Here is a 57,671-nt window from a genome sequence, read left to right as displayed (position 1 = left end):
CGCGCGCCGCGTCGCGATGAACATCGGTCACCAGGACGGCGCCGAAGGGTATGACATCGTCGACCCCACGAATGTCGTCGGAGTGGTCATCTTCGCCGACGCCGGACGCTCGTTCGAGCAGGGTCCGTTCCCCGGCGCGAAGAACCCGTACACCAACCCCGACGGCTTCGGCACCGCCTACCAGAAGGGTGAGAACACCGCCGGCGGCGCGGGCGCCGTCACCGGCACCGGAGGCTCCGACTTCGGCGCTCTCGGGGGCAAGGTCGCCGCGTTCTGCTCCGACGGCGACCTGACCTGCGCGATACCGGAGAACATCTCCCTGCTGCAGCTGGCCGTGAACGTCGGCCGCCAACTCGACATCGACTCGCTCGAGAAGGGCGGCCTCACGCCGGAGAACGGGATCGGAGTCGCGACCGTCATCGGGAAGGTCGCGTACGACGCCTTCGCGGTCATCTCGTCGCAGCCGAACTGGATGCAGAGTGACCAGACGTTCCTCGACGTGCTGCTGACGGTGTCGGACCCGGCGTACAAGCCGACCGAGCCGGACGGGGCGCTGCCCGTGAAGCCGGTCGCCGACACCATCGACGCCAAGCAGATGTCCCCGCTGGCTTACCTCCCGGAGAAGCTGTTCAAGGAGGTCGTCAACCTCATCGTGACGAACCAGAACACCATCCCGGTCGTGATGAGCGATCCCTACCAGCTGACACTCGGACCCGACGTCGGACACCACTTCGACTACTGGCGTGACACGGCGGATGGCAAGCCGTTGTCCTCGGCGGAGTACGCGGCGGCGTGGCTTACCCAGCTGGCCGAGGATGCGCGTGCAGGCAAGCCGCTGCCCACCACCACGACCACGGCGCCTCCCACCACGACGACGAAGGCCGGCGCCACATCGGTGACGACCACCAGCGGAGCGAAGGCGGCGGCCGCGGTGTCGAGTGCCCCGTCCACGACGGTGCCGGTGCCGTCGTCCACCGAGCCGTTGTCGCCTGCGGCAGTTACGCCGACGGTGCCGGTGCCTACCGAGACGGTCACCGCGCCGGTGACCACCGCGGAGTTGCCCGCAACCGCGGAGTCGCCCGCCACCGCGACGGGAACGGCGTCGACCACAACGTCGGTCACCCCGACGCCGGTGCCCTGACGTTGGTCTCGTATCCCGGATGAGCGCGGCACCCATACCGGCGACACCGCCGGTATGGGTGCTATGTCCGGTTCGTTCGTGAGCTTGCCCTCAGCGGCCGCTCTGGATGCGGTCGACTGTCGGCTGTTTCGTTAGCGTCGGCACTCGTGCCGGAGCGCGGAACCAATGGAGTCGAGACCCTGCCGATCCCGGTTCCGGCGTCGGCATGGTCGGCTCTGCTGTCGGCGCCCAGCCAGGGCAGGAAGTGGCCCGGAGTCGCACGCGCCGCGGCCACCGTCGCCCTGCCGGGACTGGGCGGACTCGCCTTCGGTTCGGGCTCGGTCAGCGCCGTCGCCACACTGGGCGCATTCGCCGTCGTCTACGGCGAAGGCCGCCCGTATCGGGTGCGGTGGCGGATCGTCGCCCTGGTCGGGGTCGCTCTCGTCCTTCTCGCCGGCATCGGTGCCGCGGTGGGCGGTCTCGTGCATGCCCGCGAGGCATCGCCGAGTTGGTGGTTGCTGATGGTCGGGGTGATGACGGTCGTCGTCGCTGTCGGTGCCTACGTCGTCGATGCCCTGCGCACCGGACCACCCGGAGCTTTCCTGCCACTGCTGTGCGTCGTGATCGCCTCCACCCTGCCTGCCGCAGGCGTCCCGGTGGCGTCGGTGCTCGGATGGACGGCCCTCGGGGCCGCGTCGGCACTCGTGGTAGCCATGTCGGGATTCCCGTTCCGGCCGCGCACCCCTGAACGTGCCGCGGTCGGGTCCGCGGTCCGCGACGTCGAGGCGATGCTCGCGGAGAACACCCCGAACCGGCGCCGGGATGCCGTTCGGTCCCTGCACGGCGCATGGCAGTGCCTGCACGACGCCGGGTTGGTCAAGCCGGTCGCGGTTGGGCCGCCGCACGCCTTGGCGCAGATGCTGTACGCCGCACATCTGCGGTGCGCGGCGGCACTCCACGGCGTCCCGCACGCCGCCGCGTCCCTCGAGGACGATCTGCACGCTCAGGTGCCACTGCCTCGTCCGCCGGTGCGTCATCTGCTCGCGCGGGCCTGGCACCCGCACGGACGCACCACCACGATCCTGGTGCGGCTGCTCGTCGCCTGCCCGGCCGCAGGCGTGCTGGCCCTGGTGTTAGACACGGGCCGCCCCGACTGGGCGGTCATCACCAGCGCGATGATCCTGCACCAGGGACCCGACCGGGTGGTGGGCACGCACCGCGCCGTCCATCGGTTCGTCGGGACCGTCATCGGTCTCGTGCTGCTCTTCGCCCTGTCGTTCCTCGAGCTCCGGGGTCTGCTGCTGGTGCTGGTTCTCGCCGTGCTGATGGCCGCGATCGAAGCGTTCCTGGTGCGGCACTACGGGATCGCGATGGCCGCGATCACCCCACTCGCGATGATCCTCGGCAGCACGGGCCTGCCGGGTGAACTCGGCCCCGCGATCCGGGACCGGATGATCGAGACGGTCATCGGGGTCGGCGTCGCGCTCGTGGTGATGTGGTGGGTGCTTCCTCGTTCTCACCGCCGGATCCTCGTCGCCGCCGACGAGCGGGTTGCGGCCACCGTCGCGAACCTGTCCACGGAAACCGGGGATCGCGAGCGGCGCCTGCTGCGGCGTGACCTCGCATTCGATCTGCACGCCTCCACTGCAGCCGCGATCGGTGCCGCACACACCGAACCCCGGTGGACCGCCGACCGGTGGACCGAGCATCGCGCGCTGCACGAGAAGGGCTACCGGCTGCTCGCCACCCCCGTCGGTACCGACTGATCCAACGCCGTCGGTACCGACTGATCCAACGCCGTCGGCACCGACTGATACCCGTTGGTGATGGTTTCCCGGCCGCGGTCGTGGTTACGTGGACGGCAGTCGATGTCGGGAGACGCCATGATCGTGTCGAAGAAGCGACGCGTCGGTGCCGGTCTGGGGGCCGCAGCCCTCGCGCTCGCGCTGATGACGGCCTGTAGTTCGTCCGACGATTCACAGACACCGTCGGAGCCCGAAGCGCCGATGACCGAGCACGACATGCACGCGACCACCGACGAGTCCACCCCGACGCCGGGCGCGTCGGCCGATCCGGCGACGACGATCACCATCCGGAACTTCGCGTTCGGGCTCCCGGGCAGCGTGTCGCCGGGCGAGACGCTGACCGTCGTCAACGAGGACTCGGCCGAACACTCCGTCACAGCGGACAGCGAGGACCTGTTCGACGTGGACATCGAGGCGGGCGCCACCGGAACCGTCACCGTGCCCGACGAGCCCGGCACGTACTCGTTCCACTGCGTGTACCACCCCGAGATGACCGGGGTGCTGACCGTCGAATAGGCGCGCACGTCTCGCCGCCGCGCCGGTGGAGTCCGCTCAACTCACGCACTTTCCCGCAATGCCTGGACACCCGTCTGTATGCGTGTCTAGGCTTTCCCGCACAAGTGACGGGACGACGAGAGACAGGTGTGCGGTGAAAACCAAAGGCGCGTTGATCTGGGAGTTCAATCAGCCGTGGTCCATCGAGGAGATCGAGATCGGTGACCCGCGAAAAGACGAGGTCAAGGTCCAGATGGAAGCGTCGGGCATGTGCCATTCCGACCACCATCTGGTCACCGGCGGCATCCCGATGGCCGGATTCCCCGTCCTCGGTGGCCATGAGGGCGCGGGCATCGTCACCGAGGTCGGTCCCGGGGTCGAGGACATCGAGGTCGGCGACCACGTCGTCATGTCCTTCATCCCGTCGTGCGGCAAGTGTCCGTCCTGTCAGGCCGGCCTGCGCAACCTCTGCGACCTGGGCGCCCACCTGCTCGGTGGCGCATCGGTCAGCGACGGTTCGTTCCGCATCCAGGCGGGCGGGCAGAACGTCTACCCGATGACGCTGCTCGGCACGTTCTCGCCCTACATGGTCGTCCACAAGAGTTCCGTGGTGAAGATCGACAAGTCGATCCCGTTCGAGGTCGCCTGCCTGGTCGGCTGCGGCGTCACGACCGGCTACGGGTCCGCAACGCACACCGCGCAGATCAAGCCGGGCGAGGACGCCACCATCGTCGGCCTCGGCGGTGTCGGAATCTCGGCGCTGCAGGGCGCCGTCAACTCCGGTGCGCGCTACATCTTCGCCATCGACCCCGTCGAGTGGAAGCGGGAGCAGGCGCTGAAATTCGGTGCCACCCATGCGTTCGCGAGTGTCGAGGAAGCAGCCGGGGCCATCGCCGAGATCACCGCGGGTGGCATGTCGAAGAAGACCATCGTGACCGTCGGCGAGGTGCACGGCGAGGACGTCGACCTGTGGATGGGCATCACCTCCAAGGCGGGCACCGTCGTGCTCACCGCGATGGGCAGCCTCATGGACAACCAGGTGACGCTGAACCTGTCGATGCTCACCCTGCTCCAGAAGAACCTGCAGGGCAGCATCTTCGGCGGCGCGAACCCGCACTACGACATCCCGCAGCTGCTGTCGATGTACAAGGTCGGCAAACTCAACCTCGACGACATGGTCACCCGGCAGTACCGCCTCGAACAGATCAACGACGGCTACCGGGACATGTTGGAGGGACGCAATATTCGCGGCGTCATCCGCTACACCGACGCCGACCGCTGATCTGCACCCCGGCGCCGGGCCCACCCCGGCGCCGGGTCAGTCGTTGCGGTTCTCCAGTTCGCGAATCCGCTGTGCGGCCTGCTCGAGCCGCTCGCGGCGCGCCTTCTCGTCCGACTTCTTGAGTCGCTCGTAGGTCTTCTCGTCGTCGTCGCTGTACTTGAGGATCATTCGCGGGACGCTGAGGGTGACGACCAGCGACGGCCACACGATCCACGCGTAGTCCCAGTCGACGACGAGCTGCAGCACCAGGAACGTCACCAGGGTGACGCCGACGATGAGCCAGTCGATCGATTCGACCAGGTTGCCGCGGGAGCGCAGGGACAGCAGTTCCGCCTCGGGTGTGATGGGCGAGGCGACGGTGTTGCCGTCGCGCACCGCCGGTGCGGCACCGTCCGACACCTTCCGCACGTAGCCGTCGACCTGTTCGAGGGGAAGCCCACCGGGCAGCCCCAGGAAGGGTTCGCGGATCGCGCCGAGCGTCCGTGCCGCCGCGACCGTGCCGGACCGCTCGTAGAACTCGGCACTGTCCAGCCTGCCCGCGGCGAAGTGGTCGCCGAGAACGTTCAGTGCGTGCAGTCGCTCGTCGTCGCTGAGCAGCAGGTCGTTGTGGTCACCCTGGCCGGGCATCGGATCAGCTCCCCGTCATGTAGTCACAGGGTGCCGATTCTAGGTGCCGCGCGGTTCTAGCGCACCGAGGACACCGCCGAGCGGCACAGCACTTCGAGCTCGTCGACGACGGCGTCGAGCGGCGCGGAACTCTCTTGCGCCTGAGCGAGAATCAGTGCGCCTTCGAGCGCGGACACGATCAGGGTCGCGATCGAGCCTGCGCGCTCGTCGGGTACGCCCTCGCCCGTGAGTTTCGTGGTGAGAAGGGTGCACCAGGAGTCGAAGGACGCTCCGGCGATGACGCGTGCGCCGCGTTCGGTGCCGAGTGCCGCGGCCGCGATCGGGCAGCCCTGTTCGTAGCGGCTCTCCTCGAGGCCGGTGCGCCAGATATCGACGAGGGCACGCAGCGCACCGACCGTGTCCGAGGTGTCGAGGATGCGTTCGATGCCGGTGCCGACCCACTTCGACGCCGAGACGGTGGCCTCCTCGACGAGCTGGGTCTTGCCGCCGGGAAAGTGGTGGTAGATGGATCCGCGGGGGGCGCCGCTGCGGGCAAGGACGTCGGCGAAGGACGTCGCCGCGACTCCGCGCTCGCGCATCAGGGAGATGGCGCCGTCGATCATCGCCGCCCGTGGTCCGGGGGTGGAGTCCTGCCGCCGTGCCATGCTCGCCCTTTCTGCATACTGGTGTTCTATGTAGAGTGTCATACATAGCTGCCGATCGCCAGGAGTTTGCCGTGACCCGCACCGCCACATCCGCGCACCCGCTCGACGTCGCACTCGAACTCGAGCCTCTCGGCGACGGAACCCTCACCGGTCGCACCACCGAGGCCTACGCCAACATGGTCGGCCCGTTCGGTGGCATCACCGCTTCGACCATGCTCACTGCGGCTCTGCGCCACCCGGAACGGCTCGGTGATCCGGTCTCGTTGACGGTCAACTTCGCGGGCCCCGTCGCCGACGGGCCGTTCACGATCGACGCGCGCCCGACGCGCACCAACAACTCGACGCAGCACTGGACGATCGAGATGACGCAGGACGGGGTCGTCGCGACCACCGCGACGGCCGTGTTCGCGCTCCGCCGCGAAACCTGGTCGTCCACCGAGGTGAGCCCGCCGGTCGCGCCGCCCGCCGAGGCGGTCGCCCCCACTCCGGGTCCCGAGTTCATCCGCTGGATGGGCAACTACGACCTGCGGTTCGTCGACGGCGGCATGACCGACATCGACGGCGAGTCCGACGATTCGACGACGACGCTGTGGATTCGCGACAATCCTGCTCGGGCACTGGACTTTTCGTCGCTGACCGCGCTGTGCGACTCCTTCTACCCGCGTGTCTTCCTGCGCCGGGGGCAGATGTGCCCGGCGGGCACCGTCTCGCTCACCATCTACTTCCACGTCGACGCCGACGCGCTGGCCGAGCAGGGTGACGACGCCGTTCTGGCCACGGCCCGCGCCCAGCACTTCGGCCGGAGCTACTTCGACCAGTCCGCGGAACTGTGGGGCCGCGACGGCACCCTGCTCGCCACCAGCCACCAGGTGATGTACTTCAAGGTCTGAGCAGGTCGGGAGCCAGTCGCGGGGGCAGAGTTCCGTGCGGGATGTGCGGCCCCACCGCCACTTTCGCGCCCGACACCCGGCCGCGACCCCAGCCGATGTCGGCGCGGTAGCGCCCCACCTGGTCGTCGGGGACGGCGTCCGTCGCCGACAGCGGTTCGGACAGCGGATGCACGTACAGCGCATCGGTGGGGCAGTACGCCTCGCACATGAAGCAGGTCTGGCAGTCCGACTGTCGGGCGATCACCGGAATCCCGGAGTCGGTGCGGTCGAACACGTTGGTCGGGCACGCGTCGACGCACTTGTCGCAGCCGATGCAGGCGTCCGCGATCAGCTTCTCGATCACGACGCCGCCTGCAGTGCAGCCGAGCGCAGCGGGGCGGGCCGCGTCCACACGTTGTCGAGACCCCCGGTGAGGATGTGGTGGTGCTGCGCCGGATCGAGGTCCGGGTGGTCGTCGCGCTTGCTCATGCCGCGACTTTCGGTGCGCGCCAACGTCGAGTGGTACATCCACCGGCCCACCGCGGTGATCGCGGCAGCCTGACGAGATCGGATCCGGCCTTCCCCGCTCGCGCCTCCGAGACCGAACGATACTGCGGTCCACAGTGATTCGAGTTCGTCGAGCGCCGACTGCACCCGCGGTCCGTCGCGAAGGAAGTTCTTCTCGTACGGAACCAGCTCCTGCTTCGCGGCCGCCACCACGGCAGGAGCATCCAGAGTTGCCCGTCCGGACGGGCGCAGTCCGGCGCCTCCGACCCCGCGCAGCTCGCCCGCCGGGACGCGCCCGGCACGGCGCGCGAACTGCGCGGCACCCGTTCCCGCCCAGCTCCCCGACGACATCGCCCACGCCGCATTGTGGCTGCCGCCGCCGGTGAACCCACCGCAGATACGTTCGCGGGTGGCGGCGTCACCCGCGGCGAACAGGCCGGGGACGTTCGTCGCACACGTGTCGTCCACGACGTCGATGCCGCCGGTGCCGCGGACGGTGCCCTCCGCGAGGAGTGTCACCTCGAACCGGTCCGTGAACGGGTTGATGCCACGACGATCGAAGTGCAGGAAGAAGTTCGGCTGCCCGAGTCGCATCAGGCGTTGTGTCTCGACATCGGCCCGATCGAGCTGCGCGTACACCGGTTCGGACAGCAGGGTCTGCGCGATCAGCGACCGACCCTTCGCCGAGCCGGCGCCGTCGACGACGCGACCGTCTGCGTGGAAGAACGTCGCATAGCCGTAGTAGGCGGTCTTCGTGATCGTCGAGCCGAGCGGCGCGATGCCGTAGGCGTTGGAGAACTCCATGCCGGAGAACGCGGCACCCGCCTCCGCGGCCATCAGGGCGCCGTCACCGGTGTCGACGTTGGTGCCGAGCGCACCGGACAGGAACGCGCAGCCACCGCTCGCGATGACGACAGCGCCCGCGCTCACCAGGTAGTCGCGGTCCTCCTGGCGCTGGTGCCCGGCGGCGCCGCGCACCTGGCCGTCGACGTCGACGAGCAGTTCCAGTGCGGGGGAGTGGTCGAGAATCCGAACGCCTGCGCCCCTGATCCAGGAACGCATCCGGCGCATGTACTCCGGCCCCTGTAGGCCCGTGCGGATCTGCTGCCCGGTATCGGGATCGATGGGGAACGGGTAACGGCCCTCCTCTCCGAGGAGGTTCATGTTCTCGAACGTCTGGTCCAGGACCCGGTCCATCCAGTGATGGTCCGCGAGATGTCCGCCGAGTGCTTCGCGGTCGGCCTTCGCCCGCTCCCTCGCGTCCCGTTCGGGGGCGACGTACCAGACCCCGGTGCCTGCGGGAGCCGTCGAACCGCTGGTGCCGCAGTAGCCCTTGTCGACCAGAACCACGTCCGCGCCCGCCCTCGCGGCCCGCAGCGCCGCCCACGTTCCGGCGGGCCCGCCCCCGATGACGAGGACGTCGGTGTTCAGCTCGATCCGTGCACCCATGTGCCACGCTCCTGTCGACGGACTACCCGGTCACAGGACACGCTTCCGTAGTCGGAGCCGAAAATCGCCGGTTGGAATCAGCGTGAATCGAGGGCGCCTGACGGGTGCAGCGACGGGAGTGTCACAGGGCCCCGAACGCGCGTGAGCCCGGCGTCGCGGGGCGACACCGGGCTCACACGCGGGACGAATCAGGCCAGCTTGGCCAGCAGATCGGCGCGCTGACGGGCGCCGAGACCGGCGACGCGACGCGTCTCGGCGATCCCGACGGACTCCGCGATGTCACGGGCCTTCACCTTGCCGACCTTCGGCAGGGACTCGAGCAGGTAGAGCACCTTCGTCTTGCCGACGAGCTCGTCGGTCTGGGCCTTGTCGAGAACCTCGACAAGCGTCACCTTTCCGGACTTCAGCTCCTCTCGCAGTTCGGCCCGGGCCTTCCGGGACGCGGCCGCCTTCTCGAGGGCGGCGGCGCGCTGTTCGGGGGTCAAGGTGGGCAATGCCATGAGTGTGCCTTTCTCGCGGTTCCCTGGGAGGTGCCCCAGGGTGATCCCGGGTGAGAACCCCAGGCTAGAGCGGTCGCGACCGGGAATCACGGTACCCCCGCCCCGCGTGTCGTCAAGCTCTACGCGCCGCGCCACACGGGCGGACGCTTCTCGAGGAACGCCGTCATGCCCTCCTGCGCGTCGCAGGTCACGGCGTTGGTGGCCATCGTTTCGGCCATGGCGGTGTACGCCTGGTCCTGTGGCAGGTCGATCTGCCGGTAGAACGCCTGCTTGCCGATCTGCAGGGTCAGGGGGCTCGCCGAGGTGATCCGCGCGGCCAATGCTTCGACCTGGGCATTCAGGTCGTCTGGCGCGACGACGAGGTTAACCAGACCCCAGTCCGCGGCGGTGTGGGCGTCGATCGTGTCGCCGGTAAGCAGCATCTGCATGGCCCGCTTCCGTCCGACGGCACGGCTCAGCGCCACCATCGGTGTCGAACAGAAGAGACCGATCCGCACGCCCGGCGTCCCGAACACCGCGTTCTCGGACGCGACGACGAGGTCGCAGGATGCGGCGAGCTGGCAGCCGGCCGCGATCGCCGGACCCTGCACCGCCGCGATCACCGGTTGCGGGATCCGCTGTACGGCGTCCATCATCTCGACGCAGGTGTCGAAGATGGCCCGCTCGTCGTCGAGGGTGCGGTCCACCATCTCGGACAGGTCGTGCCCCGCCGAGAACGCCGGGCCCTCCGCTGCGATCACCATCGCGCGCACCGCCGGATTCATCGACAGCACCGCGAGCGCGTCCGTCACCTGCCGCATCACGCTGCTGGACAGGGGGTTTCGCTGTTTCGGGCGGTTCAGGGTGATGGTCCCGATGCCGGTATCGGCGTCGATCTCGGTCCGGATGTCGTCGTTCACGGGCACACCTCTTCACGCGTCGATGGTCAATCTCGACAGTACGACGCGGGCGCGGCGTGCGATGCCCCTGAACGGGGGGAGGGGTCAGCGGTGCCCAGCCACGCGGATCGCGTCGGTATCAGGCGAATCCGCGCAGCACGCCGTCGACGAGGGCGTCCGCGAAGGCGTCGTCGAGGGCGGACGTGTGGAGCAGCCAGCGTTGGGTCAGGGGGGCGTAGAGCATGTCGATGACGAGGTCCAGGTCGGCGTCGGGGCGCAGTTGACCGGCGTCCTGGGCGCTGCGCAGTCGGGTGCGTATCGCGTGATGTGTGGGCTGCTGCAGCTTCTCCCGATAGAGCGCGGCCAAGGCGGGGTCCGCGATGATCTCGATCATCAAGGCGCGGATCGGGGCGCTGAACGACGGGTCGGCGAATTCGGCTGTGGTGGCCCGCAACACCACTCTCAGGTCCGTGGCCAGGTCGCCGGAGTCCGGCAGTTCGATCCCGGTTCCTTCGGCGCTCTCGCCGGCCGCCAGCAACACGTCGAGGACGACGGCGCCTTTGGATTCCCACCACCGGTAGATGGTCTGCTTGCCGACGCCGGCGCGGGCGGCGATGGATTCGATGGTCAATTTCGCGTAGGGAACCTCGCCGAGCAGGTCGCGGGTGGCGTCGAGGATGGCGACGCGTGAGCGCTCGCGGCGGCGTGTGTGCGTGGGGGATTGGGAGGCCATGACCGAGATCTTAACAAGACGAAACGTCTCGTATTGACAATGTCGTCGAGGTGGTGCATGGTTTCGACCATAAACGAGACGCAACGTCTCGTTCCAGAACTGGAGGAGCGTGTATGCCGAGAACCTGGTTCGTCACCGGCGCCAATCGCGGGCTGGGCCGCGCGTTCACCGTGGCGGCCCTGGCCGCCGGCGACATCGTCGTCGCGACCGCCCGCGACCCGCACGCCATGTCCGATCTCGCCGACGAGCGACTCACGGTGCTGCCACTGGACGTGCGCGACCGCGATCGCGTGTTCGCCACGGTCGACAAGGCCTTCGAGGTCACCGGCCGCATCGACGTGCTCGTCAACAATGCGGGCTATGGCCTTGTCGGCGCGCTCGAGGAGCTGACCGAAGATCGGATCCGCGATCAGATGGACACCAATTTCTATGGCGTCCTGTGGGTCTCGCAAGCCGCGCTTCCGCACCTGCGGGCGCAGGGTTCCGGTCACATCGTGCAGATCTCGACGGTCGGTGCGGTCGGCTCCCTGCCTCTGTTCGGCATGTACAACGCGAGCAAATGGGCGATGGAGGGCTTCAGTGCCTCGCTCGCCGACGAAGTGCGTCCGTTCGGAATCAAGGTCACCCTCGCCCAGATGGGCGGATTCGACACCGACTGGGCAAAGTCGAGCATGAAATTCGCCGAGGGCATCTCGGCGTACTCGCCCGTCCGCGAGGCAGTTCTCGGCATGCGGGACTACCCGGACATGTCGGTCGCGCCGTCGACCGAAACCTCGACCGAGCCCACGGAGCGGGTCGCCGAGAACGAATGGGCGGAACCCGCACCGGAAGTCGCCGCCGCCGGTCTACTGCAGCTGGTGAACGACCCGAACCCACCGCTGCGCAGAATCATCGGTCCGGGCGCGCACCAGATGGTCGCGATGGCCCTCGAAGCCCGCCGTCAGGACTACGTCAGCGACCCCGAGTTCACCTGGCCCGCCGGATCGGCCGACTCATAGGCGGTCGGTACCGGACAATCACGAGCGGTCTCGCTTTCGGATCTCAGGAGGAATCTTGACACGTGAACTCGTCTACACCGGCTTCATGTCCCTGGATGGAGTCGTGGACTCACCGGGCGGCAAGGAGGAGGGGCACCGCAGCGGAGGTTGGGTCATGGACACCGAGTTCGTACCCGAGGCCTTCTCGCTGAAGGGTGAAGAACTCGCGGACACGACCGCGCTGATGTTCGGCCGGCGCAGCTACGAGGCGTTCGCCCCGATCTGGCGTGACTCCGCCGATCACGCCGCATACAAGGATCTCCCGAAGTACGTGGTGTCGACCAGCCTCACCGACGACGCCGTGATCGAGGGCTGGGGTCCGATCACGATCCTGCGGTCCGTCGACGACATCGCCGCCCTGAAGCAGACCGAGGGTGGCGCCATCTTCATCCACGGCAGCGCCGAACTGGCCCGGAGTCTGGCGGACGCCGATCTGATCGACCGGTACAACCTGCTGGTGTTCCCGGTGCTGCTCGGTGAGGGCAAGAGCCTGTTCAGCCGGACCGACCGGGACAAGCAACAGCTGCGCCTGCGCGATTCGGCGACCTACACCAACGGAGTGGCCAAGCTCGTCTACGACGTCGTGCGCTGAGTAGATCGAACGCCAACCACACCGACTCGGCCCTCGTGGAACGGGCGTGGGGGTCGGCAGCGCCGCGGCAGATCAGGCGCGTTCGATCTTTCGCGGTGCTGCCTGGGCGGGGCCCGTCGTACGACCTGGACGGTTCACCTGGCGTCGCGCCGCCATGACCCAAATGGGGAGTCTCAGCGGCCGAACAGGCTGCGGAGAAAGCCACCAGACGGGGGTCGTTCGCAGGTGCAGCGCTTGTCGGCGGGGACGTGCCGCATCACGTCGTCGACGTGGTTGCCGCAGCCGGTCCATGTGGTCTTGCCGCAGCGGGAGCAGGGGGTGGGCTGGCACATTGCAGTGTCCTTTCGAGGTCAATAGCGACCAATAATACCCCCTGGGGTATCCACGTCGCTGCCGGGTGCCTGCGCGACTGGCAGGATCGACGAGGTGAGCACCGCGAATCTGACCCGTGACGAGACCGCAGCACGCGCCGCGTCCGTCACCGTCCGCTCCTACCGCGTCGAACTCGATCTGACGTCCGCGCCCGACCACTCCCAGCCCGGGTTCTCCACGACCACCACCGTGGAGTTCGATGCGTCCGCCCCCTCGACGTGGCTGGACTTCCTCGGCGCATCCGTCGAGTCGGTCACCGTGAACGGCGAACCGGTCGACGCCCCGTATGACGGCGCCCGCATCACCCTGCGCGGCCTCGCCGCATCCAATACGGTCGTCGTCCGCGCCACCGGGCTCTACAGCCGTTCGGGCGAGGGCCTGCACCGCTTCCTCGACCCGGTCGACGAGCAGACCTACCTGTACACGCAGTACGAGCCGTCCGACGCCCGCCGAGTCTTCGCGTGTTTCGAGCAGCCGAACATGAAGGCGCCCTTCACGTTCGTCGTCACCGCGCCCGCGGGGTGGGAAGTGGTGTCGAACCAGTCGGCCGCCACCCGCGACGAGCAGGACGACCGTCAGGTGGTCGAGTTCGCGGCGACGCTGCCGATCTCCACCTACATCACCGCAATCGTCGCCGGCCCCTACCATCGCGTCGACTCGGCGTGGAGTCGCGACGATCTCACCGTCCCGCTCGGTGTGCTGTGCCGCGGGTCGCTCGCGCAGTACCTCGACGCCGACACCATCCTCCAGGTGACGCGTCAGGGACTGGACTTCTTCGCAGACAACTTCCAATTCCCCTACCCCTGGGGCAAATACGACCAGGTGTTCGTCCCCGAGTACAACCTCGGCGCGATGGAGAACCCCGGCTGCGTCACCTTCACCGAGGCGTACGTGTTCCGCGGTGCTGCCACCGACGCCCAGTACGAGGGGCGTGCCAACACGATCCTGCACGAGATGGCACACATGTGGTTCGGCGACCTCGTGACGATGCAGTGGTGGGACGACCTGTGGCTCAAGGAGTCGTTCGCCGACTACATGGGCGCCCTCGCCAGCGCCGAGGCCACCGAGTGGACGGACGCCTGGGTGGCGTTCGCGAACCGACGCAAGGCGTGGGCGTACTCGCAGGACCAGTTGCCGACGACGCATCCGATCGTCGCGGACATCGTCGACCTCGAAGCCGCGAAACTGAACTTCGACGGCATCACCTACGCCAAGGGCGCGAGCGTGCTCAAGCAGCTCGTCGCGTACGTGGGCCGGGACGCCTTCTTCGAGGGAGCCCGCCGCTATTTCCGCGAACACGCCTACGGCAACACCACTCTCGCCGATCTGCTGAGCGAACTGTCCGCGACATCGGGGCGTGACCTCGACGCCTGGGCGCAGGCGTGGCTGCAGACCACCGGCATGTCGACACTGACGCTCGAACGTCGCGGCAAGCGATTCGAGGTGGTCCAGACCGACCCCCGGCCGCACACCCTCGGCATCGGGCTCTACGACTTCGACGAGTCCGGTTCGCTGGTGCTCACCGATCGTCTCAGCGTCGACATCACGGGTCGGCGCACACCCGTCGAACTCACGGAGACCCCGCTGGTGCTCCTCAACGACGGAGACCTCACCTACGCGAAGGTGCGGCTCGGAGGGTTCTCGGTCCGGACGGTCGAAGCGTCGCTGGACCGGATCGTCGACCCGCTGGCCCGCGGTTTGGTGTGGTCGGCGCTGTGGAACGCGACGCGTGACGGCGAACTCGACCCGCGCCGCTACCTGGAGGTGGCGCGCCGGTTCGCGCCCACCGAACCCAACACGGCCCTGCTGACGGCGGCCACGACGAATGCGGCCTTCGCGATCGGTCACTACCTGCGCAACGGTGATCGGGACCGGTGGCGCGGTGAGTGGCTCGAAACCTGCTGGGCCACACTGTGGGCAGCGGAACCCGGTTCGGGCTCGCAGCTGGTGTGGGCGCGGGCGACAGCGTCCGCCGCGACCCTCGACGAGCGTCGCGCCGCCGACATCCGTGCTCTCCTCGACGGCGCCACCCCGGCGCCGGACGGATTGTCCCTCGACCCCGACCTGCGCTGGCTGCTGTGGACGGCGCTCGCCGCGACCGGGTATGCCGACCCCGCCGACCTCGACGCCGAGCTCACCCGCGACGACACCGCGTCCGGGCGCACCGCGCACCTGCGCGCGCTCGCGGCCCGCCCGGACACGGAGGTCAAGGCGCAGGCCTGGGAATCGGCGCTCACCGACACCTCCCTGACCAACGACCACCTCGACGCCACCATCGGCGGTTTCCGCGCAGGCGATCGGCGTGATCTGATCGCCCGCTACGACTCCTCGTACTTCGCGGCCCTGACCGGTCTCTGGTCACAGCGCAGCATCGAGATCGCCCGTCGTCTCGTTGTCGGACTGTTCCCCGCGAAGGACTCCACCGAGGCCGTCGACAAGTGGCTCACCGCCAACGAGGACGCCCCCGCGGCACTGCGCAGGCTCGTCGTCGAACAGCGCGACCACTTGGCGCGGGACCTGCGGGTGCGTTCCCGCGCCAAGTGACGGCTGCTCAGCCTACGTTGTCGAGGGCGAGGTGGTCGGTCCAGATCTGACCTGCCGCAGGCAGATCCGACTGACCGCCACGCACCTCGGGATTCCACAACCGGGCCGCGGCCAGGCCGGGGTCGCGCGTCAGGTCCACGCGGTCGACCTCGACGACGACAGCCAGTTTCGGCTCCGCGAGCCCGGCGGCGAGCCGTGCCCGCAGGTCGGGGTCGTCGGTGATCGACGCGCGGCCCCGGATGTGCAGGACCCGGTCGTCGCCCGCGACCAGCGCCAGAAGCGACACCTCGGGGTGCTGCAACAGGTTTCGCAGGGTGTCGGTGCGCCGATTTCCTGGGCGGTCCGGGAACGCGAGGGCCAGGGGGCCGAGCGGCACGGCGAACCCGGCCTCGTCGCCCTTCGGGCTGACGTCGGTGCCGCCGTCCGTGTCGGTGCTGGTAACGGTGAGAAACCTGGACAGCGTGAGGAACTCACGCACCGCGGGATGGTCGAGGTCGGTGTCGGACGCCGCCGGGACGGATGCGTCGGGGACCACGACGTCATCCCACAGGCCCGAGCGGGTCACGCACCGGGCGCAGTGCAGGTACGCCTCCTCGACCCGAAGGAGCGTCGCTGATCCGTCGCGGTACAGCCGGCCGTTGACGCGCATCGTCTCCCCGTAGCCCGGGACCAGCGCAACCAGGCCCGCAGGGCCGCCGTCGCCCAGATCGTCGGGCAGCGCGAGCGACTCGACGCGGAGCGTGTTGCGGTCCGCGATCGCCACGACGCCGGGAGTGCCGCCGACGACGAGGCTGTGCTGTACGCCGCCGTCGCCGTGCACGCCGAGCACCGCGAACGGCGAACGCGCGAAGAAGGACTCGCAGTGGTCGTCGAGGAACGGGATCGCCTTCAGCAGCGTGACCGGGGGCCGCTCACCGAGGATCCGTTCGAGCTCGGCGACGGTGGTGAGGGGAGTCGGGACCGACTGGTCGTCCACCGTGGGCCTCAGCCGACCGCGGGGACGACCGTCGCCGGGGCGTCGTCGGTGGCGGCGGTCAGTGCGGGCAGCGTCGCGTCGAGCAGGTACGGCTGGCTCAGCGGGCTCGAGAAGCCCAGTGCGGCAGGCACGTCGGTGTCGAACTCGCCGAGATAGACGGTGCGGTCCTCCTTGACCACCGGCAGCTGCGCGAACAGCGGATCGGCCAGCAGATCCTCCTTCGTCGCGCCGACGACGATCAGGTTCTGCTGGTTCAGCAGGTCGTACCGCTCGGCGGTGACGGAACCGGTCTGGGCGGGAGCGACGAATCCGAGTTCGGTGAAGAAGGCACCGCGGGGGTCCTGCTGTTCGAAGATGTAGAAGCCGTCGGCCATCTTCATCGCCACCGCGGCGGTGCGGCCGGCGAACTGGGGGTTCGCGGCGATGGCGGCCTCGAACTCCGCGCGCACCGAGTCGCGGACCTCCGCCGCCTTCTCCTGCTTGCCGATGGCGGTGCCGATCGTCTCGAGCTGGTCCTCCCAGGTGGGGTTGTCGCCGGCGAGGTCGGCGACGGTCGGTGCCAGCCCGGAGAGCGACTCGTAATCCGATTCCTCGAGGACGGAGTAGGTGCCGACGAGCAGGTCCGGGTCGGCCTGCGCGATCTTCTCGAAGTCGAGTTCCATCCCGCCGACCTCGGGGATGTCGGTCGCGTACCCCTGCGCCCACGGGCGCTGCCGGTAGTCGTAGCCGGTGAACGCGCGCGTCCCGACGGGTGTCTCGCCCAGCGCGAGCACGAAGTCGAGGTCGTTGAATCCGACGGTGACGATGCGCTCCGGGCGGGCCTCGATCGTCGTCGATCCGAATTTGTGGTCCACGGTGACAGGGAAGGAGCCGTCCGAGCTGCCGGATGCGCTGTCGGCGGTGTCGGCGCTGCTGCATGCGGTCAGCGTCGCGACACCCACGAGGGCGATGGCGGAGGTGAGGACGGACGCCCAACGGGGAGATCGCACTGTTCGGAGACCTTTCTCGGACGGAAACTAAAGTGACCCTAACCTAACAAGCCTGATTTTGCGGTTGTGGGAATGACATCGGGGTCGGCCCGCTTCGGGGCGGCGATGATGCGTTTGGTGGATCCCTCGGGCCGATGTCGGCGGCGCGGTCCACAATGGGGCCGTGCCGAACCCCGTCAGACGTGTCGACGTCACCGAACGCCGTGCCCGCCTCGCGCGCAACCATCACCTCGCACCGGGTGCGCAGGCCGAGACGGTGACAGACGCTGCCCGCGGGCTCGTCTGCCTGCACGCGACCGATCCGTCGACGGTGTACATGTCCGCGCGGGCTCGGGTGCCCGGTATGACGATCGCCGATCTCGATCGCGCACTGTACGAGGACCGCTCGCTGGTCAAGCACCTGTCGATGCGCCGAACCCTGTTCGTGTTCCCCCGCGAGGCGATGCCGTTCGCCCAGGCGGGTGGCAGCGCGCGCGTGGCCGAGCGGGAACGCAAACGTCTGGTCGTCGAGGTGGAGAAAGCCGGGCTGTTCACCGACGGCGCGCGCTGGCTCGACGAGGCGGGCGACGCCGTGCTGGCCGCCCTCGACGGGGGTGATCCGACGTCGTACACCGCGTTGCGTGACGCGCTCCCGGTGCTGCAGGGCTCGATGAGCTACGGCGAGGGCAAGAGCTGGGGTGGGCAGGTGTCGATCGGCCCGCGGGTGCTGACGGTGCTGTCCGCCGAAGGTCGCGTCGTGCGCGCCACCAACGACGGATCCTGGAAGGTGTCGCGAAACCGTTGGGCGACAACGGAGTCGTGGCTCGGTGCTGTGATCGACCCGCTGCCGGAGGTGGACGGTGTCATCTGGCTGGTGGAGCAGTGGCTGCGCTCCTTCGGACCCGGCACCGAGAACGATCTCAAGTGGTGGCTCGGTTCGACACTCACCCTGGTGCGAAAAGCGCTGTCCGCGTTGGATGTCGTCGAGGTCGACCTGGATGGTGCGACCGGATATCTGATGGCCGACGACGTCGAGCCCGTCGCGTCGACCGAACCGTGGGTGGCGCTGCTGCCCGCCCTCGACCCGACCACGATGGGCTGGAAGGACCGCGACTGGTATCTCGGCCCGCACCGGGCGCCGCTCTTCGACACCGCGGGTAACGCGGGCCCGACGCTCTGGAGCGACGGCCGGATCGTCGGTGGCTGGTGGCAGGACGACACCGGTCAGGTGGTGATGCACCTGCTGGAGGACGTCGGATCCGACGTGCGGCGCGCGCTCGACGCGGAGGCGGACGCGCTGAACGACTGGCTCGGCGGGGAACGGGTCATGCTCCGGTTCCCGTCGCCGATATCCAAGCAGCATTCCTGACGCGGAACCGACGTCCCACCATCCGGCCTCGGTGTGTGAAACCGGCTGTGCAGCACAGCGAGTGGATACTCGATCCCGCCGCGGCTCACACGACCGTGACCGACCGGGAGTGCCACCCCGTCGCCCCGTCGGGTACCGGCGCCGCACGCTGCTCGGTCTGGACCGCGCCGTCCATATCGGTGGCCCGGACGTGCAGGGTGTGGTCTCCCGGCGTCGCCTGCCACCGAAACGTCCACTGCCGCCACGTGTCGATCGAGTACTCGGGCGCGAGGGTCGCGGGCTGCCAACCTCCGTCGTCGACCCGGACCTCGACGCGGGAGATGCCGCGATGCTGCGCCCAGGCCGTGCCCGCGACGGTGACGGGTCCGGCGTCGACCCGCGCGAACGACGCGGGAACGTCGATGCGGGACGCAGTCTTGATCGGCGCCTGCTCCGCCCATCCGCGCCGCGTCCAGTACGCCTGTGCGCGGTCGAAACGAGTGACTTCCCAGTCGACCACCCACTTGGTGGCGGATACGTAGCCGTACAGGCCGGGGACCACCTGCCGGACGGGGTAGCCGTGCTCGAACGGCAACGGCTCCCCGTTCATCGTCACCGCGAGGATCGCGTCCCTGCCGTCGAGTAGCGCGGCAAGCGGGGTGCCCGAGGTGAACCCGTCGGAACTGGTGGACAGCAGCATGTCCGCGTCGGCGGACACCCCGACCTCGTCCAGGAGATCCCTCATCGGGTAGCCGATCCAGGTGGCATTGCCCGCCAGGTCGCCGCCGACCTCGTTGGAGACGCACGTCAACGTGACGGCCCGCTCGATCGGTGTGCGGGCGACGAGATCGTCCCAGCGGACGGTGATCTCACGGTCGACCATGCCGTGGATCCGCAGGCTCCATTCGTCGGTGGTGAGCTTCGGCACCTGCAGCGCTGTGTCGATGCGGTAGAAGACGTCGTTGGGAGTGACGAACGTAGTCGCGCCTGCCACTTCGACGTCGGCACCGGGCGGGATGGTGGGTGCGCGGTCGGTGGCGGCGACGGTGGGCAGGACGAATCCCATCCGATTCCGCACCGCGTCCGCGACCGTCTCGGCGAGGTGCCTGCCTGCTGCTCCCGCCGCCACCGCGACCGCGGCGGCGGTGCCCGCGAGAACGAGGAATCGTCGGCGGGACATGCCTTCGCCCGCCGATTCCGGATCGTCGACGGCCCGAAACCGCCTGGTCAGCACCCGCAGAACCATGATTCCCGAGGCGACACCGACGATCGTGGGGACGGCGTACGCGGCGCTCGCTCCGGGACGGCTGGTGGCCGCGTACACCCCGACGACACCGAGTGCCAGCAGGATCGCGCTTCCGTAGGGGCGGTGCGTCCGCTCGACCAGACCCGCGATCGCGGAGAGCACCACGATCAGGATGCTCATGCCTGCGAACAGTGCGGGCTTGTCGTTGGTTCCGAAGGTGTCGATCGCGAATTCCCTCGCCCACGAAGGACTCCGGTCGACCGTCGTGGAGCCCACTGCGAAGAAAGGTGATGCGGATGTGTCGATCACCGCCGCGACCAGCTCGCCGACCCCGAGCGTCACGGCCGCGGCGAGAACTCCTGACAGCGCGCGAGCAGGGAGTGCCCAGCGGGCTTTCTCGTCGTGCTCGGCCATGCCCTCACGCCTTTCCCGTCGACTGCGCGTTGTCGAACGGTGGGGGTTCGATGCGACGCGCGGATCGGATGGGTCGAAAACTACTCCGTATTCGCACCCATCCGTGCCGTCGGCGGCTCCGAAGCACTGGTGACATCCGGTAGCCGGCCACAGGTCGGACCCGAACTCGAGAACCGAGAAGGTGGAACCGAAGATGAAGACGAATCGCACCGCAGCAGCCGTGAGCCTCGCCGCCGTGGCGTTCCTCGGACTGTCCGCGTGTTCCTCGGACGGAGACGACACGTCCGATTCCACGACGCCGCAGGCAACGACGTCGATGCCGTCCACGGGGGCGATGACCTCGGGCATGGCCGACCCGGCATCCGATCTGGTGGGACCGGGTTGCGCCGCATACGCCGAGCAGGTCCCGACCGGCGCCGGATCGGTGGAAGGAATGGCGGACGAGCCCGTCGCCGTCGCCGCATCCAACAATCCGATGCTGACCACCCTCACCCAGGCCGTGTCGGGGCAGCTGAACCCCGATGTGAATCTGGTCGACACCCTCAATGGAGGCGAGTTCACCGTCTTCGCCCCGGTCGACGATGCTTTCGCGAAGATCGACCCCGCGACCGTCGAGTCGTTGAAGACGGACTCGGCCACTCTGACGTCGATCCTCACCTACCACGTGGTGCCGGGTCGGCTCAGCCCGTCGGAGGTCGACGGCACCCACACCACCGCCCAGGGCGCGACGTTGACGGTCACCGGGTCCGGTGACGACCTGAAGGTGGACGACGCTTCCGTCATCTGCGGCGGCGTGAACACCGCCAACGCGACGGTCTATCTCATCGACGGTGTTCTGATGCCGCCCGCCCAATAGGACCGGTAACTCCAGTTCTCCGTCGCCGACGGTCTCGAGGCGCCCTCGCACTGCCGAGTCCGCCGCCGGCGGGGTGGCGACCCGGGAGGCCCGTACCCCGACACGGCCTCCCGGGTTCGTCGCTACGCATGGCTAAAGAGCCCCGCCTCCCCGATTTCCTGTGCCGTGGGTCACAATGGTGCCCGACCGCCGGAAGTTGAGGAGCAATTCATGTTCAGCACCATGCAAGACGCGCCCCTGTCCATCGCCCAGTTGCTGCAGCATGGCAGCACTGTTCACGGCGGCGCGGAGGTCGTGACCTGGACCGATGCCGGACCGCGGCGGCGCAGCTACGCCGAGGTCGGCAGGCGGTGCGCGGCCTTGGCGCATGCGCTGCGCGGACTCGGGGTCACAGGAGACGAGCGCGTCGCCACCTTCATGTGGAACAACGCCGAGCACCTCGAGGCATACCTGGCGGTGCCGTCGATGGGCGCCGTGCTGCACACCCTCAACATCCGCCTGTTCCCGGAGCAGTTGGTCCATGTGGCCAACCACGCCGAGGACCACGTGATCATCGTCGACCCGACGCTCATCCCGCTGCTGGCGCCGCAGTTGCCGCAGCTGACCACCGTCAAGCACGTGATCGTGACCGGAGACTCGACCGCCGGACTCGAGGTGCCCGAGGGCGTGCAGGTGCACACCTACGAGGGCCTCATCGCGGAGCAGCCCACCGAGTTCGACTGGCCCGAGGTGGACGAGCGGTCTGCCGCCGCGATGTGCTACACCTCAGGCACCACCGGTGACCCGAAAGGTGTTGTCTACTCGCATCGTTCGATCTACATGCACTCCATGCAGGTCTGCATGACGGACGGGCCTGCGCTCAAGCAGGGCGACCGCGCCCTCGCCGTGGTGCCGCAGTTCCACGCCATGTCGTGGGGACTGCCGTACGCGGCGTTCATGATCGGCGCGTCGCTGATCATGCCGGACCGGTTCCTGCAGCCGGCACCGCTCGCCGAGCTGATCGCCGCCGAGCGCCCGACCTTCGCGGCCGCCGTGCCGACGATCTGGCTCGGCCTGCACCAGTACCTCGAGCAGCACCCGCAGGACATCTCCTTCATGAAGGAGGTCCTCATCGGTGGCTCCGCGGTGCCGCCGTCGCTGATGCACACCTTCGCGAACGAGCACGCCGTCCAGGTCCTGCACGCGTGGGGCATGACGGAGACGTCCCCGCTCGGCTCCGTTGCCCGTCCGCCGGCCGGTGTCGAGGGCGATGACCAGTGGCGCTACCGCTACACGCAGGGACGATTCCCGGCGTCCGTGCAGGCGCGTCTCGTCGACGACGCGGGCGAGGTCGTCCCCAACGACGGCACCAGCATCGGTGAACTCGAGGTCCGGGGCCCCTGGATCACCGGCTCCTACTACGGTGTCGACGCCGCCGACAAGTTCGACAACGGGTGGCTGCGCACCGGCGACGTCGGATCCATCTCGCCCGACGGCTACCTCACGCTGACCGACCGCACCAAGGACATCATCAAGTCCGGCGGCGAATGGATCTCCTCGGTCGATCTGGAGAACGCTGTCATGGGTCACCCCGACGTCCTCGAAGCTGCCGTCATCGGCGTTCCGGACGAGCGCTGGGACGAGCGTCCCCTCGTCGCCGTCGTGCTGCGCGAGGGAACCGATGCCACCGTCGACTCGCTGCGGGAGTTCCTGTCCGACAAGGTCGCCAAGTGGCAGTTGCCCGAGAACTGGACCGTGATCAGCGAGGTCCCGAAGACCAGCGTCGGCAAGTTCGACAAGAAGCGGCTCCGCACGCAGTACCAGGACGGCGGACTCGACATCACCCGGATCTAGGCACGTCTACCTCTCGACGCCTGTCGCGCCTCACCGGGTGCGGCAGGCGTCGGGCGGTAGCATCCCCGCCGTGAGCGATCATCCGGCCTTGCGTGTCCTCGTCTACAGCGACGACGCCCTCACGCGCAGGAAGGTCGTCTCGGCACTCGGCACCCGGCCCCACCCCGACCTCGAGATCGAGTGCATCGAGGTCGCGACCGCCCCCGTCGTGATCCGGCATCTCGACGACGGTGATGTCGATCTCGCCGTCCTCGACGGCGAGTCGACGCCCGTCGGAGGGATGGGGCTCGCGAAGCAGCTCACCGACGAGATCGACGACTGCCCGCCGATCATCGTCCTGACCGGCCGCGCGGATGACGCCTGGCTCGCGAAGTGGTCGCGGGCGTCCGCCGCCGTTCCGCATCCGATCGACCCGATTCAGCTCACCCAGGAAGTCGTGGCGCTGCTGCGCGCGGCGCGCGGCTGACCCTTCTCTCCAGCACGTCTCCAACCACGACCCGACCCGGGAGTGTCGTGGCTCACACGCGTGCCTGGCCGGGGGTATGTTCGGCTCCAGGAGCGGACGTGCCCGGAGCAGGTCTGCCGATCATTTCCGCTCCCGCGGTTGCAGGACAGCTCAGTGCATGCGTCGGACCAGGGAGCAGGTCATGAGGCGGATCGAGCAGGACGGACGGCAGGGTCGGCGGGACGCCGACCGGTGCCTCGCTGCTGCCGGTTCGCTCGCAGCCCGGTGCACCCTCCCGTCCGGAGGGGAGAGCGGTGAACGTCTACATTCCGATCCTCGTGCTCGGGGCGATCGCGGTCGTGTTCGCGGTGTTCTCCGTTCTGGTGGCATCCGTCGTCGGGCCGCGCCGCCTCAACCGCGCGAAGCTACAGGCGTACGAGTGCGGTATCGAGCCGACGTCACAACCGGACCGGCACGGCAGCGGGATCGGTGGCGCGAGTGGGCAGCGCATCCCGGTGAAGTACTACCTGACGGCGATGCTGTTCATCATCTTCGACATCGAGATCGTCTTCCTGTACCCGTGGGCGGTCCACTTCGACGCGCTCGGTGCCTTCGGCCTCGCCGCGATGGCGCTGTTCATCTTCAACGTGTCGGTCGCGTACGCCTACGAGTGGCGCCGGGGCGGTCTCACCTGGGACTGAACCCGAGCATCGAATCAGTCGGCGGCACTGGCAGATCGGGTCGATCAGGGAGCTGAGGGCGAATCATGGGTCTCGAAGAGAAGTTGCCGAGCGGCTTCCTGCTGACGACGGTCGAGGGAATCGCCGGCTACGCCCGTAAGGGGTCGCTGTGGCCCGCGACGTTCGGCCTCGCCTGCTGCGCCATCGAGATGATGGCCACCACTTCCGGCCGGTACGACCTCGCCCGGTTCGGAATGGAAGCGTTCCGCGCATCGCCGAGACAGGCCGACCTGATGATCGTCGCCGGTCGCGTCAGTCAGAAGATGGGCCCGGTGCTCCGGCAGGTGTACGACCAGATGGTCGAGCCGAAATGGGTTCTCGCGATGGGTGTCTGCGCATCGTCGGGCGGAATGTTCAACAACTACGCGATCGTGCAGGGAGTCGACCACCTGGTGCCGGTCGACATCTACCTGCCGGGCTGTCCGCCGCGCCCCGAGATGCTTCTGAACGCGATCATCGCGCTGCACGAGAAGATCCAGCAGATGCCCCTGGGAGTGAACAGGGACGAGGCGGTGCGGGCGGCGGAGAAGGCCGCGCTGGCCGCGACGCCGACCATCGAGATGCGGGGGTTGCTGCGATGACATCGGATGAACCCACGGGAGATGTCGGCCGGGTCGACGCGGAAGCCACGGCAGGGCCCGAAGGGTGCAGGCCGCCGGACGAGCGCGGGGTCGCGGACGTGATCGACGTGCGGCACGGCATGTTCGGGGTCCGGGGGACCGGAGACACCTCGGGCTACGGTCGGCTGGAGCGCCCGGTCATGTTGCCGCCGAGCAGTTCCCGGCCGCTCGGCGGATGGTTCGACGCGGTCGCCGACGAGCTCGACGCGGCCCTCGACGCGGCGGGTGTACCTCCGGGTGACGCGATCGAGAAGATCGTCGTGTTCCGCGACGAGCTGACCGTTCACGTGCGGGCGCCCTTCCTGCCCGCCGTGGCCCGGGCGCTGCGGGACGAACCGGCGCTGCGCTTCGAACTGTGTCTCGGGGTCAACGGCGTGCACTACCCGCAGGACACCGGCCGGGAGTTGCACGCGGTGTACCCACTGATGTCCATCACCCACAACCGCCGGATCCGGCTCGAGGTGTCGGTGCCCGACGCGAACCCGTACGTGCCGTCGCTGTACGCGGTGTATCCCACCAACGACTGGCACGAGCGCGAGACGTACGACTTCTTCGGAATCGTGTTCGACGGGCATCCGGCGTTGACGCGAATCGAGATGCCCGACGACTGGACCGGGCATCCGCAGCGCAAGGACTACCCCCTCGGAGGCGTCCCCGTCGAGTACCGGGGCGCACAGATTCCGCCACCGGACGAGCGGAGGGCCTACAACTGATGAACTCTGCACAGGGCGACACCACCGAAGCCGTCTACAGCGCAGGCGGGCAGGACTGGGACGAGATCGTCAGCGCGGCCGCGGAATCGGGCGACGAGCGGATCGTCGTCAACATGGGTCCGCAGCACCCGTCGACGCACGGGGTGCTGCGGCTGATCCTGGAGATCGAGGGCGAGACCGTCACCGAGGCGCGATGCGGCATCGGCTATCTGCACACCGGCATCGAGAAGAATCTCGAGTACCGCAACTGGACGCAGGGCGTGACGTTCGTGACGCGGATGGACTACCTGTCGCCGTTCTTCAACGAGACCGCGTACTGCCTCGGTGTCGAGAAGCTGCTCGGCATCACCGACCTGATTCCCCAGCGCGCCACCGTGATCCGCGTCCTGCTCATGGAGCTGAACCGCATCTCCTCCCACCTCGTTGCGCTCGCGACCGGCGGGATGGAACTCGGGGCCGTCACCGCGATGCTGTTCGGGTTCAGGGAACGCGAACTGATCCTGGACGTGTTCGAGAAGATGACCGGCCTCCGCATGAACCACGCCTTCATCAGGCCGGGCGGTCTCGCGAAAGACGTTTCGTCCGAGGCGCTCGCCGCCGCCCGGGAACTGCTCACCGTGCTGCCGGGCCGGCTCCGCGACATGGAGCGGATGCTGAACGAGAACCCGATCTGGAAGGCCCGCACCGAGGGTGTCGGGTTCCTCGATCTGACGGGATGCATGGCACTCGGCATCACCGGGCCGATCCTGCGGGCGACCGGACTGCCCCACGACCTGCGCCGCGCCGAACCGTACTGCGGATACGAGACGTACGAGTTCGACGTCGTCACCGAGTCAGGCAACGACTGTTACGGGCGCTATCTGATCCGGGTCCGCGAGATGCGGGAGTCGCTGAAGATCGTCGAACAGTGCCTGGACCGGCTGCGCCCCGGGCCGGTGATGATCGACGACCGGAAGATCGCGTGGCCCGCGGACCTGAAGCTCGGTGAGGATGGGCTCGGCAACTCGCCCGAGCACGTCGAACACATCATGGGCACGTCGATGGAAGCGCTGATCCACCACTTCAAACTCGTCACCGAGGGTTTTCGCGTCCCCGCGGGACAGGTGTACGTGGCGGTCGAGTCGCCCCGTGGAGAGCTGGGCGTGCACATGGTCAGCGACGGCGGCAGCAGACCGTATCGGGTGCACTACCGCGACCCGTCGTTCACCAACCTGCAGGCGGTGTCCGTGATGTGCGAGGGCGGCATGGTCGCGGACGTCATCGCATCGGTCGCCAGCATCGACCCCGTGATGGGAGGGGTGGACCGGTGACTTCCTACTCAGAGGAGATCCAGGCGCGCCTCGAGCTGGACGCGAAGGAGATCCTGGCCCGCTACCCACAGCCTCGGTCGGCCCTGCTGCCGCTGCTGCACCTGGTTCAGTCCGAGGACGGGTGCGTGACGGCGGCCGGTGTCGAATTCTGCGCCCGCCAACTCGATCTGACTGCCGCGGAGGTGTCCGCGGTCGCGACGTTCTACTCCATGTACCGTCGCACCCCCACCGGCGACTATCTGGTCGGAGTGTGCACGAACACCCTCTGCGCCGTGATGGGTGGTGACGCGATCCTGACCCGTCTGCGCGACGAACTCGGCGTCGAGCCCGGACAGACGACTCCCGACGGTGCCGTCACCCTCGAACACGTCGAGTGCAACGCCGCGTGCGACTACGCACCGGTGGTGATGGTGAACTGGGAGTTCTTCGACAACCAGACCCCGGACACGGCGACCGAGCTGGTGACGACGCTGCGCGCGGGCGGCACCCCGATCCCCATGCGGGGCGCGCCGCCGTGCACGTTCCGGGAGACCGAACGCATCCTCGCCGGGTTCGCCGATCCGCGTTCCGACGCCGTCGACGCAGGAGCACCCGGCGACGCCACTCTCGCCGGGCTGCGGGTCGCGCGCGAGCGGGGACTGACCGCGCCCGGGAACTCGACCGAAGGGGCGGGAGACCTGTCATGACGTTGACGCCGGTGCTGAGCCGCTACTGGGACGAGCCGCGATCGTGGTCCCTCGACACCTACGAACGGCACGACGGCTACCGGGGACTGAAGATCGCGCTCGCGATGTCACCCGACGCCGTCATCGACACAGTCAAGGCGTCCGGACTGCGCGGCCGCGGGGGCGCGGGATTCCCCACCGGCACGAAATGGTCTTTCATTCCCCAGGATTCGCCGGAGTCGCAGGGGCCGGGCGCACCGCACTATCTCGTGGTGAACGCCGACGAATCCGAACCGGGCACCTGCAAGGACATGCCGCTGATGCTCGCGACGCCACACGCGCTCGTCGAGGGGGTCGTGATCGCCGCATACGCGATCCGGGCGCACCACGCGTTCATCTACGTTCGCGGCGAGGTGGTGCCGGTGCTCCGGCGACTGCAGAACGCGGTCGCGGAGGCCTACGAGGCGGGCTACCTGGGGCGGGACATTCTCGGCAGCGGATACGACCTCGACGTCGTCGTCCACGCGGGCGCGGGCGCGTACATCTGTGGCGAGGAGACCGCGCTGCTCGACTCCTTGGAGGGGCGGCGCGGCCAGCCCCGGCTGCGGCCGCCGTTCCCCGCCGTCGCCGGCCTCTACGCGAGCCCGACGGTCGTCAACAACGTCGAGTCCATCGCAAGCGTGCCGCCGATCCTCGTCAACGGACCAGACTGGTTCCGCTCGATGGGCGGCGAGAAGTCGCCCGGCTTCACGCTGTACTCGCTGTCCGGGCACGTCACGAACCCGGGGCAGTACGAAGCGCCACTGGGTATCTCGTTGCGGGAGCTCCTCGACTACGCGGGCGGGATCCGTGCCGGGCATCAGCTCAAGTTCTGGACGCCGGGTGGATCGTCGACACCGATCTTCACCGAGGAACACCTCGACGTTCCACTCGACTACGAGGGTGTCGCGGTCGCCGGATCGATGCTCGGCACCAAGGCATTGCAGATCTTCGACGAGACGACCTGCGTCGTGCGGGCCGTCCTGCGATGGACGCAGTTCTACGCGCACGAGTCGTGCGGCAAGTGCACGCCGTGCCGGGAGGGCACCTACTGGCTGGTGCAGGTGATGGAACGGCTCGAGGCAGGGAAGGGAACGCCCGCCGACCTGGAGACGCTGCTCGACATCGCCGACGGCATCGCGGGGAAGTCGTTCTGCGCCCTCGGTGACGCCGCCGCCAGCCCGATCACTTCCTCGCTCAAGTACTTCCGCGGGGAGTATCTCGCGCACTTCGATCACGGCGGCTGTCCCTTCGATCCGGCGCGGTCCGTACTGACTTCGGGATCGAGGGCGCAATGACGCTGCAGGAGAACGTGTCCGCGCCCGCCGACCTGGTCACGGTGACGATCGACGGTACCGACATCTCGGTCCCGAAGGGCACCCTCGTCATCCGGGCCGCCGAGCTGGTCGGCATCCAGATCCCCCGGTTCTGCGACCATCCGCTGCTCGACCCGGTCGGCGCGTGCAGGCAGTGCCTCGTCGAGGTGTGGCTGCCCGGGCGCGAACCCGGCTCACCCGCAGCGCGGCTGCCGAAGCCGATGGCGTCGTGCACCACGACCGTCTCCGAGGGGATGATCGTCCACACCCAGCTCACCTCCCCGGACGCGGACAAGGCGCAGCGCGGTGTGATGGAGATGCTGTTGATCAACCATCCGCTCGACTGCCCGGTGTGCGACAAGGGCGGCGAGTGTCCCCTGCAGAACCAGGCGATGTCCCACGGCCGCAGCGAGTCTCGCTTCGCCGGCGTCAAGCGTACGTTTCCGAAGCCGATTCCGTTGTCGACGGAGGTGCTGCTCGACCGCGAGCGCTGCGTGCTGTGCGCGCGGTGCACCCGCTTCTCCGAGCAGGTGGCGGGCGACCCGTTCATCGACCTGCTCGAGCGCGGCGCGTTGCAGCAGGTCGGGATCGGGGAGGGGGAGCCGTTCGAGTCGTACTACTCCGGCAACACCGTGCAGATCTGTCCTGTCGGCGCGCTGACCGGTGCCGCCTACCGGTTCCGCGCCCGCCCGTTCGACCTGGTGTCCAGTCCCAGTGTGTGCGAGCACTGTGCATCCGGCTGCGCACAGCGCACCGACCATCGCCGGGGGACCGTGCTGCGGCGCCTCGCAGGTGACGACCCCGAGGTCAACGAGGAGTGGAACTGCGACAAGGGACGGTGGGCGTTCACCTACGCCACCGCCGACGACCGCCTGACGTCTCCACTGGTGCGCGGTTCGAATGGCCAACTGGAACCCGCGTCGTGGTCGGCGGCGCTCGTGGTCGCGGCGCGGGGACTGCGGGAGGCCGAAAGAGTCGGTGTCCTCACCGGAGGTCGCCTCACCGTCGAGGACGCATACGCCTACGCGAAGTTCGCGCGGGTCACGCTCGGCACCAACGACATCGACTTCCGGGTACGCCCACACTCTGCGGAGGAGACCGCGTTCCTCGCCGCCAGGGTCGCGGGACGACGGATGGACGTCACCTACGCCGACATCGATCGCGCGCCCGCCGTACTGCTGGTGAACCTCGAACCGGAGGAGGAGTCGCCGATCGTCTTCCTGCGGCTGCGCAAGGCGGTGCGCAGGAATGGACTCGCGGTGCACTCCGTCGCGGCGTACGCGAGCCGCGGGCTCGGCAAGCTGTCGGGACGCCTGGTGCAGGCGGGCCCGGGCGGAGAGCCCGCGGCGCTGCGGGCGTTGTCGGCCGACGACACCCTCCGCGAGTCGGGGGCGCTGATCCTGGTCGGCGAACGGGCCGCGGCGATCCCCGGAACACTGACCGCGGCATGTGAACTCGCCGATGTCACGGGCGCTCGTCTCGCCTGGATCCCGCGACGAGCCGGTGACCGAGGTGCCGTCGAAGCGGGCGCACTGCCGACCCTGCTGCCGGGCGGTCACCCCGTGACGATTGCGGATGCCAGGAGCCGGGTCGGTGCCCGGTGGAAGGCCGACCTGCCTGCTGCCCCGGGCCGCGGCACCGATGGCATCCTCGCCGCGGCACGAAGCGGGGCCCTTGGTGCCCTGCTGATCGCCGGTGTCGAACTCGACGACCTTCCCGACCCGGCCGCGGCGCGGGAGGCGGTGCGGTCCGCGGGGTTCGTGGTGTCGCTGGAATTGCGTCGCAGCGACGTCACCGACCTCGCCGACGTCGTGTTCCCGGTGGCGCCGGTCGGGGAGAAGACAGGCACCTTCGTCGACTGGGAGGGCCGCGACCGGCCGTTCGAGTCGGCGCTGGCAGGCACCGGCGCGATGCCGGACCTTCGAGTGCTGCACGCACTCTCGGCCGAGATGGGTGAACCCATCGACCTCCCGGACGCCGCCACGGCCCGAGCTGAACTCGCTGTCGTCGGGCACTGGGACGGCGACCCGGCGAGCGATCCCGCGACCGCCGCGGCCGAACCCCGCAGTCCCGGTCCCGGCCAGGCGATCCTCGCCGGGTGGCGGATGCTGCTCGACGCCGGGCGCATGCAGGACGGCGAACCGCACCTCGCGGGCACGGCACACCGGCCGGTCGCGCGGATCTCGGCGGGCACGGCGGCCGAGATCGGCTGCCAGGACGGCGGTGCACTCGTCGTGAGCACCGACCACGGAGCCGTGACGCTCCCCGTCGTGGTCACCGCCCTGCCCGAGCGGGTGGTGTGGTTGCCGCTGAACTCGCCGGGCAGCGCCGTGCACCGCGACCTCGGCGTCACGGTCGGCGCACTGGTGCGCATCAGACCCGGGCGCGCGGCCGAAGGCGAGGAGAGATGACAGCCGACCTCGTGCTCGCGGCGGGTGCCGACCTGTCCGCGTTCGGCCGGGACCCCTGGTGGTTGATGATCGCGAAGGCAGTGGCGATCTTCGCCTTCCTGATCGTGACGCCGCTGCTGGCGCTGCTTGCCGAACGCAAGGTCATGGCGTGGATGCAGATGCGGGTCGGCCCCAACCGCGTCGGGCCCCGCGGCACGTTGCAGTCCCTCGCCGACGGCATCAAACTCGCCCTCAAGGAGGGCATCGTCCCGGCGGGCGTCGACAAACCCGTCTACCTCCTTGCGCCGATCATCTCGATCGTCCCCGCGATCATGGCGTTCGCCGTCATCCCGTTCGGCCCGGAGGTGTCGGTCTTCGGGCATCGCACCCCGCTGCAGCTCACCGATCTCCAGGTCGCCGTCCTGTACGTCCTCGCCGTCACCTCCGTCGGCGTCTACGGCATCGTCCTCGCCGGATGGGCGTCCGGATCGACCTACCCGCTGCTCGGCGGGCTGCGGTCGACCGCACAGGTCATCTCGTACGAGGTGGCCATGGGCCTGTCGTTCGCGGCCGTGTTCCTCGACGCGGGCACCATGAGCACCTCCGGGATCGTCGACTCCCAGGTCGGCACCTGGTACGTCTTCCTGCTGCTGCCGTCGTTCCTGATCTACGTGACCTCGATGGTCGGCGAGACCAACCGGGCGCCGTTCGATCTGCCCGAGGCGGAGGGCGAACTCGTCGGCGGATTCCACACCGAGTACTCGTCGCTCCGGTTCGCGATGTTCATGCTCGCCGAATACATCAACATGGTCACCGTCTCGGCGCTCGCGACGACCCTGTTCCTCGGTGGCTGGCACGCGCCGTGGCCCATCAGCATCTGGGACGGCGCCAACAGCGGATGGTGGCCGGTGCTGTGGTTCGTCGCGAAGGTGTGGGCGTTCCTGTTCGTCTTCATCTGGCTCCGCGCCACACTGCCGCGACTGCGCTACGACCAGTTCATGAACCTCGGCTGGAAGGTGCTCATCCCGGCGTCGCTGGTGTGGGTGATGCTGGTCGCCACCGCGAAGGCGCTGCGGATCGAAGGACACGATGCGCGGGCCGTCACCCTCGTCGTCGCCGGGGTGATGGTGGCGCTGGCGCTGTTCGCTCTGTTGTGGAACCTGCTGAGGCGCAGGAGAACCGATGAGACGGAGAGTGCGCCGCCGGAGGAGCAACCGTTCGATCCGACGGCAGGCGGGTTCCCCGTCCCGCCGATGCCGGGACAAACACTGCCCACGTTCGATCGGGTGTCCGGAGGTTCGTCATGACCAGATTCCTCGATGCCATCTCCGGGTTCGGCGTCACCTTCTCGACGATGTTCAAGAAGCCGAACACCGAGATGTACCCGGAGGAACGCCCGCCGACCGCGCCCGGTTACCACGGACGTCACCAGCTCAATCGGTACGCCGACGGTCTGGAGAAGTGCATCGGCTGCGAACTGTGCGCGTGGGCCTGCCCCGCCGACGCGATCTACGTCGAGGGCGCCGACAACACCGAGGGCGAACGCTTTTCACCCGGAGAGCGATACGGGCAGGTCTACCAGATCAACTACCTCCGCTGCATCGGCTGCGGACTGTGCGTCGAAGCCTGCCCGACCCGAGCGCTCACCATGACCGACAGCTACGACGAACTCGTCGACGACAACCGCGCCGACCTCATCTTCGGCAAGGACCGCCTCCTCGCCCCACTCGAACCCGGAATGACCGCGCCACCGCACGACATGGCCCCCGGCGCCACCGACGAGGACTACTACCGGAACAACGTCACCGGTGACGGCCCGACGGGGGAGACGTCGTGAACGCCCTTCTGCTCGCGGAGCCGCTCACTCGCACGAGTACCGCCGAAGCCGTGCAGTTCTGGATTCTCGGCACGCTCTGCGTCATCGGCGCACTCGGGGTCGTGTGCGCCACCAAGGCCGTCTACTCGGCGATCTTCCTGGCGATGACGATGATCCTGCTCGCGTTCTTCTACATCGCGCAGGACGCCCTGTTCCTGGGGGTCGTGCAGATCGTCGTGTACACCGGCGCGGTCATGATGCTGTTCCTGTTCGTGCTGATGCTCATCGGCGTGGACTCGTCCGACTCACTCGTCGAAACCCTCCGAGGGCAACGAGTTGCCGCCGTCGCCGCAGGCGTCGGATTCGGGGTCCTCCTCATCGCGGGAATCGGCAGTGTCACGGTGACGGCCTTCGTCGACCTGCCGGACGCCAACACCGGGCCCGGGCCGGACGGCACGCTCGGCAACGTCCCCGCCATCGCGGAGCTGATCTTCCTGCGCTACGTGTGGGCGTTCGAACTGACGGGCGCGCTCCTGATCGTCGCGACGCTGGGAGCGATGGTCCTCGCTCACCGCGAACGCCTCGAACCGAAACCCGACCAGAAGGCCATGTCCCTGAAACGGTTCCGGGACGGCGGCCAGGTCACGCCGCTGCCGACGCCCGGCGTCTACGCCCGCCACAACGCCGTGGACATGGCGGCACGTCTGCCCGACGGGTCGCCCGCCCCGCGATCGGTCAGCAGCATCCTGACGCCGCGCGACGACAGCGAGAGGAAGGGGGAGAGGTGAATCCGGAGAACTACCTGTACCTGTCGGCGCTGCTGTTCAGCATCGGTGCCGCTGGTGTGCTGTTGCGGCGCAACGCGATCGTGGTGTTCATGTGCATCGAACTGATGCTCAACGCGACGAACCTCGCGTTCGTCACCTTCGCCCGCATGCACGGGAACCTGCACGGTCACGTCTTCGCGTTCTTCACGATGGTGGTCGCTGCCGCCGAGGTCGTCGTCGGCCTCGCGATCATCATGGCCATCTTCCGCACCCGTCGATCCGCATCGGTCGACGCCGCCAACCTCCTGAAGTTCTGACCATGTCGGGGGGAATCTGGCTTCTCTTCGCCCTGCCGCTCGCCGGCGCCGCGGTGCTTCTGCTCGCGGGCCGCCGGAGCGACCGGTGGGGCCACCTGCTCGGCTGCGCGACGGCGCTGGCTTCGTTCGGTGTCGCGGTGGCACTGTTCGTCGGCATGCTCGGCCGGGCGGCCGACGACCGGGCGCTGCACGAAACCCTGTTCAGCTGGGTTCCCGTCGCGGGACTTCAGGTCGACTTCGGGCTCCAACTGGACCAACTGTCGGTGTGCTTCGCGCTCCTGATCACCGGGGTCGGCTCGCTGATCCACATCTACTCGATCGGGTACATGCGAGACGACCAGGACAGGCGACGATTCTTCGCCTACCTCAACCTGTTCCTCGCGGCGATGCTGCTGCTGGTGCTGTCCGACAACTACCTCGGCCTGTACGTCGGATGGGAAGGCGTCGGTCTCGCGTCCTACTTGCTGATCGGGTTCTGGCACCACAAGCCGACGGCGGCAGCGGCCGCGAAGAAGGCGTTCGTCGTCAACCGCGTCGGTGACATGGGGTTGGCGATCGCACTGATGATCATGTTCGCCACTTTCGGGACCGTCTCGTACTCGGGTGTTTTCGCGGGAGCCGGGGACGCCACCGAAGCGACGGTGACGGCGCTGGGGCTGATGCTGCTGCTCGCCGCGTGCGGCAAGTCTGCTCAGGTACCGCTGCAGTCGTGGCTCGGGGACGCGATGGAAGGCCCTACTCCGGTGTCGGCGCTGATCCATGCGGCGACGATGGTCACCGCGGGCGTTTATCTCATCACCCGGTCGAACGCGATCTTCGACCTCGCGCCCGCCGCCCGCGCCGCGGTCGTCGTCGTCGGCGCGGTGACGCTGCTGTTCGGGGCGATCGTCGGCTGCGCGAAGGACGACATCAAGAAGGCGCTCGCCGCGTCCACCATGAGCCAGATCGGCTACATGGTGCTCGCCGCGGGCCTCGGGCCGGCCGGGTACGCGTTCGCGATCATGCACCTGCTCACCCACGGATTCTTCAAGGCCGGCCTGTTCCTCGGGGCCGGATCTGTGATGCACGCGATGGACGACGAGGTGAACATGCGCCGCTACGGCGGCCTGCGGAAACTCATGCCGATCACGTTCGCCACCTTCGGTTTCGGCTACCTCGCGATCATCGGCATTCCCCCTTTCGCGGGATTCTTCTCGAAGGACAAGATCATCGAGGTCGCCTTCGGAGCAGGCGGGGTCGAGGGCTGGATCCTCGGCGCCGCGACGCTGCTCGGCGCGGGTCTGACCGCGTTCTACATGACGCGGGTGATGCTGATGACGTTCTTCGGGGAGCGGCGGTGGCGACATGATGCCCACCCCCACGAGTCGCCTGCGGTGATGACGTGGCCGATGATGCTCATCGCGGTGGGCTCGATCGGGTCCGGCTTCCTCCTCGCCTACGGTGGTGCGCTGCAGGACTGGCTCGAACCGGTCGTCGGTGAACATCATGACGAACTGCCGGTGCCGGTGTGGACGATCACCGTCGCCACCCTCGTCATCGTGCTCGCGGGAGTCGCGGTCGCGTACCGGCAGTACGCCGGTGTCGCCGTCCCGGAGGTGGCGCCCGAACCCGTGTCGCGGCTGACTGTCGCCGCCCGGCGTGACCTCTACGGCGATGCGGTGAACGAGGCGGTGTTCATGCGTCCCGGTGACCGGGTGACGCGGGCGCTCGTCACCGTTGACGACCGGGGCGTCGACGGCGTCGTCACCGGAGTCGCCGCGGGCGTCGCGGGAGCGTCGACGCGGGTCCGGAAGCTGCAGAACGGTTTCGTGCGGACCTATGCGACCTACATGTTCCTCGGGGCGGCCGCCGCGGTCGCGATGCTGGCGTTGGTGAGGTGAGCGTGGACGGCTTCGCATGGTTGAGCGCGTTGTGGTTGGCGCCTCTCGTCGGGGCGGGTGCCGTGGCCTGTGTGCCCGCGGCCGGGCGCGTCGCCGCGCGGTGGGTTGCGTTCGCGGCGTCGCTGGTGACGCTGGCCGTTGCCGTGGTGGTCGCGGTGGGATTCGATCCGGGCGGGGAGCGCTTCCAGTTCGTCGAATCGCACTCCTGGATACCGGCGTTCGGCACCCGCTACGAGCTGGGCGTGGACGGCGTCGCGCTGGTGTTGGTGTTGCTCACCGCCGTCCTGGTGCCGGTCCTGCTGCTCGCGGGCTGGCGTGACGGTGATCGGGCGTCGGGGGCGAGACCGGTCCACGCGTACGTCTCGCTGGTCCTCGTCGTCGAGGCGATGGTGCTGATGTCGTTCCTCTCCCTCGACATCCTCCTGTTCTACGTGTTCTTCGAGGCGATGCTGATTCCGATGTACTTCCTCATCGGCAGCTTCGGCGACGCGCGCGGCCCCCGTGCTGCGGTGAAGTTCCTGCTGTACAACCTGTTCGGCGGACTGATCATGCTGGCTGCGGTGATCGGTCTGTACGCGGTCACCGCGGGGGACGCGAGCCCGTTCGAGTCCGGCACCTTCGACTTCCGGGCCATCGCGGACGCCGTCTCGTCCGGCACGCTGGTGATCGACGCGCCCGTCGCGAACGCCCTGTTCCTCGGTTTCATGTTCGCGTTCGCCGTCAAGGCTCCGCTGTGGCCGCTGCACACCTGGCTGCCCGACGCCGCCGTCCACTCGACACCGTCGACCGCGGTGCTCATGATGGCCGTGGTCGACAAGGTCGGCACGTTCGGGATGCTGCGGTACTGCATCGAACTGTTTCCGGACGCCACCAGAACCTTCGCCCCGCTCGTCATCACCCTCGCCGTCGTCGGCATCGTCTACGGCGCGCTCGTCGCGATCGGTCAGACCGACATGATGCGGCTGATCGCGTACACGTCCATCTCCCACTTCGGGTTCATCGTGCTCGGCATCTTCGCCCTCACCAGCCAGGCGCAGGGCGGGTCCGCGCTGTACATGGTGAACCACGGACTCTCCACCGCCGCGCTCATGCTCCTCGCCGGATTCCTCGTCGCGCGCAAGGGGTCCCGCGCGATCGCCGACTACGGCGGCGTGCAGTCCAGCGCCCCGGTCCTGGCGGGGACGTTCCTCGTCGCGGGCCTCGCGACGCTGTCCCTCCCGGGGCTGGCGCCATTCGTCAGCGAGTTCCTCGTCCTGATCGGCACGTTCACCCGCTATCCGGTGGCCGCGATCGCAGCGACCACGGCACTGGTGCTCTCGGCGGTGTACGTGCTGTGGATGTACCAGCGGGTGATGACCGGCCCGGCGCGTGAGGGTGTGCGCGACCTCGGTCGCCGCGAGATCGCGGTGGTGGCGCCGCTGATCGCCCTGCTGTTGGTCCTCGGCGTCTACCCGAAGCCGGCGCTCGACGCGATCACCCCGGCCGTCGACGCGACGCTGACGGCGGTGCACCAGGAGGATCCGGCACCGACGGTCCCGGTCATCGAAGCGGAAGACGGAGGTGGTCATCCGTGAGCAGGTTCTCGACAGCCGCGGCCGTCCTCGCACAGGCCCCGCTGCCCGCACCCGACATCGAGTACAGCCTGCTCATGCCGATGCTCCTCGTGTTCGGTGTCGCGGTGGCCGGGGTGATCGTGGAGGCCTTCGCCCCGGCCCGCGTCCGCTACGGCAGTCATCTCGTACTCTCGCTCGGCGGACTGGTCGCGGCCTTCGTCGCGGTCGTGGCGCTGCGTGACACCCGTGGCACCGCGGTGGCGGGCGCGGTGGTCGTCGACGGGCCGACGCTGTTCCTACAGGGGTCGATCCTGCTGGTGTCCATCCTGTCGATCCTGCTGATCGCCGAGCGTCGCCTCGATCGGGTCGCGGCACGGGACCAGGCCGCGGATGCGTTCACCCCTCAGGCGTCCGTGCTGCCCGGCAGCGTCGCGGAGAAGGAAGCGACCGCGGCCGGGGTGACGCGAACAGAGGTGTTCCCACTGACCCTGTTCGCGGTCGGCGGGATGTTGCTGTTCCCGGCGTCCGGTGACCTGTTGACGATGTTCGTGGCCCTCGAGGTGCTGTCGCTGCCGCTGTACCTGCTGTGCGGCCTCGCCCGCAGGCAGCGGGTGCTGTCGCAGGAAGCGGCACTGAAGTACTTCCTGCTCGGCGCCTTCTCGTCGGCGTTCTTCCTCTTCGGTGTCGCGTTCCTGTACGGCGAGGCCGGGACGGTCCAGCTGGTGGGCATCGCGGAGGCCACGGCGACCGGAGGGACCACGTTCGCCCTGATCGGCACCGGACTGCTCGCGGTGGGCCTCCTGTTCAAGGTCGGAGCCGTGCCGTTCCACACCTGGGTACCCGACGTCTACCAGGGGGCCCCGACACCGATCACCGCATTCATGGCCGCTGCCACCAAGATCGCGGCGTTCGGTGCGATGCTGCGCGTCCTCTACGTCGGGGTGCCGGGACTGCGGGACGACTGGCGTCCCCTGCTGTGGGCGGTGGCGATCCTGACCATGGTGTTCGGGTCCGTGCTCGCCGTCACCCAGACCGACGTCAAGCGAATGCTGGCGTATTCCTCTGTCGCGCATGCCGGGTTCATACTCGTGGGTGTCGTCGCGGCGGACCGGGCCGGTCTGTCGTCGACGCTGTTCTACCTTGTCGCGTACGGCTTCGGAACGGTGGCCGCGTTCGCGATCGTCGGGCTGGTGCGCGGCCCGACCGGGGAGGCGACGCACCTGTCGCACTGGGCGGGGCTCGGGCGTCGGTCGCCGCTGCTCGCCGGAACCTTCGCGCTGCTGCTGCTCTCGTTCGCCGGTATCCCGTTGACCGCGGGGTTCGTCGGAAAGTTCGCGGTCTTCTCGGCCGCGGCCGGGGCCGGCGGGTGGCCCCTGGTCGTCGTCGGCGTGGTGTGCAGCGCGATCGCTGCCTTCTTCTACGTGCGTGTGATCGTGCTGATGTTCTTCTCCGATCCTCCTGAGGTCGCGCCTGACGTCGTGATGCCGAGCGCGCTCACGACGGTCACGATCGCGGCGGGTGCGATCGTGACCGTGGCGCTCGGGCTCTTCCCCCAGCCGGTTCTCGACCTCGCGGATCGGGCGGCGGATTTCCTGATCTGATCGGCGCGCGAAAACCCACGTGCTGCTGTTCGATTCACGTGCCGGCGTCGACGGATGCCACCGGCGCGCGCATTTGTTACCGATGAGTAGGTTATGCCGACGACACCACACCACAGGCGACCGGCGGGCTCAAGTGCAACACGGGTAAATGTGACCCGATTCATATCCCGGCATGTGCTGGATGGCTTGAGTGTCAACATGATTCAACGCGCAACCAGTTCGGTCCGGTGACAAGTGGCGTCGTAGGCCGTCGAGGCGGCAGTCGAACGCCCAGGCTGGCATCGGTTTCCTGCTCACTGCCGAGGTTGGGGGTCCGGCGCTCTGACTCGAGGCGTCGGCCGCTCGGCGCAGGTGTCTGTTACGCCGCGTCCACATGTTCTCCGAAGTGAATATTCGTATTCATGGACCACACGACTCCGTCGGCGCTGTACATTCCCATGACGCAGCGTGGTTGCCGCACGGATCACGGAGGCCGATGCACGGGGCGGATACGCCCGCCCGAACCGCGAGCAATCGAAATGCACTTGGGAACTTCATAATTCCCCGAATCGTGGACTCCGCGCACCGCGGGCCGTCGGTGCGGGAGTGAACCGGAGGAGCTGCAGTTGATCCATTCACGATTCGAGGCCGTCGGCGCCTACCTGCCGAGCGCCGTCCAGACCACAGACGAGCTGATCGGCCTGCTCGCCGAGAAGCCGTCGTTCGATTTCGAGACCGTCACCGGCGTGCGCGAACGTCGAGTGCGCTCGACATCGCCCGACGACTTCGAGGACTCCTTCGCGCTCGCATCGAAGGCCGCGCGGGCCTGTCTCGACCGCTCCCGCTACGAGGCGGCCGATCTCGACGTGATCATCTCCGTGTCGATCACGCGAAGCAAGGATCGGTCCAAGATCTACTTCGAACCGTCGTTCGCGGCGATGATCGCCAAGGAACTGGGCGCGCGCCGGGCGATCCACTTCGACCTGTCCAACGCCTGTGCCGGAATGCTCACCGGCACTTACCTACTCGACCGGATGATCCGTTCGGGTACCGTCCGCAACGGGATGGTCGTCAGTGGTGAGGCGATCACGCCGATCGCCGAGACGGCGGTCCAGGAGATCGTCGGGGGATACAACCCGCAGTTCGCGTCCCTCTCGGTCGGCGACTCCGGGGCGGCGGTCGTGCTCGACCGATCCGAGGGAGAGGACGACCGGATCCACTACGTCGAGTTGATGACGGCCTCCGAGTACGCGGACGCCTGCCTCGGCATGCCGTCCGACCGGACCCAGGGCGTGGCGCTGTACACCGACAACCGTCGCATGCACAACGAGAGTCGATTCCTGCTGTGGACCGACACCCAGCGCAACCACCTGGCCGCGCAGGGTCGGACCTTCGCCGACGAGGAGTTCGACTTCATCATCCACCACCAGTTCGGTGCCTCCGCGATCACTGCGATGAACGCCCTCGGAGAACGTGAGTTCGGCACCCCGATGCCCGACTCCCCTGGGGTCGTCGACAAGTACGGGAACACCTCGACCACCAGTCATTTCGTTGTCCTGCACGACCAGATCGAGCAGAAGCGGATGCCGGCGGGCTCGAAGGTCCTGATGATCCCCGCGGCGTCCGGCATCGTCACGGGATTCCTGTCCGCAACCATCTCGTCCCTGGAGGCCTGACGTGGGTGTCGTCATCACCGCAACGGGCGCCGTTCGCGGCGCCGAGAACATCAGCGCAGTCGACGGAGCCGCCCGCGCCGCGCGCGACGCGCTCGCGGCGGCATCCGCTGCGCCCGAGTCGGTGGGGGTGCTCGTCAACGCGGGCATCTACCGCGACTCGAACATGGTCGAACCGGCAATGGGAGCGTTGATCCAGAAGGCCGCGGGGATCGGCCTCGAGTACGACGAACACGACCCGCGGTCGTTCTCGTTCGATCTGATGAACGGGGCGTGCGGGGTGCTCAACGCCGTTCAGGTCGCGTCCGCGATCCTGGTCACGGGCAGCACGGGCCGGGTCCTCGTGGTGGCCGGCGACACCCACCCTTCCCTGACGGGCGTCGACGCGACCGAGGAGTTCCCCTACGCGACCGCCTCGGGTGCTCTGCTCCTCGAACATGTGGACGGCCCGGACGGTTTCGGACCGCTCCACACCGAACTGGCGGACGGCCCGGTCGCCGTCGAAGGCTTCGTCGACACCGCGACGATGGGCACCACCGGCCGGTCCGCGATGACCGTGCTGCGGGCGGACGATGCCGAGCGTCGCATCCTTGATGTGGCCGTGACGGTCGGCGCCCGCGCGCTGGCCGATGGCGTCGACCCGGCCACCACGGTGCTGATCTCGTCGCGGCCGACCCCGGGATTCCGTGCCGCGCTGTCCGCGAAGCTCGGCGTCCCCGAACTCGACCGCGGCGGCGAGAACGCAGACGACGTGCACACGGCGACGATCCCGCTCGACTATCACCGGGCGATCGAGTCGGGTCGCCTCGACGGCGTACGGACCGTTCTCATGGTGGCGGCAGGCGCGGGCCCGAGCGCCGCGGCCTGCCTGTATCGCCTTCCCGAACCGGGTACTCGGTGAGCGCATCGGTCGGCACGGCGTGGTTCGACGCCGTCGGTGACCATGCCCGGCGTCGCCCGGACGCGCCCGCCGTCAGTTACGCGGAACCTGCCGCGCGAGGCGCGCTTCCCGAGTACACGGGCATCTCGTTCGCCGAACTGTCGGAGTGGTCGGACGTCCTGGCCCGGAAGTTCGCCGAGTCCGGGATCGGACGCGGCGATCGCACGATCGTCCTGATCAATCCCGGACCGGAGCTGTACGCGGTCCTGTTCGGCCTGTTCAAGGCCGGTGCGATCCCGGTGGTGATCGACCCGGGCATGGGCCTGCGCCCGATGTTGCGGTGCCTGTCCGCGGTGGATCCGCAGGCGTTCGTGGGGATCCCGCAGGCGCACGCGGTGCGGGTGCTGTTCCGGCGCGCGTTCCGCGGCGTGCGGGTGCCCGTCACGGTCGGACGCCGCTGGTTCTGGGGCGGACGCACACTGGCCGAGTTCGGGCGTGTCCGGAACGGGAGTGTTCAGTCCGAGCTAACGACGCCGGTCGACGCGTCCGCGCCGGCGATGATCGCGTTCACCACCGGATCCACCGGACCGGCGAAGGCCGTCGAACTCACCCACGGCAACCTCGCGGCCATGCTGGAGCGTACCCAGGCGCTGACGGGTGCGACCGACCGCGAGGCAGCGTTGGTGACCCTGCCCGTCTTCGGTGTCCTCTATCTCCTGATCGGAACGGGTATCGTTCTGCCGCCGCTGATTCCGAGCCGGGTCGGTTCCACCGATCCCGCACATGTCGTCGACGCGGTCACCCGTTTCGACGTGCGGACGCTGTTCGCGTCGCCCGCGGTGCTCGCGCCACTGCTCGCGCACTGCCGTGAGCACGAGGTGCGGCTACCGTCGATCAGGGCGGTGTTCTCGGGCGGTGCCCCCGTCCCGGACACCGTGATCACCGGTCTTCGCGGCATCCTGTCCGAGGATGCCGACGTCCACGCGGGATACGGTGCAACCGAGTCGATCCCGATGTCGTCCATCGAATCCAGGGAACTCGCTTCCGGACTCTCGGACGGGACCAGGCGCGGTGCGGGCACCTGCATCGGACGACCCGTCGAGGGGATCGACGTCCGGCTCGTCGCGATCACCGACGACCCCATCGGTGGGTGGGACGATGCAGCGGAACCGGCGGACGGCGTCGGTGAGATCGTGGTGACCGGACCGAACGTCAGCGTGCGGTACCACTGGCCCGACGCGGCCAATCTACTCGGCAAGATCGTCGACGGTGAGCGGGTGTGGCATCGCACGGGCGACATCGGCTGGATCGACGACGAGGGCCGGATCTGGTTCTGCGGGCGCAAGTCCCAGCGGATCGTCACCGGGGACCGCACACTCCACACCGTTCAGGTGGAGCAGATCTTCAACACCGTCGACGGCGTGGCGAGAACGGCACTCGTCGGAGTCGGCGCGCGTACACAGCAGCGTCCGGTGGTGTGTGTCGAGGTCGAGTCCGGTGCCGACATCGAGGCCGTGCTCGCGCGCCTGCGGACGCACGGGGCAGATTTCGACCTGACGAACACCATCGACACCTTCCTGGTGCATCCGGGTTTCCCCGTCGACATTCGGCACAACGCGAAGATCGGGCGGGAGTCGCTCTCGGTATGGGCGGACAGACGACTGGACGGCTCTCGACTGGGGCGGTGGCGCCGATGAGGACCGCGGCGCTCCGTGCCATACCCGTACTCGGGTGGCTGTATCTGGCCTACGGGCTGATGGTCGCGGCGAAGGGTCGGCCGATCCGACACCGTGTGGCGCGCGGTGCCTGGTGGCTGGACGCGTTCCTCAGCGTCGTCGTGCACGCCGCGCAGATCCCGGCGGCGTTGCGCGCCGCGGGAGGAGCGCGGTCGCCGCTCTCCACAGCCGTCCTGACGATGGTGTTCGGAATGACCTGGTGGAAAACGCAACCCACCATGGAAGGAGAGGATGCGCCGTGAAGGTGCTCGTGACCGGTGCCTCCGGATTCCTCGGCGGTCGCCTTGCCCGGAGGCTCGTCGACGACGGCGAGCACGACGTCTCCATCCTGGTGCGGCGGACCAGCAGCCTCGTCGACCTCGGTGACACGTCGGCGATGCGGATCGTGCACGGCGACCTGAACGATCCCGAGTCGCTCGCCCTGGCCACCCGGGGGATCGACATCGTCGTGCACAGTGCGGCACGGGTCGACGAGCGCGGAGTCCGAGCGCAGTTCGAGCGGGAGAACGTCGAGGCCACCCGGGTTCTGCTGCGCACGGCGCGTGAGAACGGCGCCCAGCGATTCGTGTTCGTCTCCAGTCCGAGTGCGGTGATGGACTACGACGGCGGCGACCTGATCGATGTCGACGAATCCGTGCCGTACCCGACGCGCTTCCTGAACCTCTACTCCGAGACGAAGGCGGCGGCCGAGCAGGAGGTCCTGGCCGCGAACGGCGACGGATTCGTCACGTGTGCGCTGCGGCCGCGGGCGATCTGGGGTCCCGGCGACCGGTCCGGTCCGATCGTGCGGCTGCTCGGGCGTGCGCAGGCAGGGAAGTTGCCGAACCTCTCCGGTGGCCGGGACGTCCTCGCGTCGCTGTGCCACGTCGACAACATCGTCGACGCGTGCGTGAAAGCCGCGGCATCGGACCGGGTGGGTGGACGTGCCTACTTCGTCGCCGACGCCGAGGTGACGAACATCTGGCCCTACATGGCCGAGGTGGCACACGAGTTCGGATTCGGGATCGCCGAGCGCACCCCCGATCTGCGGGTCGTCGGCGCGATCGTCCGGGTTCTCGACGCCGTGTGGAAGATCCCCTACCTCGCGACCCGCTGGTCGCCGCCGCTGTCGATGTACGTGCTGGCGTTGATGACCCGGTCCGCGACGTTCGACACCTCCGCTGCAGCAGCAGATTTCGGGTACGTTCCCGTCGTCGACCGGGCGAGCGGGATGGCGGAGTTCCGTTCCTGGGTCGAGGAGCAGGGCGGCATCGCCGACCTGACCCGTCACCTCAAGTAGTACTTGCCGTCCCCCACCACGAAGGGTCTGCCGTGACCTCCACCCTCCATCGGTTCGAACGCCCGATCTCGGCCACCGAGCGGCTCTACCTCGCCGGTCGGCCGCTCGCCGAGCCGTTCGCGATCCAGCTCGTCGTCTCCGGTTCGGGAGTGCTGGACGCCGACCGTCTGATCGATGCGGTGACCCGTGCCAGTGACGCCTGCCCCGGTGCCCGGCTGCGCCGCGACGGCGACCGGTGGGTGGACTCCGGTGTCACCCCGCCCGTCACGGTCCAGAGCGGAGCCGGCATCGACTTCGGCGCGATGGACACCGATCCCGTGCTCACCCGTGATCTCGGCGCCGACGGCGACGGCACCGCGGAAGTGGTGCTCGTGAGCGGATCCGACACGTCCACGGTCGTGTTCCGCGTGTTCCACGGAGTGATGGACGCCCGCGGGCTGGCGTTGTGGGCGGCGGACGTGTTCCGCGTCCTGCGCGGCGAGGAACCGGTCGGTGCGGCCGACCCGACCGCTGACCACGACCTCGTCGCCCGGCTCGGACAGCGGGGCAAGCCGACCACGCTGATTCCGACCCGCAGGTCACCGCTCGGGGCCAGCGGACGCCCGCCGAAGGATCGCCCGTTCCTGTGGCGGCATCGGACCGTCCCCGGCGCGGCCGCCGCAGCGGTCGCCCGGATCACGGCCGTGCTGGCCGATGTCGTCGGATCGCAGATCCGGGTGATGATTCCCGTCGACCTGCGCAGGCACGACCCTGCCCTGCGCTCGACCGCGAACCTTGCCCTGCCCCTGTTCCTCGATGTCGATCCCGGTGAGTCGTGGTCGCAGGTGCACGCGCGGATCCTCGTCCGCATGACGGCACGGCGCGAGCTCGCCGAGATGGACAACGGAGGGCTCGCACGCCTTCCGGGGGCCGTGGCCCGCACCGTGCTGCGCGGCGCGCACCGGATCGGGGCTCAGGCGGATCGAAACGTGGTGTCCGCCCTGGTGTCCCATGCGGGCCAGGTGTCCACCGCGGATCTGTCCGTACCGGGATTCCGTGTCACCGCGGTACGTGCCGTCCCGGTACACACCGGGCTGGTGCCGGTGTCCTTCGTCGTCCTCGAATGTGACGGGACGACCGAGATCACCGTGTCGTGTCGGGCCGGCTCCGGAGTCGGTGTGCGGCTGGAGGCGGTCCTCGACCGGATCTCGGATGAGCTGACGGCCTCCGACGGGCAGCTGCCGGGCGGGGTACTCGCGCCCGCCGCCTCGGGAGGCCCGGCGGCGAGCACGGGCACGGCCGACTCCCGATTCCGGGAGCATGCGGTCGCGGCGCCGGACGCGGTGGCGGTGAGCTCGCCGGACGGCGAGTACACCTACCGCGAACTCGATCGTCGCGCCGACGCGATCGCCGCGGCTCTTCGCGAGCGCGGGGTGGACCGAGGAGACATCGTCGCGATCCTCGCCGGTCGTAGCGTCGCTGCGGTGGCGGCGCAGCTCGGGGTGCTCCGCGCCGGGGCGGCGTTCCTCGCTCTCGACCCCAAGCATCCGGCGGAGCGGCGCGCGGGCATCGTCGCCGACTCGGGTGCGGCGGTGCTGCTCACCGAGCGTGATCGCGTGGACGCGGTGCCGTCGGACGTCCCGGTCCTGGTGCTCGACGACCTGCCGGCCGAGGCGCCGGAGCCGGTGCGCGTGGCGATCGACGGGGACGACCTCGCGTACGTCACCTACACGTCCGGGTCGACGGGACGTCCCAAGGGTGTGCGCGTCCCGCACTCCGGTGTCGTGCACTTCGTCGACGGGGTCACCGACTGGTACGGGCTCGGATCGGACACCCGGTTCGCACACCACCACACGCCCGCCGCGGACATGGCGTGCGCCGCGTTCTTCGCACCGCTGTTGACGGGTGGCGCCGTCACCCTGGTTCCCGACGACACCTCGCACCTGTCGCTGCGGCACATGCTGTGCGAATCCGGGTCGAACACCTTCCTTTTCACGCCGAGCCTGCTCGAGGTGGTGCTGCGGCTCGGCCTGGATCCGGGTTCGGTGCGGACCGTCGTCATCGGCGGCGAGCAGCTCTCGCCCGCGCTGGCGGCTCGGGCCCGGCAGTTCTTCGGACCCGACGTGCGGTTGCTCAACAGCTACGGTCCCGCCGAGGTGAGCGTGGTGTGCACCACCCACGTGATCGGCGTGGACCCCGACCCCGACTCGGGGACGGTTCCGATCGGTACGCCCACTGCCGGCACCGATGCGTACCTGCTCGACGACGACGGCGCTCCGGTGGCGGCCGGTGCAGTCGGCGAGCTGTACCTGGCCGGACCGCAGCTGGCCGACGGGTACCTCGGTCGCCCGGACCTGACCGCGGACCGGTTCGTGGATCTCCGCGACTGTGTACGGGCCTATCGGACAGGTGATCTCGCGCGTCTGCTTCCCGACGGGTCCCTCGACTTCGTCGGACGCGTCGACGGACAGGTCAAGGTGCGGGGCAACCGTGTCGAGCCCGGCGAGGTGCGGGCGGTGCTGGAACGGTGCCCCGGGGTCGGCGCCGCCGCGGTGGTCGGCAGACGGACGGACACCGGCGGCGTCCTCGACGCCTACGTCGTAGCATCAGGCAGGTTCGACGAGGCGGCACTGCGGGCGTTCCTGGCAGAGCGGCTTCCCTCGTACATGGTCCCCACGCACTTCCGCCAGGTGGAGGAACTGCCGCTGACCGACAACGGGAAGCTCGACGTGTCCCGCCTTCCCGGTGCCACGGCGGACGACGTGTCGCCCTGGGGTGAACCGGGCCCGGCCGCCGGTATCCCCGGTGGTTCGGAGACCGCGGAAAACTGTGCTGTGGACGAGGATCTGGAACGAATCGCCGCGATCTGGGCGACCGTGCTGTCCATCGACCCGGTGTCGATCACCCCGTCCTCCGACTTCTTCGCGCTCGGCGGCGACTCCCTCGCCTCGCTGGAGATGCTCGCGCAGGTGTCGCGCACCGTGGTCGGTCCGGACGGCGAGGCCGCGTTCGTCGCGCGACTGGAAGGCCTGGTGCAGCAGATGACGCTGGCACGGGTTCTCGAGGCGGCGGTCGCGGCCCGCCAGGGTGTGGAGGCGCCGTGATCTTCATCGGCAGGGGCGCGCTGCTGTGGCGAGCGGTGCGCAGCGCGCAGGCCGCGGGGCATCGGATCGACCTGGTGTGGACCGATCCGGACGAGACGGTGCCGGACGGTGTCCCGGTGCTCACCGGATCCGACGTGAACAGCGCGTCGGATGCGGTGTTGGCGACGTGCACCGACGGCGTCGTGTGGTCGGTCAACAATCCGACGATCCTGCGGGCACCGATCGTCGAATCGGGACTGCGGGTGCTCAACATTCACAACGGGCCGCTCCCGGCCTACCGTGGACGGCCCGAGATCGCCATCGTGCACGCGCTGCTTGCCGGTGAGAGTTCCTATGCCGCAACGCTGCACGAGGTCGACCTGGGTGTCGACACGGGCGCGGTTCTCGCTGTCGAGGAGTTCGGGATCGGTCCGGAGGACACCTTCCAGGACGTGATGATGGCGGGATTGCGTGCCTGTCACATGCTGTTCGAGCGCGCTCTGCCCGAGGTGTTCGCCGGAACGCTGACGCCGCTGCCTTCGTCCGGCGACCGGGGTGGCTATCACGGCCTCCGCGACCTCGCCGAACTCGATGCGCACCAGGACAACCCGCGCTACTCCCGCGCGAGTGCGCTCGGTGTCTTCGCGCCGCACTATCCGGAACTGGCGGCGGCGTTGGCCGTGGGGACACGGCCGTGACCCGGTGGTCGGCAGTGGTCCTGCGGCGGCCCTGGCTGATTCTCCTCCTGACCGCGGGCCTCGTGGTCGCCGCGGGTGCCTGGGGTTCCACCGTCGGGGACAGGCTCGGTACGGGTGGGTACGCCGACCCCGGCAGCGAGTCGATGCGAGTCGAGAGGCTGGTCGAGGAGAAGTTCGGGCGGCAGAGCCCGGATGTCGTCGTCGTGTACTCCGCTCCGCCCGGAGCGACCGTCGACGACATCGGCCCCCGGGTACAGGCCCAGCTCGACACCGTCGATCCCGCACTGCTGAGCCGGCCCGTCGTCACGCCGTGGAACACGCCCCCGGTGGCGCAATACCTGCGGTCGGAGACAGGTGACCGCGCGCTGGCCCTGGTCTTCGCAGCGGGCGACGAGAACCAGCGTCTCGCAGCCTATTCCGAGCTCGCCGAGCACCTGATCGTGCCCGGTGTCTCGACCGAGCTCACCGGGTTCGCTGCGGTCGCGGACTCGGTGAACACGCGGTCCGAGCGGGACCTGCTCCGCGCCGAGGCACTGTCGTTGCCGCTCACCCTCGTCGTGCTCGTCCTCGTGTTCGGTGGGCTCGTCGCGGCGTCACTGCCGGTCGCGGTCGGTGTTCTCGCGATCCTCGGCGCGCTCGCGTGCCTCCGGGTGGCTTCGTCGTTCACCGAGGTCAACGTGTTCGCGGTGAACATCGCCACCCTGCTGAGCCTCGGCCTGGCGATCGACTACGGACTGTTCGTCGTCAGCCGCTACCGCGAGGAACTCGGCAGCGCCGACCCCGCGGTCGCGCTGACCCGCACCCTCGCCACGGCGGGACGCACCGTCGCGTTCTCCTCGCTGCTGCTGGTGTGCGCGTTCGCGGGCACCCTCGTGTTCCCGCAGGCATCGCTCCGGTCACTCGGTTTCGGCGCGATGTCCGCGGTGGTCATGGCGGCGGCGATGTCGCTCACCGTGCTGCCCGCCGCTCTCGCGCTGCTCGGCCACCGGATCGGGGCGGGCAGCTGGCGCCGGGACGCCTTCGGCCGCGGTCAGGCGCGCGCCGCGAGGTTCTGGGAACGGGTGACGCGAGCGGTGCTGGCCCGACGCGGCCTCGTCGCCACGTCCATCACCGCGATATTGCTGATCCTGGCCATTCCAGTGCTCGGCGTGAAGCTCACCGACATCGACCACACGGCATTGCCTGCCGGCGACCCGGCGCGCGTCGCGGTGGAGCGGGTCGCGGCGGAGTTCCCGGCCGCGGGCAGCGGTGTCGTCGTCGTGGCCCGGGGGACCGACGGTCGGGCGCCCGCCGCGTTGGACGTCGAGGAGCTTCGACGCCGGATCGCGGCGGTCGACGACGTCGCCGCCGTCGTGGTCGGCGGGACGCGGGACGACGTCACCGTCCTGAAGGCGCAGCTGACGGTCCCGGACCGGTCGCAGCCGGCGATGGCGGTGCTCGACGAGATCCGGGCACTCGACGTCCCGGACGGTGTCGAGGTGATGCTGGGCGGCGAGAGCGCCCTGACCGCGGACGGCGTGGACGCGATCGTGGACCGGTTCCCGCTGATGGTTGCGATCATGGCGCTCGCGACCTTCGTCCTGCTGCTGATCGCGTTCGGGTCGGTGCTGCTGCCGGTCAAGGCCGTGCTCGTCGCGGCGCTGAGCCTCGGGGCCACGTTCGGGATCCTGACCTGGGTGTTCCAGGAGGGGTACCTGGCGGGACTGCTCGGCGTCAGTACCGGGCCGCTGGCCGCAGGGATGGCGGTGCTGGTGGTCGCGGTGGTGTTCGGCCTGTCCACGGACTACGAGACCTTCCTGATCTCGCGGATGGTCGAGGAGCACCGCGCCGGCGGAGACACGGAGTCCGCCGTCCTGGCGGGTGCCGTTCACACCGGACGGGTGGTGACCGCGGCCGCCGGGCTGCTGATCCTGGTGACCGGTGCGTTCACGCTGTCGTCCCTGACGCCGATGCGGTTTCTCGGTGTCGGGATGATCGTCGCGCTCGTCATCGACGCGACGCTCGTCCGGATGCTGCTCGTACCCGCGCTGGTCGCGTTGATGGGACGCGCCAACTGGTGGCCGTGGGGAGGAGGCGAGGTCAGGGTGGCGAAGCGACCCCGAAAGGTGGGAGTCGAGAGCCGCGCGTGACCTTTCCGAGATGGGTTCCGACCCCTTGTGCTTGCGTACTCGGGCCTGGCGGAGTGAGAAGGCGCTCACAAGGCATGTGATCTGGCTCACAATAACGTAACGATAACGCGATCGTTCGCGATGCGTACTTCCTGGGGTCGACCAGGGAGAATCAACTGTACGAAAGTCCGAACCTGGACGAGTGACACAGACGGCGACACCGAAAGTGCCTGGTTTCCAACGATGCTGGCCCGCCGTACTGTCGTTAGCGGCTCGGAGATCAGGAGCCACCGCCGGTCCGATACCGAGACTGCCCCGCGGACACCGGCCACGAGCACCACACCCCTCAGGGGCAGCGTCGAGGCTATCGCGACCAGATCGCGACGCCACATCCCACTCCATTGCACGGCCTCGAACGCGGCCAGCGAAAGGAAACATCTCGATGACCACCTTCACCCGTACTCACAACACCGCTGCCACGAAGGCCAAGAAGGCCCTCGGCTGGGCGGCAGTGACGGGCGCACTCGTCGCCATCCCGATGGGCCTCGCCACCGGCACCGCCAGCGCCAACGACTGGGATGCGGTCGCACAGTGCGAGAGCGGCGGCAACTGGTCCACCAACACCGGCAACGGCTACGGCGGCGGACTGCAGTTCACCGACAGCACCTGGGCCGCCAACGGCGGCACCGGATCCCCCGAGAACGCCTCGCGCGCAGAGCAGATCGCGGTCGCGGAGAATGTCCTCGCAACCCAGGGCCCCGGTGCATGGCCGGTGTGCGGCCAGTACCTCTGAGCCGCAACCTGATCGAGTTCCACCCAGGCGCCTGACGCAGAACGGCCGCGGCCGCCGCACCCAGCAGGGTGCGGCGGCCGCGGCGTTCGCATGTCGGCTTTCTCGGGTCAGGGCACCCGGGACACCGCCGTGGACAGTGCGTCCGCAATCCGCTCGGATCCCCACGGCAGGGAGATCGGAGACGGGAAGCCCAGTGCGTTCGGCACTCCCGCGTTGCGCGCGATCGACACGATGGAGCCGCGCTGCACCATCGGCATGGTGCTCCACTGCGGATTGCCGCGCATGTAGTCGATGTCGCCGGCGGGGGAGATCACCACGGCCACATCGGTGTCCAGGTTTCCGACGAGTTCGTAGCTCACCACCCCGCGTCCGTCCGCGTCGGTGGGCACCGTCCGGGCCCAGTCGGACAGCTGGAATCCGAGATCCTTCATGACCATCCCGATGCCGCGGTCCTCACCGGACAGGATGTACAACTGGCCGGCGAGGTCGCCGATCACCGCGTTGAACCGGACGCCCTCGAATTCCGGGTGCGCGTTTCGGACTTCCGCGACTGCGGTTTCCGCGTTCTCGATCGCGCTCTCCGCCTCGGATTCGCGGCTCAGGGCCTTTCCGATCTTGCGGGTCGAGTCCTGCCACGGTTCGACGTTGGCCTGATGGTCGAAATGCACGATCGGTGCGACGGCCGAGAGTTGGCGGTACATGTCCTCGTTGAGATTCCACTGGCCGGTCGCGACGATGACGTCGGGCTCCAGCGCGACGATGTGCTCCAGGTAACCCTGAGCGTCGCCCTCGAACAGCAGGGTGGGAATCTCCTTGTCCTCCACCGACGTCAGCGCCTCGATACCGCCGCCGGGGTCGGGCGGCAGCACCTCGTAGCCCATCTCGGTCAGCGCGTCCGCCTGCCAGGGCCACACTCCCGTGCCGCCCGTTGCGACCAGGGTGTTGGTGTCGGACGGCAGGGCGATCGGCGCGACACCGGTTGCGATGACCATGTCCGCGTCCTGCGGAGACAGCGGCAGCACCCGGTCGGCGCCCGCCGGAATCCGTGCGTCACCGAACTTGCCGCTGACGGTGACGGTTTCGCCGTCCGAGGAGGCGAGTGAGTCCCCGCCGCACGCGGTCAGGACGAGTGCCGCGACCGCTGTGAATCCGACGGCCAGAACGCGCCTCACGCGGGGTGTCCGTTCGGTCCACCGGGGTTGCCGGGCACGGTGCAGCTGACCATGGCGCGGTGTGCCATGAAGCAGAGGCTGTCGTTGCTGAGCTTCCACTGGCCGTCGATCCAGTACCACTTGAGCGTGGCGCGGCCGGGTGTACCGCCCATGAGCGAGGTCGTGAGCTGCGCGCGGGCGACGTCGCCGTCCACCGCCACCGGACCCTCGAGGTTCCACTTGTAGACCCCGGAGGCGAGGTTCAGCGCGTTGCCGACGCCACGCACGGTGGGCACGCCTGCCAACCCGCCCTCGAGACCCGAGGCGAGGTCGGCGTCGCTCGTACCCGGGGCGAGGCCCTCCACCAGCAGACCGTTGAGAGTGGAGAGTTCGGGCGTGGTCGGTCCTGCGGGCGCCGCGGCCGCGGGAGCTGCCGCAGGAGGCGCCGCCGAGACGGGAGCGGCTGGCGCCGGTGCCGCGGCAGCTGCCGGAGCAGGGGCCGCGGCTGGTGCCGCGGGTGCCGGCGCTGCCGAGGCGGTCTGCGGTTCGAGCACACTGACGCCGCTGTCGGCGACACGGGCCGACAGGCCGGGCGGGGTCTCCATCGTGACCACGACCTGCTGTTCCTCGTCGCCGAGGTGCATGCCGAGCAGGACGAGGCCGGGGATCGCGGCCCCGACGACGACGGCTGCGGACGTGGACACGAGCACCGTCGGCCAGTGGATGCCGCGTCGCGCAGGCGGGTCCGCTCGATACGGGCCGTTGTCGTGGCCCGGGCCGTCGATGCCTCGGTCGTCGAATCCGGGATCGTCGTAGCCCGTGTGAACACTCATCGCGTCGTGCCAGTCATGCGTACTTCGTCTTCCTGTGGCGACCGCGCCTCTGCACCGCGGTAAGTATCGTTAGGCTAAGCTAACATCACCGGTGTCGGGGCTGGGATCACGGGTCGTCGCGACCGGCGGCGACCGGAGACTCAGGCGGGGTCGGAGACGCCCTCGCCGAGCGTCGATGCGAGCGCACGCAGCTGTTCACGCCGGTAGGCGCGAGAGACTGCGCTACGGGTCTCGATCAGGTCGAAGCCGTGGTAGGCCCCCGGCACGACGTGCAGCGTCGTCGGAACACCCGCCGCGGTGAGCCGCGCCGCGTAGGTGACGTCCTCGTCGTGAAACAGATCGTGGGTACCGACCCCGATCCACGTCCGAGGAAGCCCCGAAAGATCCTCGTGCCGGGCGGGTGCCGCCAACGATGGAACATGCTGTCCTGCTGAGGAACCCAGGTAGCATCGCCACCCGTATCGGTTACTGTCCATACTCCACACCCGGAGGTGCCGACTGTCGACGTCGGTGCGGTCGCAGGTCCGGTCGTCGAGCATCGGATACGACAGCAACTGCATCGCCGGTCGGATCTCGCCACGATCACGCGACAACAGTGTCAGTGCCGCAGCGAGGTTGCCGCCCGCGCTTTCGCCCATGATCGCGATTCGCGACGCGTCCACTCCGGGCTGTGCTGCCAGCCAACGCAATCCCGTGTAGCAGTCCTCGAGTGGCGTCGGGAACGGATGGGCGGGCGCGAGCCGATACTCGACGGACGCCGCGACGACACCGAGTTCGGTCGAGATCCGACGGCACAGGGCATCGCCCATCGCGGCGCTGCCGATCACGAAGCCGCCGCCGTGGATGAACAGCACTCCCGCCACGGGCGCCGTCGTCGGTGCGATGGGGCGGAACACGCGAACCGAGACGTCGGCGTCGACGTGGACGATCTCGCCGCCCGCAGGGGGCCGGGATGTGGGCAACTGCGTCAGCCACCGGATCGGCCCCGCCGTGAGCGCCGAGATCGGGGTGCGCGGCAGGTACCGGGCGAGCGGCAGTCCCGGGTCGAACACGTTGTCGGGCATGGGCGGTCCCTTCTCGATCCCTGCCCGGATCGTAGAGCGTCGGGCAGGCCGGGCGCCGGAGTATTCGCCCTACCGGGCCATCGAGCCGGTCGTGGTGAACCGCTCGTGGAAGGAGAACGCCTCCCCGAGGAGGTGCGGGGTGTGCCCGACGTTCGGCTGGTCCTGCGCCCGCGCGATGTAGTCGTGCAGCAGTCCCTGGTAGTCGGGGTGGGCGCAGCGATCCACGATCACCCTGGACCGCTTCCGCGGCGAGAGGCCACGCAGGTCCGCCAGCCCCTGCTCGGTGACGAGCACCTGCACGTCGTGTTCGGTGTGGTCGACGTGCGGCACCATCGGAACGATCGACGAGATCGCGCCGCCCTTCGCGGTCGACGGGCTGAGAAACATCGACAGGTAGCCGTTGCGGGCGAAGTCGCCCGACCCGCCGATGCCGTTCATGATCTTGGTTCCCATCACGTGGGTCGAGTTCACGTTGCCGTAGATGTCCGCCTCGAGCATCCCGTTCATCGCGATGATGCCCAGCCTGCGGACCAGTTCGGGATGGTTGCTGATCTCCTGCGGTCGCAGCGTGATGTGTTCGCGGTAGAAGTCGATGTTGTCGGTGAGCTCTGCCAGGCCCTTTTCCGACAGGGCCAGCGACGTCGCGGACGCGTGCGCCACCGCACCGTCCTTGATCAGCCGCAGCATCGAGTCCTGGATGACCTCCGAATAGCAGGTCATGTTCCGGTACCCGCCGCGGTCGAGGCCACCGAGAACAGCGTTCGCGACGTTGCCGATTCCCGCCTGCAGCGGCAGGAGGGTGTCGGCGGGCAGTCGGCCCGCCTTCACCTCGTGCTCGAAGAAGTCGAGGACGTGCCCGGCGATCGCGAGGCTGACGTCGTCGGGGTCGGTGAGTGTGCTGGCGCTGTCGGCGACGTTCGTCTCGACCACCGCGACGACCTTCGCCGGGTCCACCCGGAACGTGGGCTGACCGATCCGGTCCGCAACGTGGGTGATGTTCAGGGGCGTGCGATTCGGGGGCAGAGCGGTGCCGTAGTAGACATCGTGCATACCCTCCATCGCCGACGGAACCCACGAGTTGACCTCGAGGATGATCCGGTCGGCAACGTCGAGCCACGTCTTGTTGTTGCCGATCGAGGCGGCCGGGATCAGGTCGCCGGTCTCGGTGATCCCCGCAACCTCGACGATCGCGACGTCGACGTTGCCGTAGTAGCCCTCCCAGACCTGCTGCGCGACGTGCGAGAGGTGGATGTCGACGTAGTCCATCCGGCCTTCGTTGATCTTGCGGCGTGCGGTCGGCTCGGACTGGTACGGCATCCGGAGTGCGATGCCGTCGACCTCCGCGAGTGCGCGTTCCGTTTCCGACGACACCGACGCGCCGGTGAGCAGGTTGATCGTGAAGTTCGCCCCCTGGCCGCGGACCTCGTGGATGCGCTTCGCGAGGGCGGGGATGACGGCCTTCGGTGTCCCTGCGGACGCGAACCCGCTGATCGCGACGGTGTCGCCGGGCCGGATCACCGCCGCGGCGTCAGTGGCCGAGGTCACCTTGGCGGCGAGGGCGGTGCTCTTGATCCTGCTCACGGCTGTTCGTTCCTTCGCGTCCATCTCTTTAGTGAAGGTAATGTTATCGGTGGACCCGTGGTACCCGATCGGTGGCCCGTCCCGTTGCCCTGCCAGTCTCACGTCTGATCGTAGGTGGCTCGTCCGCCCGCGCTCGGGAACAATGCCAAGAGCGGGCGAACCGACCCGACGCGACGAGAGGTGCGGGATGGACGCGACGGACGATCTGCTCGGTGAACTCAAGGTGTTCGCGGGCACCTGGACCGGCACTGGTACGGGGCACTACCCGACGATCGCCGACTTCTCCTACGAGGAGGAGATCGACTTCACGGTGATGCCCGGCAAGCCGTTCCTCGCGTACCGGTCCCGTACCTGGTCGCCGGGGCGGGAGCGGCCGATGCACACCGAGAACGGCTACCTGCGGCGCAGCGGCGGCTCGGTGGAACTGTTGGTGAGCCAGCCGACCGGGTTCGTCGAGATCCAGCGCGGCGACGTCGCCGACGGCGTGCTCGACCTGACGCCGCTGTCGCTGTCGCGGTCGCCCGACGCGAAGCCCGTCCACGAGGTGCGCAGGCGTTTCATCGTCGCAGATGACGCACTGAGCTACGACCTGTGGATGGCGCACGCGGAGACGCCCCTGACGCATCATCTGACCGCGCGGCTCCAGCGAGTCTGATCGGGCGCTCGCCCGGTGAATGGGACGGTTTCTCGGACGGACGGTGTCGACGCACCTACCGTGACCGGGTGACCGCCGCGCATGCCGGCGCGACGGCTGGTGTCGCGAAGGGAAGTCAATTGGGTACCTACGTTCTGACGGGGTCCGCATCGGGGATCGGTGCTGCGACCAAGGCACGCCTCGAGTCCGACGGGCATCGGGTGATCGGCGTCGACGTCCAGGCGGCGGACGTCACCGTCGACCTGCGTACGGCCGCGGGCCGCGCCGAGGCGATCGAGCGGATCACCGCGCTCGCGGGCGACTCGATCGACGGGTTCGTGCCGTTCGCCGGCCTCGCGCCTGCGGCGGGCCGTTCCGTGGCGGACATGGTGGCGGTCAACTACTTCGGCGCCGTCGAATTGCTCGAGGGACTGCGTCCGCTGCTGACCGCCGGGACCAGACCGGCGGTGGTGTTGGTCAGCTCCAACTCCACCACCGCTCAGCCCGGTTGGCCCGTGGAGGTGGCGGAGGCGTGCCTCGAAGGCGACGAGCAGAAGGCGACCGAACTCGCGGCAGCATTCGGTGACATCGCATCGGTCCAGGCATATCCGGCGACGAAGGCGGCGCTGGCCTGGTACGCGCGGACCCGGTCCGCCGAGTACATCAAGGACGGAATCCGGCTCAACGCCGTGGCGCCGGGAATCATCGAGACCCCGATGACGATTGTGGGCCGTGAGGATCCGCTGGTTGGCGAGGCGATGAAGGGCTTCGTCGGCGTGGTCCCTGCGGGCCGCGGCGGAACACCGGAGGAGGTGGCCGCACTGGTCGCGTTCCTTCTCGGCCCGGAGTCCACCTACATGGTCGGTTCCGTGGTGTTCGTCGACGGCGGTATCGACGCGACGTTCCGTGGCAAGGACTGGCCGAAGCCGTTGC

The 57,671-nt window shown here is 68.8% G+C and carries 51 protein-coding genes and 1 pseudogene (2 of these 52 only partly in view); 37 read left to right on the top strand and 15 right to left on the bottom strand.

The window, feature by feature from the left end; genetic code table 11:
• The 4 genes from FFS72_RS01655 to FFS72_RS01640 all read left to right on the top strand — a co-directional run.
• Positions 1–1,141: the 3' portion of a cutinase family protein gene (locus FFS72_RS01655; protein ID WP_137872295.1), read on the top strand. 491 nt of this gene lie to the left of the window's left edge; the window shows 1,141 of its 1,632 coding nt (coding positions 492–1,632); its start codon lies beyond the left edge, outside the window; its stop codon occupies positions 1,139–1,141.
• Positions 1,142–1,287: 146 nt separating this feature from the next.
• Positions 1,288–2,886, top strand: coding sequence for an FUSC family protein (locus FFS72_RS01650; protein ID WP_171018509.1), 1,599 nt, complete (start codon positions 1,288–1,290; stop codon positions 2,884–2,886).
• A gap of 117 nt (positions 2,887–3,003) precedes the next feature.
• The gene (locus FFS72_RS01645; protein ID WP_137872294.1) at positions 3,004–3,441 is read left to right on the top strand and encodes a cupredoxin domain-containing protein; all 438 of its coding nucleotides are present in this window, start codon (positions 3,004–3,006) and stop codon (positions 3,439–3,441) included.
• A 133-nt stretch (positions 3,442–3,574) separates the two neighbouring features.
• Positions 3,575–4,702 carry an NDMA-dependent alcohol dehydrogenase gene (locus FFS72_RS01640; protein WP_137872293.1) on the top strand — a complete coding sequence of 376 codons (1,128 nt, stop codon included), beginning with the start codon at positions 3,575–3,577 and terminating at the stop codon, positions 4,700–4,702.
• A 36-nt stretch (positions 4,703–4,738) separates the two neighbouring features.
• On the opposite strand, the gene FFS72_RS01635 is transcribed toward FFS72_RS01640, so the two are convergent.
• Positions 4,739–5,329: a DUF1707 SHOCT-like domain-containing protein gene (locus FFS72_RS01635; RefSeq protein WP_137872292.1), complete on the bottom strand. Its 591-nt coding sequence runs from the start codon at positions 5,327–5,329 to the stop codon at positions 4,739–4,741.
• Between the two features lie 56 nt (positions 5,330–5,385).
• A complete protein-coding gene (locus FFS72_RS01630; protein ID WP_137872291.1) occupies positions 5,386–5,973 on the bottom strand; it encodes a TetR/AcrR family transcriptional regulator in 588 nt (195 codons plus the stop codon).
• 71 nt (positions 5,974–6,044) lie between these two features.
• On the opposite strand from FFS72_RS01630, the gene FFS72_RS01625 reads away from it, so the two are divergent.
• Positions 6,045–6,863, top strand: a complete 819-nt coding sequence (locus FFS72_RS01625) for an acyl-CoA thioesterase (RefSeq protein WP_137872290.1) — start codon at positions 6,045–6,047, stop codon at positions 6,861–6,863.
• Here FFS72_RS01625 and FFS72_RS01620 read toward each other — a convergent pair.
• The 5 genes from FFS72_RS01620 to FFS72_RS01600 form a co-directional block, all read right to left on the bottom strand.
• Positions 6,853–7,206 (bottom strand): 4Fe-4S dicluster domain-containing protein, encoded by a 354-nt coding sequence (locus tag FFS72_RS01620; protein ID WP_137872289.1) that lies wholly within the window; start codon positions 7,204–7,206, stop codon positions 6,853–6,855. The genes FFS72_RS01625 and FFS72_RS01620 overlap by 11 nt on opposite strands.
• The gene (locus FFS72_RS01615) at positions 7,203–8,798 is read right to left on the bottom strand and encodes an FAD-dependent oxidoreductase (protein WP_137872288.1); all 1,596 of its coding nucleotides are present in this window, start codon (positions 8,796–8,798) and stop codon (positions 7,203–7,205) included. The genes FFS72_RS01620 and FFS72_RS01615 overlap by 4 nt, the downstream gene beginning before the upstream one ends.
• Before the next feature lie 188 nt (positions 8,799–8,986).
• Positions 8,987–9,298: an integration host factor, actinobacterial type gene (gene mihF / locus FFS72_RS01610; protein WP_050064197.1), complete on the bottom strand. Its 312-nt coding sequence runs from the start codon at positions 9,296–9,298 to the stop codon at positions 8,987–8,989.
• A gap of 119 nt (positions 9,299–9,417) precedes the next feature.
• On the bottom strand, positions 9,418–10,197 hold the full coding sequence (locus FFS72_RS01605; protein ID WP_137872287.1) for an enoyl-CoA hydratase: 780 nt from the start codon (positions 10,195–10,197) through the stop codon (positions 9,418–9,420).
• A 118-nt stretch (positions 10,198–10,315) separates the two neighbouring features.
• Entirely contained in the window at positions 10,316–10,909 is a 594-nt protein-coding gene (locus tag FFS72_RS01600; RefSeq protein WP_137872286.1) for a TetR/AcrR family transcriptional regulator, read from the bottom strand.
• Positions 10,910–11,022: 113 nt separating this feature from the next.
• Here FFS72_RS01600 and FFS72_RS01595 point away from each other — a divergent pair, with 113 nt between their 5' ends.
• Positions 11,023–11,907: an SDR family NAD(P)-dependent oxidoreductase gene (locus FFS72_RS01595; protein ID WP_137872285.1), complete on the top strand. Its 885-nt coding sequence runs from the start codon at positions 11,023–11,025 to the stop codon at positions 11,905–11,907.
• A 55-nt stretch (positions 11,908–11,962) separates the two neighbouring features.
• The gene (locus FFS72_RS01590) at positions 11,963–12,538 is read left to right on the top strand and encodes a dihydrofolate reductase family protein (protein ID WP_137872284.1); all 576 of its coding nucleotides are present in this window, start codon (positions 11,963–11,965) and stop codon (positions 12,536–12,538) included.
• A 173-nt stretch (positions 12,539–12,711) separates the two neighbouring features.
• Here the strand turns inward: FFS72_RS01590 and FFS72_RS26290 are convergent, their stop codons facing one another.
• On the bottom strand, positions 12,712–12,870 hold the full coding sequence (locus tag FFS72_RS26290; RefSeq protein WP_171018508.1) for a DUF8730 family Cys-rich protein: 159 nt from the start codon (positions 12,868–12,870) through the stop codon (positions 12,712–12,714).
• 94 nt (positions 12,871–12,964) lie between these two features.
• Here FFS72_RS26290 and pepN point away from each other — a divergent pair, with 94 nt between their 5' ends.
• On the top strand, positions 12,965–15,454 hold the full coding sequence (gene pepN, locus FFS72_RS01585; protein WP_137872283.1) for an aminopeptidase N: 2,490 nt from the start codon (positions 12,965–12,967) through the stop codon (positions 15,452–15,454).
• Positions 15,455–15,461: 7 nt separating this feature from the next.
• Here pepN and FFS72_RS01580 read toward each other — a convergent pair whose 3' ends face one another.
• Both FFS72_RS01580 and FFS72_RS01575 read right to left on the bottom strand, forming a co-directional pair.
• The gene (locus FFS72_RS01580) at positions 15,462–16,430 is read right to left on the bottom strand and encodes a pyridoxamine 5'-phosphate oxidase family protein (RefSeq protein ID WP_137872282.1); all 969 of its coding nucleotides are present in this window, start codon (positions 16,428–16,430) and stop codon (positions 15,462–15,464) included.
• 8 nt (positions 16,431–16,438) lie between these two features.
• Positions 16,439–17,419, bottom strand: a complete 981-nt coding sequence (locus FFS72_RS01575; protein ID WP_137872281.1) for an ABC transporter substrate-binding protein — start codon at positions 17,417–17,419, stop codon at positions 16,439–16,441.
• A gap of 163 nt (positions 17,420–17,582) precedes the next feature.
• Here FFS72_RS01575 and FFS72_RS01570 point away from each other — a divergent pair, with 163 nt between their 5' ends.
• A complete protein-coding gene (locus tag FFS72_RS01570; protein WP_137872280.1) occupies positions 17,583–18,767 on the top strand; it encodes a winged helix DNA-binding domain-containing protein in 1,185 nt (394 codons plus the stop codon).
• Between the two features lie 85 nt (positions 18,768–18,852).
• Here FFS72_RS01570 and FFS72_RS01565 read toward each other — a convergent pair whose 3' ends face one another.
• Entirely contained in the window at positions 18,853–20,406 is a 1,554-nt protein-coding gene (locus FFS72_RS01565; protein WP_137872279.1) for a molybdopterin-dependent oxidoreductase, read from the bottom strand.
• 193 nt (positions 20,407–20,599) lie between these two features.
• On the opposite strand from FFS72_RS01565, the gene FFS72_RS01560 reads away from it, so the two are divergent.
• From FFS72_RS01560 to FFS72_RS01435, 26 genes and pseudogenes are all read left to right on the top strand, one after another.
• Positions 20,600–21,262, top strand: a complete 663-nt coding sequence (locus FFS72_RS01560) for a fasciclin domain-containing protein (RefSeq protein ID WP_137872278.1) — start codon at positions 20,600–20,602, stop codon at positions 21,260–21,262.
• Between the two features lie 210 nt (positions 21,263–21,472).
• A complete protein-coding gene (locus FFS72_RS01555; RefSeq protein ID WP_137872277.1) occupies positions 21,473–23,095 on the top strand; it encodes a long-chain fatty acid--CoA ligase in 1,623 nt (540 codons plus the stop codon).
• 70 nt (positions 23,096–23,165) lie between these two features.
• Positions 23,166–23,561 carry an Rv3143 family two-component system response regulator gene (locus FFS72_RS01550; protein WP_171018507.1) on the top strand — a complete coding sequence of 132 codons (396 nt, stop codon included), beginning with the start codon at positions 23,166–23,168 and terminating at the stop codon, positions 23,559–23,561.
• Between the two features lie 293 nt (positions 23,562–23,854).
• Positions 23,855–24,241, top strand: a complete 387-nt coding sequence (locus FFS72_RS01545) for an NADH-quinone oxidoreductase subunit A (protein WP_137872276.1) — start codon at positions 23,855–23,857, stop codon at positions 24,239–24,241.
• A 65-nt stretch (positions 24,242–24,306) separates the two neighbouring features.
• Positions 24,307–24,861, top strand: coding sequence for a NuoB/complex I 20 kDa subunit family protein (locus FFS72_RS01540; protein ID WP_050064182.1), 555 nt, complete (start codon positions 24,307–24,309; stop codon positions 24,859–24,861).
• Positions 24,858–25,613, top strand: a complete 756-nt coding sequence (locus tag FFS72_RS01535; protein WP_137872275.1) for an NADH-quinone oxidoreductase subunit C — start codon at positions 24,858–24,860, stop codon at positions 25,611–25,613. The genes FFS72_RS01540 and FFS72_RS01535 overlap by 4 nt, the downstream gene beginning before the upstream one ends.
• Positions 25,613–26,923, top strand: coding sequence for an NADH dehydrogenase (quinone) subunit D (gene nuoD / locus FFS72_RS01530; protein ID WP_137872274.1), 1,311 nt, complete (start codon positions 25,613–25,615; stop codon positions 26,921–26,923). The genes FFS72_RS01535 and nuoD overlap by 1 nt, the downstream gene beginning before the upstream one ends.
• Positions 26,920–27,609 (top strand): NADH-quinone oxidoreductase subunit NuoE, encoded by a 690-nt coding sequence (gene nuoE / locus FFS72_RS01525; RefSeq protein ID WP_349303976.1) that lies wholly within the window; start codon positions 26,920–26,922, stop codon positions 27,607–27,609. Before nuoD ends, nuoE begins: the two co-directional genes overlap by 4 nt.
• Positions 27,606–28,925 carry an NADH-quinone oxidoreductase subunit NuoF gene (nuoF, locus tag FFS72_RS01520; protein WP_137872273.1) on the top strand — a complete coding sequence of 440 codons (1,320 nt, stop codon included), beginning with the start codon at positions 27,606–27,608 and terminating at the stop codon, positions 28,923–28,925. The genes nuoE and nuoF overlap by 4 nt, the downstream gene beginning before the upstream one ends.
• Positions 28,922–31,354, top strand: a complete 2,433-nt coding sequence (locus FFS72_RS01515; protein WP_137872272.1) for an NADH-quinone oxidoreductase subunit G — start codon at positions 28,922–28,924, stop codon at positions 31,352–31,354. The genes nuoF and FFS72_RS01515 overlap by 4 nt, the downstream gene beginning before the upstream one ends.
• Positions 31,351–32,640 (top strand): NADH-quinone oxidoreductase subunit NuoH, encoded by a 1,290-nt coding sequence (nuoH, locus tag FFS72_RS01510; RefSeq protein ID WP_137872271.1) that lies wholly within the window; start codon positions 31,351–31,353, stop codon positions 32,638–32,640. The genes FFS72_RS01515 and nuoH overlap by 4 nt, the downstream gene beginning before the upstream one ends.
• Positions 32,637–33,170 (top strand): NADH-quinone oxidoreductase subunit NuoI, encoded by a 534-nt coding sequence (gene nuoI, locus FFS72_RS01505; RefSeq protein ID WP_137872270.1) that lies wholly within the window; start codon positions 32,637–32,639, stop codon positions 33,168–33,170. The genes nuoH and nuoI overlap by 4 nt, the downstream gene beginning before the upstream one ends.
• Entirely contained in the window at positions 33,167–33,937 is a 771-nt protein-coding gene (locus FFS72_RS01500; protein ID WP_137872269.1) for an NADH-quinone oxidoreductase subunit J, read from the top strand. Before nuoI ends, FFS72_RS01500 begins: the two co-directional genes overlap by 4 nt.
• Positions 33,934–34,233 (top strand): NADH-quinone oxidoreductase subunit NuoK, encoded by a 300-nt coding sequence (gene nuoK / locus FFS72_RS01495; RefSeq protein ID WP_137872268.1) that lies wholly within the window; start codon positions 33,934–33,936, stop codon positions 34,231–34,233. The genes FFS72_RS01500 and nuoK overlap by 4 nt, the downstream gene beginning before the upstream one ends.
• A gap of 2 nt (positions 34,234–34,235) precedes the next feature.
• Positions 34,236–36,113, top strand: a complete 1,878-nt coding sequence (gene nuoL, locus FFS72_RS01490) for an NADH-quinone oxidoreductase subunit L (RefSeq protein ID WP_137872267.1) — start codon at positions 34,236–34,238, stop codon at positions 36,111–36,113.
• 2 nt (positions 36,114–36,115) lie between these two features.
• The gene (locus tag FFS72_RS01485; protein WP_137872266.1) at positions 36,116–37,687 is read left to right on the top strand and encodes an NADH-quinone oxidoreductase subunit M; all 1,572 of its coding nucleotides are present in this window, start codon (positions 36,116–36,118) and stop codon (positions 37,685–37,687) included.
• Positions 37,688–37,761: 74 nt separating this feature from the next.
• Positions 37,762–39,267, top strand: a complete 1,506-nt coding sequence (gene nuoN / locus FFS72_RS01480) for an NADH-quinone oxidoreductase subunit NuoN (RefSeq protein ID WP_249353082.1) — start codon at positions 37,762–37,764, stop codon at positions 39,265–39,267.
• 605 nt (positions 39,268–39,872) lie between these two features.
• Complete coding sequence (locus tag FFS72_RS01475) at positions 39,873–40,922, top strand: 3-oxoacyl-ACP synthase III family protein (RefSeq protein ID WP_137872264.1); 1,050 nt, start codon at positions 39,873–39,875, stop codon at positions 40,920–40,922.
• Position 40,923: 1 nt separating this feature from the next.
• Entirely contained in the window at positions 40,924–41,820 is an 897-nt protein-coding gene (locus tag FFS72_RS01470) for a beta-ketoacyl-[acyl-carrier-protein] synthase family protein (RefSeq protein ID WP_137872263.1), read from the top strand.
• Complete coding sequence (locus tag FFS72_RS01465) at positions 41,817–43,496, top strand: fatty acid CoA ligase family protein (RefSeq protein WP_137872262.1); 1,680 nt, start codon at positions 41,817–41,819, stop codon at positions 43,494–43,496. Before FFS72_RS01470 ends, FFS72_RS01465 begins: the two co-directional genes overlap by 4 nt.
• Positions 43,493–43,777: a hypothetical protein gene (locus FFS72_RS01460; protein ID WP_137872440.1), complete on the top strand. Its 285-nt coding sequence runs from the start codon at positions 43,493–43,495 to the stop codon at positions 43,775–43,777. The genes FFS72_RS01465 and FFS72_RS01460 overlap by 4 nt, the downstream gene beginning before the upstream one ends.
• Positions 43,774–44,814, top strand: coding sequence for an NAD-dependent epimerase/dehydratase family protein (locus FFS72_RS01455; protein ID WP_137872261.1), 1,041 nt, complete (start codon positions 43,774–43,776; stop codon positions 44,812–44,814). The genes FFS72_RS01460 and FFS72_RS01455 overlap by 4 nt, the downstream gene beginning before the upstream one ends.
• Before the next feature lie 32 nt (positions 44,815–44,846).
• Positions 44,847–47,897 carry a non-ribosomal peptide synthetase gene (locus FFS72_RS01450; RefSeq protein WP_137872260.1) on the top strand — a complete coding sequence of 1,017 codons (3,051 nt, stop codon included), beginning with the start codon at positions 44,847–44,849 and terminating at the stop codon, positions 47,895–47,897.
• Positions 47,894–48,574: a formyltransferase family protein gene (locus FFS72_RS01445; RefSeq protein ID WP_137872259.1), complete on the top strand. Its 681-nt coding sequence runs from the start codon at positions 47,894–47,896 to the stop codon at positions 48,572–48,574. The genes FFS72_RS01450 and FFS72_RS01445 overlap by 4 nt, the downstream gene beginning before the upstream one ends.
• Positions 48,571–50,703 carry an MMPL family transporter gene (locus tag FFS72_RS01440; RefSeq protein WP_137872258.1) on the top strand — a complete coding sequence of 711 codons (2,133 nt, stop codon included), beginning with the start codon at positions 48,571–48,573 and terminating at the stop codon, positions 50,701–50,703. Before FFS72_RS01445 ends, FFS72_RS01440 begins: the two co-directional genes overlap by 4 nt.
• A 421-nt stretch (positions 50,704–51,124) precedes the next feature.
• A pseudogene (locus FFS72_RS01435) lies at positions 51,125–51,472 on the top strand (transglycosylase family protein); the annotation flags it as partial.
• A gap of 110 nt (positions 51,473–51,582) precedes the next feature.
• On the opposite strand, the gene FFS72_RS01430 reads toward FFS72_RS01435, so the two are convergent.
• From FFS72_RS01430 to scpC, 4 genes are all read right to left on the bottom strand, one after another.
• Positions 51,583–52,647, bottom strand: coding sequence for an ABC transporter substrate-binding protein (locus tag FFS72_RS01430; protein WP_137872256.1), 1,065 nt, complete (start codon positions 52,645–52,647; stop codon positions 51,583–51,585).
• Positions 52,644–53,459, bottom strand: coding sequence for an MTB12 C-terminal domain-containing protein (locus tag FFS72_RS26645; protein WP_212744305.1), 816 nt, complete (start codon positions 53,457–53,459; stop codon positions 52,644–52,646). Before FFS72_RS26645 ends, FFS72_RS01430 begins: the two co-directional genes overlap by 4 nt.
• A gap of 140 nt (positions 53,460–53,599) precedes the next feature.
• Positions 53,600–54,523, bottom strand: coding sequence for an alpha/beta hydrolase (locus tag FFS72_RS01420; RefSeq protein WP_137872255.1), 924 nt, complete (start codon positions 54,521–54,523; stop codon positions 53,600–53,602).
• Between the two features lie 69 nt (positions 54,524–54,592).
• Entirely contained in the window at positions 54,593–56,128 is a 1,536-nt protein-coding gene (gene scpC, locus FFS72_RS01415) for a succinyl-CoA:acetate CoA-transferase ScpC (RefSeq protein WP_137872254.1), read from the bottom strand.
• 163 nt (positions 56,129–56,291) lie between these two features.
• On the opposite strand from scpC, the gene FFS72_RS01410 reads away from it, so the two are divergent.
• Both FFS72_RS01410 and FFS72_RS01405 read left to right on the top strand, forming a co-directional pair.
• A complete protein-coding gene (locus FFS72_RS01410) occupies positions 56,292–56,759 on the top strand; it encodes a nitrobindin family protein (protein WP_137872253.1) in 468 nt (155 codons plus the stop codon).
• Between the two features lie 68 nt (positions 56,760–56,827).
• Positions 56,828–57,671, top strand: the 5' portion of a protein-coding gene (locus FFS72_RS01405) for an SDR family oxidoreductase (protein ID WP_349303975.1). 11 nt of this gene lie beyond the right edge of the window; only the first 844 of its 855 coding nucleotides appear in the window; its start codon is at positions 56,828–56,830; the stop codon falls past the right edge of the window.

Origin of the sequence: Rhodococcus sp. Q (assembly GCF_005503035.1) — a bacterium.
Lineage (GTDB): Bacteria > Actinomycetota > Actinomycetes > Mycobacteriales > Mycobacteriaceae > Rhodococcus_G.
The sequence above is the reverse complement of the archived record's forward strand: the minus strand, read 5'-3'. Positions and strand labels throughout refer to the sequence as shown.

Coding starts and splice junctions, on each gene's coding strand:
- FFS72_RS01635 (WP_137872292.1), bottom strand. CDS start 5,329: ATGCCCGGCCAGGGTGACCACAACGACCTGCTGCTCAGCGACGACGAG.
- nuoD (WP_137872274.1), top strand. CDS start 25,613: ATGAACTCTGCACAGGGCGACACCACCGAAGCCGTCTACAGCGCAGGC.
- FFS72_RS01460 (WP_137872440.1), top strand. CDS start 43,493: ATGAGGACCGCGGCGCTCCGTGCCATACCCGTACTCGGGTGGCTGTAT.
- FFS72_RS01535 (WP_137872275.1), top strand. CDS start 24,858: ATGACATCGGATGAACCCACGGGAGATGTCGGCCGGGTCGACGCGGAA.
- FFS72_RS01410 (WP_137872253.1), top strand. CDS start 56,292: ATGGACGCGACGGACGATCTGCTCGGTGAACTCAAGGTGTTCGCGGGC.
- FFS72_RS01645 (WP_137872294.1), top strand. CDS start 3,004: ATGATCGTGTCGAAGAAGCGACGCGTCGGTGCCGGTCTGGGGGCCGCA.
- nuoH (WP_137872271.1), top strand. CDS start 31,351: ATGACAGCCGACCTCGTGCTCGCGGCGGGTGCCGACCTGTCCGCGTTC.
- mihF (WP_050064197.1), bottom strand. CDS start 9,298: ATGGCATTGCCCACCTTGACCCCCGAACAGCGCGCCGCCGCCCTCGAG.
- scpC (WP_137872254.1), bottom strand. CDS start 56,128: ATGGACGCGAAGGAACGAACAGCCGTGAGCAGGATCAAGAGCACCGCC.
- FFS72_RS01630 (WP_137872291.1), bottom strand. CDS start 5,973: ATGGCACGGCGGCAGGACTCCACCCCCGGACCACGGGCGGCGATGATC.
- FFS72_RS01595 (WP_137872285.1), top strand. CDS start 11,023: ATGCCGAGAACCTGGTTCGTCACCGGCGCCAATCGCGGGCTGGGCCGC.
- FFS72_RS01420 (WP_137872255.1), bottom strand. CDS start 54,523: ATGCCCGACAACGTGTTCGACCCGGGACTGCCGCTCGCCCGGTACCTG.
- FFS72_RS01615 (WP_137872288.1), bottom strand. CDS start 8,798: ATGGGTGCACGGATCGAGCTGAACACCGACGTCCTCGTCATCGGGGGC.
- nuoN (WP_249353082.1), top strand. CDS start 37,762: ATGCCGATGCTCCTCGTGTTCGGTGTCGCGGTGGCCGGGGTGATCGTG.
- FFS72_RS26290 (WP_171018508.1), bottom strand. CDS start 12,870: ATGTGCCAGCCCACCCCCTGCTCCCGCTGCGGCAAGACCACATGGACC.
- nuoL (WP_137872267.1), top strand. CDS start 34,236: ATGTCGGGGGGAATCTGGCTTCTCTTCGCCCTGCCGCTCGCCGGCGCC.
- FFS72_RS01565 (WP_137872279.1), bottom strand. CDS start 20,406: ATGGCCGAGCACGACGAGAAAGCCCGCTGGGCACTCCCTGCTCGCGCG.
- nuoF (WP_137872273.1), top strand. CDS start 27,606: ATGACGTTGACGCCGGTGCTGAGCCGCTACTGGGACGAGCCGCGATCG.
- FFS72_RS01515 (WP_137872272.1), top strand. CDS start 28,922: ATGACGCTGCAGGAGAACGTGTCCGCGCCCGCCGACCTGGTCACGGTG.
- FFS72_RS01555 (WP_137872277.1), top strand. CDS start 21,473: ATGTTCAGCACCATGCAAGACGCGCCCCTGTCCATCGCCCAGTTGCTG.
- FFS72_RS01540 (WP_050064182.1), top strand. CDS start 24,307: ATGGGTCTCGAAGAGAAGTTGCCGAGCGGCTTCCTGCTGACGACGGTC.
- FFS72_RS01560 (WP_137872278.1), top strand. CDS start 20,600: ATGAAGACGAATCGCACCGCAGCAGCCGTGAGCCTCGCCGCCGTGGCG.
- FFS72_RS01600 (WP_137872286.1), bottom strand. CDS start 10,909: ATGGCCTCCCAATCCCCCACGCACACACGCCGCCGCGAGCGCTCACGC.
- nuoI (WP_137872270.1), top strand. CDS start 32,637: ATGACCAGATTCCTCGATGCCATCTCCGGGTTCGGCGTCACCTTCTCG.
- FFS72_RS26645 (WP_212744305.1), bottom strand. CDS start 53,459: ATGAGTGTTCACACGGGCTACGACGATCCCGGATTCGACGACCGAGGC.